General features: G+C 51.7%; 58 protein-coding genes and 2 pseudogenes (2 of these 60 running past the window's edge). 24 read left to right on the top strand and 36 right to left on the bottom strand.

Features of this window, described 5'->3' with window-relative positions; translation table 11 throughout:
- Both OGY68_RS09835 and OGY68_RS09830 read left to right on the top strand, forming a co-directional pair.
- Positions 1-190, top strand: the 3' portion of a protein-coding gene (locus OGY68_RS09835; RefSeq protein ID WP_008784381.1) for a TetR/AcrR family transcriptional regulator. 413 nt of this gene lie to the left of the window's left edge; 190 of the gene's 603 nt are visible here — the last part of the coding sequence; the start codon falls outside the window, past its left edge; it ends in the stop codon at positions 188-190.
- A gap of 78 nt (positions 191-268) precedes the next feature.
- Positions 269-1423, top strand: a complete 1155-nt coding sequence (locus OGY68_RS09830; RefSeq protein ID WP_008784380.1) for an MFS transporter — start codon at positions 269-271, stop codon at positions 1421-1423.
- 58 nt (positions 1424-1481) lie between these two features.
- On the opposite strand, the pseudogene OGY68_RS09825 reads toward OGY68_RS09830, so the two are convergent.
- A pseudogene (locus OGY68_RS09825) lies at positions 1482-1610 on the bottom strand (glycine zipper 2TM domain-containing protein); the annotation flags it as partial.
- Positions 1611-1653: 43 nt separating this feature from the next.
- Here OGY68_RS09825 and OGY68_RS09820 point away from each other — a divergent pair.
- Positions 1654-1983, top strand: a pseudogene (locus tag OGY68_RS09820) (tyrosine-type recombinase/integrase); the annotation flags it as partial.
- Between the two features lie 87 nt (positions 1984-2070).
- Here the strand turns inward: OGY68_RS09820 and OGY68_RS09815 are convergent.
- Complete coding sequence (locus OGY68_RS09815) at positions 2071-2967, bottom strand: LysR family transcriptional regulator (RefSeq protein ID WP_057066420.1); 897 nt, start codon at positions 2965-2967, stop codon at positions 2071-2073.
- A gap of 127 nt (positions 2968-3094) precedes the next feature.
- Here OGY68_RS09815 and OGY68_RS09810 point away from each other — a divergent pair, with 127 nt between their 5' ends.
- Positions 3095-3946 (top strand): nitroreductase family protein, encoded by an 852-nt coding sequence (locus tag OGY68_RS09810; protein ID WP_286616976.1) that lies wholly within the window; start codon positions 3095-3097, stop codon positions 3944-3946.
- Between the two features lie 178 nt (positions 3947-4124).
- Here the strand turns inward: OGY68_RS09810 and OGY68_RS09805 are convergent, their stop codons facing one another.
- A complete protein-coding gene (locus tag OGY68_RS09805) occupies positions 4125-4346 on the bottom strand; it encodes a hypothetical protein (RefSeq protein ID WP_003036289.1) in 222 nt (73 codons plus the stop codon).
- Positions 4347-4751: 405 nt separating this feature from the next.
- Between OGY68_RS09805 and shiA the strand changes: the two genes are divergently transcribed.
- The 3 genes from shiA to OGY68_RS09790 all read left to right on the top strand — a co-directional run bounded on the left by shiA (position 4752) and on the right by OGY68_RS09790 (position 9435).
- Positions 4752-6068: a shikimate transporter gene (gene shiA, locus OGY68_RS09800; protein ID WP_003832199.1), complete on the top strand. Its 1317-nt coding sequence runs from the start codon at positions 4752-4754 to the stop codon at positions 6066-6068.
- A 118-nt stretch (positions 6069-6186) separates the two neighbouring features.
- Positions 6187-7641, top strand: coding sequence for an AMP nucleosidase (locus tag OGY68_RS09795; RefSeq protein ID WP_032942969.1), 1455 nt, complete (start codon positions 6187-6189; stop codon positions 7639-7641).
- 15 nt (positions 7642-7656) lie between these two features.
- Entirely contained in the window at positions 7657-9435 is a 1779-nt protein-coding gene (locus OGY68_RS09790; RefSeq protein ID WP_235124287.1) for an aminopeptidase P family protein, read from the top strand.
- Positions 9436-9490: 55 nt separating this feature from the next.
- Here the strand turns inward: OGY68_RS09790 and ptsG are convergent, their stop codons facing one another.
- The 14 genes from ptsG to yceD all read right to left on the bottom strand — a co-directional run bounded on the left by ptsG (position 9491) and on the right by yceD (position 22106).
- Positions 9491-10924 carry a PTS glucose transporter subunit IIBC gene (gene ptsG / locus OGY68_RS09785; RefSeq protein WP_003836725.1) on the bottom strand — a complete coding sequence of 478 codons (1434 nt, stop codon included), beginning with the start codon at positions 10922-10924 and terminating at the stop codon, positions 9491-9493.
- Positions 10925-11340: 416 nt separating this feature from the next.
- On the bottom strand, positions 11341-12138 hold the full coding sequence (locus OGY68_RS09780; protein ID WP_057066417.1) for a metal-dependent hydrolase: 798 nt from the start codon (positions 12136-12138) through the stop codon (positions 11341-11343).
- Positions 12139-12148: 10 nt separating this feature from the next.
- Complete coding sequence (holB, locus tag OGY68_RS09775) at positions 12149-13153, bottom strand: DNA polymerase III subunit delta' (protein WP_057066416.1); 1005 nt, start codon at positions 13151-13153, stop codon at positions 12149-12151.
- Entirely contained in the window at positions 13150-13791 is a 642-nt protein-coding gene (tmk, locus tag OGY68_RS09770) for a dTMP kinase (RefSeq protein WP_048214457.1), read from the bottom strand. Before tmk ends, holB begins: the two co-directional genes overlap by 4 nt.
- The gene (gene yceG, locus OGY68_RS09765) at positions 13781-14803 is read right to left on the bottom strand and encodes a cell division protein YceG (protein ID WP_008784373.1); all 1023 of its coding nucleotides are present in this window, start codon (positions 14801-14803) and stop codon (positions 13781-13783) included. Before yceG ends, tmk begins: the two co-directional genes overlap by 11 nt.
- A 2-nt stretch (positions 14804-14805) precedes the next feature.
- Positions 14806-15615: an aminodeoxychorismate lyase gene (gene pabC, locus OGY68_RS09760; RefSeq protein ID WP_057066415.1), complete on the bottom strand. Its 810-nt coding sequence runs from the start codon at positions 15613-15615 to the stop codon at positions 14806-14808.
- A gap of 135 nt (positions 15616-15750) precedes the next feature.
- A complete protein-coding gene (gene fabF, locus OGY68_RS09755; protein ID WP_003036260.1) occupies positions 15751-16992 on the bottom strand; it encodes a beta-ketoacyl-ACP synthase II in 1242 nt (413 codons plus the stop codon).
- A gap of 85 nt (positions 16993-17077) precedes the next feature.
- The gene (gene acpP / locus OGY68_RS09750) at positions 17078-17314 is read right to left on the bottom strand and encodes an acyl carrier protein (protein ID WP_000103754.1); all 237 of its coding nucleotides are present in this window, start codon (positions 17312-17314) and stop codon (positions 17078-17080) included.
- Positions 17315-17468: 154 nt separating this feature from the next.
- A complete protein-coding gene (gene fabG / locus OGY68_RS09745) occupies positions 17469-18203 on the bottom strand; it encodes a 3-oxoacyl-ACP reductase FabG (RefSeq protein ID WP_003036255.1) in 735 nt (244 codons plus the stop codon).
- A 12-nt stretch (positions 18204-18215) separates the two neighbouring features.
- Positions 18216-19145, bottom strand: a complete 930-nt coding sequence (gene fabD, locus OGY68_RS09740) for an ACP S-malonyltransferase (protein ID WP_003832182.1) — start codon at positions 19143-19145, stop codon at positions 18216-18218.
- 15 nt (positions 19146-19160) lie between these two features.
- Positions 19161-20114: a beta-ketoacyl-ACP synthase III gene (gene fabH / locus OGY68_RS09735; protein WP_003832181.1), complete on the bottom strand. Its 954-nt coding sequence runs from the start codon at positions 20112-20114 to the stop codon at positions 19161-19163.
- Positions 20115-20191: 77 nt separating this feature from the next.
- On the bottom strand, positions 20192-21271 hold the full coding sequence (plsX, locus tag OGY68_RS09730) for a phosphate acyltransferase PlsX (protein WP_071846967.1): 1080 nt from the start codon (positions 21269-21271) through the stop codon (positions 20192-20194).
- A gap of 123 nt (positions 21272-21394) precedes the next feature.
- Complete coding sequence (gene rpmF, locus OGY68_RS09725) at positions 21395-21568, bottom strand: 50S ribosomal protein L32 (protein ID WP_003036242.1); 174 nt, start codon at positions 21566-21568, stop codon at positions 21395-21397.
- A gap of 16 nt (positions 21569-21584) precedes the next feature.
- The gene (gene yceD, locus OGY68_RS09720; RefSeq protein ID WP_003036239.1) at positions 21585-22106 is read right to left on the bottom strand and encodes a 23S rRNA accumulation protein YceD; all 522 of its coding nucleotides are present in this window, start codon (positions 22104-22106) and stop codon (positions 21585-21587) included.
- A 197-nt stretch (positions 22107-22303) separates the two neighbouring features.
- On the opposite strand from yceD, the gene OGY68_RS09715 reads away from it, so the two are divergent.
- Positions 22304-22888 carry a Maf family protein gene (locus OGY68_RS09715; RefSeq protein ID WP_003832177.1) on the top strand — a complete coding sequence of 195 codons (585 nt, stop codon included), beginning with the start codon at positions 22304-22306 and terminating at the stop codon, positions 22886-22888.
- Positions 22889-22970: 82 nt separating this feature from the next.
- Here OGY68_RS09715 and rluC read toward each other — a convergent pair whose 3' ends face one another.
- Positions 22971-23924 (bottom strand): 23S rRNA pseudouridine(955/2504/2580) synthase RluC, encoded by a 954-nt coding sequence (gene rluC, locus OGY68_RS09710; RefSeq protein ID WP_172725517.1) that lies wholly within the window; start codon positions 23922-23924, stop codon positions 22971-22973.
- Between the two features lie 574 nt (positions 23925-24498).
- On the opposite strand from rluC, the gene rne reads away from it, so the two are divergent.
- Complete coding sequence (rne, locus tag OGY68_RS09705) at positions 24499-27762, top strand: ribonuclease E (RefSeq protein ID WP_057066413.1); 3264 nt, start codon at positions 24499-24501, stop codon at positions 27760-27762.
- A gap of 40 nt (positions 27763-27802) precedes the next feature.
- On the opposite strand, the gene OGY68_RS09700 is transcribed toward rne, so the two are convergent.
- A complete protein-coding gene (locus OGY68_RS09700; protein WP_502873530.1) occupies positions 27803-28750 on the bottom strand; it encodes a LysR family transcriptional regulator in 948 nt (315 codons plus the stop codon).
- A gap of 99 nt (positions 28751-28849) precedes the next feature.
- Here OGY68_RS09700 and OGY68_RS09695 point away from each other — a divergent pair, with 99 nt between their 5' ends.
- Entirely contained in the window at positions 28850-30049 is a 1200-nt protein-coding gene (locus OGY68_RS09695; protein ID WP_057066412.1) for an MFS transporter, read from the top strand.
- A 78-nt stretch (positions 30050-30127) separates the two neighbouring features.
- Here OGY68_RS09695 and flgL read toward each other — a convergent pair whose 3' ends face one another.
- The 11 genes from flgL to flgB all read right to left on the bottom strand — a co-directional run bounded on the left by flgL (position 30128) and on the right by flgB (position 40024).
- On the bottom strand, positions 30128-31081 hold the full coding sequence (gene flgL, locus OGY68_RS09690) for a flagellar hook-associated protein FlgL (protein WP_008784365.1): 954 nt from the start codon (positions 31079-31081) through the stop codon (positions 30128-30130).
- Positions 31082-31095: 14 nt separating this feature from the next.
- Positions 31096-32754 (bottom strand): flagellar hook-associated protein FlgK, encoded by a 1659-nt coding sequence (gene flgK / locus OGY68_RS09685; RefSeq protein ID WP_204192406.1) that lies wholly within the window; start codon positions 32752-32754, stop codon positions 31096-31098.
- Positions 32755-32818: 64 nt separating this feature from the next.
- Complete coding sequence (gene flgJ, locus OGY68_RS09680) at positions 32819-33769, bottom strand: flagellar assembly peptidoglycan hydrolase FlgJ (protein WP_057066410.1); 951 nt, start codon at positions 33767-33769, stop codon at positions 32819-32821.
- The gene (locus OGY68_RS09675) at positions 33769-34845 is read right to left on the bottom strand and encodes a flagellar basal body P-ring protein FlgI (RefSeq protein WP_032934416.1); all 1077 of its coding nucleotides are present in this window, start codon (positions 34843-34845) and stop codon (positions 33769-33771) included. The genes flgJ and OGY68_RS09675 overlap by 1 nt, the downstream gene beginning before the upstream one ends.
- A gap of 33 nt (positions 34846-34878) precedes the next feature.
- Positions 34879-35577, bottom strand: a complete 699-nt coding sequence (locus tag OGY68_RS09670) for a flagellar basal body L-ring protein FlgH (RefSeq protein WP_032934415.1) — start codon at positions 35575-35577, stop codon at positions 34879-34881.
- 57 nt (positions 35578-35634) lie between these two features.
- Positions 35635-36417 carry a flagellar basal-body rod protein FlgG gene (gene flgG, locus OGY68_RS09665; RefSeq protein WP_003036202.1) on the bottom strand — a complete coding sequence of 261 codons (783 nt, stop codon included), beginning with the start codon at positions 36415-36417 and terminating at the stop codon, positions 35635-35637.
- Between the two features lie 13 nt (positions 36418-36430).
- Positions 36431-37186 carry a flagellar basal body rod protein FlgF gene (locus tag OGY68_RS09660; protein WP_003832161.1) on the bottom strand — a complete coding sequence of 252 codons (756 nt, stop codon included), beginning with the start codon at positions 37184-37186 and terminating at the stop codon, positions 36431-36433.
- 20 nt (positions 37187-37206) lie between these two features.
- The gene (gene flgE / locus OGY68_RS09655; protein WP_057066409.1) at positions 37207-38463 is read right to left on the bottom strand and encodes a flagellar hook protein FlgE; all 1257 of its coding nucleotides are present in this window, start codon (positions 38461-38463) and stop codon (positions 37207-37209) included.
- 26 nt (positions 38464-38489) lie between these two features.
- On the bottom strand, positions 38490-39188 hold the full coding sequence (gene flgD / locus OGY68_RS09650) for a flagellar hook assembly protein FlgD (protein ID WP_003832158.1): 699 nt from the start codon (positions 39186-39188) through the stop codon (positions 38490-38492).
- Between the two features lie 11 nt (positions 39189-39199).
- A complete protein-coding gene (gene flgC / locus OGY68_RS09645) occupies positions 39200-39604 on the bottom strand; it encodes a flagellar basal body rod protein FlgC (protein ID WP_003036191.1) in 405 nt (134 codons plus the stop codon).
- Positions 39605-39607: 3 nt separating this feature from the next.
- The gene (gene flgB, locus OGY68_RS09640; protein WP_003036189.1) at positions 39608-40024 is read right to left on the bottom strand and encodes a flagellar basal body rod protein FlgB; all 417 of its coding nucleotides are present in this window, start codon (positions 40022-40024) and stop codon (positions 39608-39610) included.
- Between the two features lie 157 nt (positions 40025-40181).
- Between flgB and flgA the strand changes: the two genes are divergently transcribed.
- The 3 genes from flgA to flgN all read left to right on the top strand — a co-directional run bounded on the left by flgA (position 40182) and on the right by flgN (position 41654).
- A complete protein-coding gene (gene flgA / locus OGY68_RS09635) occupies positions 40182-40841 on the top strand; it encodes a flagellar basal body P-ring formation chaperone FlgA (protein ID WP_008784358.1) in 660 nt (219 codons plus the stop codon).
- A 93-nt stretch (positions 40842-40934) separates the two neighbouring features.
- The gene (gene flgM / locus OGY68_RS09630) at positions 40935-41228 is read left to right on the top strand and encodes a flagellar biosynthesis anti-sigma factor FlgM (RefSeq protein WP_032942956.1); all 294 of its coding nucleotides are present in this window, start codon (positions 40935-40937) and stop codon (positions 41226-41228) included.
- A gap of 3 nt (positions 41229-41231) precedes the next feature.
- A complete protein-coding gene (gene flgN / locus OGY68_RS09625) occupies positions 41232-41654 on the top strand; it encodes a flagella biosynthesis chaperone FlgN (RefSeq protein ID WP_003036178.1) in 423 nt (140 codons plus the stop codon).
- Positions 41655-41739: 85 nt separating this feature from the next.
- Here the strand turns inward: flgN and murJ are convergent, their stop codons facing one another.
- The 4 genes from murJ to rimJ all read right to left on the bottom strand — a co-directional run bounded on the left by murJ (position 41740) and on the right by rimJ (position 45688).
- On the bottom strand, positions 41740-43275 hold the full coding sequence (gene murJ, locus OGY68_RS09620; RefSeq protein WP_003832150.1) for a murein biosynthesis integral membrane protein MurJ: 1536 nt from the start codon (positions 43273-43275) through the stop codon (positions 41740-41742).
- Between the two features lie 221 nt (positions 43276-43496).
- The gene (locus OGY68_RS09615; RefSeq protein WP_032942955.1) at positions 43497-44420 is read right to left on the bottom strand and encodes a Gfo/Idh/MocA family protein; all 924 of its coding nucleotides are present in this window, start codon (positions 44418-44420) and stop codon (positions 43497-43499) included.
- Between the two features lies 1 nt (position 44421).
- Positions 44422-45069, bottom strand: a complete 648-nt coding sequence (locus tag OGY68_RS09610; RefSeq protein WP_057066408.1) for a YceH family protein — start codon at positions 45067-45069, stop codon at positions 44422-44424.
- 34 nt (positions 45070-45103) lie between these two features.
- A complete protein-coding gene (gene rimJ / locus OGY68_RS09605; protein ID WP_003832145.1) occupies positions 45104-45688 on the bottom strand; it encodes a ribosomal protein S5-alanine N-acetyltransferase in 585 nt (194 codons plus the stop codon).
- Positions 45689-45947: 259 nt separating this feature from the next.
- On the opposite strand from rimJ, the gene mdtH reads away from it, so the two are divergent.
- The 9 genes from mdtH (at position 45948) to OGY68_RS09560 (ending at position 52693) form a co-directional block, all read left to right on the top strand.
- A complete protein-coding gene (gene mdtH / locus OGY68_RS09600) occupies positions 45948-47156 on the top strand; it encodes a multidrug efflux MFS transporter MdtH (RefSeq protein ID WP_057066407.1) in 1209 nt (402 codons plus the stop codon).
- A 114-nt stretch (positions 47157-47270) separates the two neighbouring features.
- Positions 47271-47831 carry a lipoprotein gene (locus OGY68_RS09595; protein WP_020996498.1) on the top strand — a complete coding sequence of 187 codons (561 nt, stop codon included), beginning with the start codon at positions 47271-47273 and terminating at the stop codon, positions 47829-47831.
- A 105-nt stretch (positions 47832-47936) separates the two neighbouring features.
- Positions 47937-48983: a dihydroorotase gene (gene pyrC / locus OGY68_RS09590; protein WP_032942952.1), complete on the top strand. Its 1047-nt coding sequence runs from the start codon at positions 47937-47939 to the stop codon at positions 48981-48983.
- A 65-nt stretch (positions 48984-49048) separates the two neighbouring features.
- A complete protein-coding gene (gene dinI / locus OGY68_RS09585) occupies positions 49049-49294 on the top strand; it encodes a DNA damage-inducible protein I (protein WP_003036157.1) in 246 nt (81 codons plus the stop codon).
- A 340-nt stretch (positions 49295-49634) separates the two neighbouring features.
- Positions 49635-49889 (top strand): biofilm formation regulator BssS, encoded by a 255-nt coding sequence (gene bssS, locus OGY68_RS09580; protein ID WP_003036154.1) that lies wholly within the window; start codon positions 49635-49637, stop codon positions 49887-49889.
- 113 nt (positions 49890-50002) lie between these two features.
- Positions 50003-51118 (top strand): N-methyl-L-tryptophan oxidase, encoded by a 1116-nt coding sequence (gene solA / locus OGY68_RS09575; RefSeq protein ID WP_057066406.1) that lies wholly within the window; start codon positions 50003-50005, stop codon positions 51116-51118.
- Positions 51119-51173: 55 nt separating this feature from the next.
- Entirely contained in the window at positions 51174-51287 is a 114-nt protein-coding gene (locus OGY68_RS09570; protein ID WP_003036148.1) for a YceO family protein, read from the top strand.
- 262 nt (positions 51288-51549) lie between these two features.
- On the top strand, positions 51550-52116 hold the full coding sequence (locus tag OGY68_RS09565; protein ID WP_048214474.1) for a cytochrome b: 567 nt from the start codon (positions 51550-51552) through the stop codon (positions 52114-52116).
- A 1-nt stretch (position 52117) separates the two neighbouring features.
- Positions 52118-52693, top strand: a complete 576-nt coding sequence (locus OGY68_RS09560) for a YceI family protein (RefSeq protein ID WP_003832130.1) — start codon at positions 52118-52120, stop codon at positions 52691-52693.
- A gap of 45 nt (positions 52694-52738) precedes the next feature.
- Here the strand turns inward: OGY68_RS09560 and trhO are convergent, their stop codons facing one another.
- Entirely contained in the window at positions 52739-53791 is a 1053-nt protein-coding gene (gene trhO, locus OGY68_RS09555) for an oxygen-dependent tRNA uridine(34) hydroxylase TrhO (RefSeq protein WP_003832128.1), read from the bottom strand.
- 220 nt (positions 53792-54011) lie between these two features.
- Between trhO and OGY68_RS09550 the strand changes: the two genes are divergently transcribed.
- Both OGY68_RS09550 and mdtG read left to right on the top strand, forming a co-directional pair.
- The gene (locus tag OGY68_RS09550) at positions 54012-54932 is read left to right on the top strand and encodes a Kdo(2)-lipid IV(A) acyltransferase (protein ID WP_003036136.1); all 921 of its coding nucleotides are present in this window, start codon (positions 54012-54014) and stop codon (positions 54930-54932) included.
- 155 nt (positions 54933-55087) lie between these two features.
- Positions 55088-56308 (top strand): multidrug efflux MFS transporter MdtG, encoded by a 1221-nt coding sequence (gene mdtG, locus OGY68_RS09545; RefSeq protein ID WP_057066405.1) that lies wholly within the window; start codon positions 55088-55090, stop codon positions 56306-56308.
- Between the two features lie 64 nt (positions 56309-56372).
- Here the strand turns inward: mdtG and OGY68_RS09540 are convergent, their stop codons facing one another.
- Positions 56373-57166, bottom strand: the 3' portion of a protein-coding gene (locus tag OGY68_RS09540) for a sensor domain-containing diguanylate cyclase (protein WP_032944370.1). It continues 538 nt past the right edge of the window; the window shows 794 of its 1332 coding nt (coding positions 539-1332); its start codon lies off the right edge, out of view — the gene reads right to left on this strand; it ends in the stop codon at positions 56373-56375.

Below are 57166 nucleotides of genomic sequence, written 5' to 3'. Positions count from 1 at the left end.
TTTAGAAAAAACGCTGGTGTCGGTATTCATCGAAGGCCAACGAACCGGCGAACTGAACAATAAAGCATCAGCCGTCGAAATGGCGAGAGGCTTTATGGCAGGCTATTACGGTTTACGTGTACTGAATAAAAACATTACAGATAGAAAAATCCTCGAAGATGTCGTCGCTGGTCTGTTAATCAATTTATAAATTTAAGCGAAAAAATTCATTATTTACTTGCACTCATTTTTGTAACGATCATTCCAATACAAGGAAAAATAAAAAAACATGCCATTAGTCGTTTATATTTTAGGGTTAGCCATTTTTTCATTAGGTACAGCAGAGTTAATGGTGGCGGGTATGATGACCACGCTATCGGAAGCATTTGGTGTTACAGTCGGCGAAGTCGGGCATTTGATTTCATATTATGCATTCGGTGTAATGCTAGGTGGCCCGGTATTAACCTACACCTTTCTTAAGTTTAAAGCGCCCTATCGCTCAACATTATTATGGCTGTTAGGGTTATATGTTATCGTACAAGGATTAAGCGTCTTTGCCTCTGATTACAATGTGTTAGTTGCCATTCGAATCGTGACAGGTATTTTATGTGCAGGGTGTTTAAGTCTTTCACTCGCGACAAGTATGGCTCTTGTATCTGTTGAAAATCGCCCTCGTGCCGCATCAATAGTGATAGCAGGTTTTATGGTATCCAATGTCTTTGGTGTACCTATCGCGACAATCATTGACCAGCACTGGGGCTGGAAAATGAGTTTTGGGCTGGTCGCGGTCCTGGTTTTCATATGCCTGCTAGCATTAGTACGTTTATTGCCACATATGAGCGGCGGCGGTGCTATCAAGATGGCTGAAGAGATTAAGGCATTTAAAAATAAAGCCTATTGGAAAGCCTGTGCAACCAGCTGTTTGATTTTGGGAGCAAGTTTTGCGGCATTCAGTTATTTTGTTCCCGTGCTGACTGATGTCAGTGAATTTACAATGCAGACGGTTCCCTTCATACTGATGCTTTATGGACTAGCCAATATCATCGGGAATATGGTAACGGGACGTCTTGCATATCGCCATAGTTTAACTGTTATGGTTGTCGGCTTAACAATATTGAGTATTTCTTTGCTCGGCATGGCGCTATTTGTTCAATATCAGGTCATTGCTCTTCTGGCTGTTATACTTATCGGTTTATCTGGCGTGCCAATGAATCCGGCAATGATGGCAAGAATTGTCAGCGTGGCACATCCAGGGCCAATGGTCAATGCCGTTCATACTTCCGTGATCAATATTGGATTAGGTGGCGGTTCTTATTTAGGTGGAATGGCAATTTCATCTGGATTCGGTTTACGTTCAGCTCTATGGATTGGAATGGTATTAGCGGTTCTGGCTTTATTATCCGTATTACCTTATATCCGTCGTAGTAAACAAGGCTGGAGTTAATAGGTTCTGAAGATAAAAATGCCCCACTTATAAAAATCACGGGGCGTCGATATAACCGTTAAATTTTATTCAAAACTAACTGTCCTTTATCATCGAACGGGATCTGCGCGCCGGGGTCTTTATCCATCCGGATTTTTCCCTGCTGATCGCCGATGCGGCAGGCCACGTCGCAACCGATCACATTCTCTTATTTATCATAATGATAAAGGTCTGCTCCTCGCTAATAAGTGACAAGAGAAGCTGTTGCTGCATTGATAAAACCTGGCAATTTGCATGGTAAAGACTTCTTGTTTCGGTCTCCGCCCGGAACTAACCGGCACATATCAATCCGGCAATACAACCGAATTTTTCATGGATGGGTAGAAAAGCTTGGTCTCGAAGCTTCGCTTCACAGCACACATTCTATGAGAAGAACAAAACCTTACCTGATATACAAGAAAACCAAGAATTTCCGGGTAATCCAACTTCTGTTGGGCCATAAGAAACTGGAAAGCACAGTCCGTTATCTGGGCATTGAAGTCGATGATGCATTAGAGATCTCTGCATCAATTGAAGTCTAAGGTTGTCAGGGCTGCAACATCAGCCCTGTGCCAGGAGCGGACAGTCCAATATCTGCGAAAAGCTCAGATTAAAGGCCGGAATCTGTTTTAGTGATAACCAGAGAGTCTCTCCAACATCCAGTCAATGAATATTCGCAGACGTGCATTCAACTGCTTTGTAGGGGGATAAATGATTGAAACCGGGAATTGTGTATTCGTTAAATCTTCAAGTATGGGAACAAGCTGACCAGATTGAATAAAGTGCTTTGCTACTGAAACATGCGTTTGGCCGATCCCCATTCCGTGCACAAGCAGGTTAATCAGAGACGCGCTGTCGTTTGCCGCTATATCGAAGTTAAGCACCTGCTTTTCACCTGACCGATTACGAAAACGCAGTGGCCAGGCTTCTCCTGTCGCGGCGCTGAAGTAACCAACCACTTTATGCCCATTTTCAAGATCAGAAACATTCTTAGGAATGCCAAAACGTTCAAGATAGTCTGGGCTGGCGCAAGTCACTAACCGATCTTTGTATAATGTTCTACCTACTAAAGACGAATCGGCCAACTCGCCAGCGCGGATGACGCAATCGACGCCTTCTTCAATAAGATTTACGGGACGGTCACCCACCCCAAGTGCTAGCTGAATATGAGGGTAGCGTTCACGAAACTCTTCAAGTATGGGTATCAACACAAAGTTGGCGAGCGAAGAGTGCAGATCAATTCGCAGCCTCCCTTTGGCGGCAGAGCCCATGTCGCGCATGGCAATCTCTGTCTCATCCAGTTTGGCGACAAGCCTGCTGATTCTCTGGTAATACTCAGCCCCCTCAATAGTTAAGGTCACTGAACGCGTGGTGCGGTGAATGAGTTTGATGCCAAGGTGTTCTTCAAGTTCCTTTAGCAATTTACTGACCGTGGAACGTGGCAACCCGAGGTGTGCAGCGGCCTTTGTGAATGAGCGCGTTTCAACGATGCGCTGGAATGTACGTATTGCGAGAAGATGATCCATCACCTGATTCTATACCAGAGCTTTGATTGTGCACACAGATGAAAACTGAAGTCGTAAATTTGGTAATTATCTGCGTCAACACTCCCGCTATTCTGAGGCCATAAATTCATATGAGGAAGATGAAATCATGACTGCCAACAATGCCGAACAAGACTCATTACTTAAAGCTCGATATAGTGCAGCACAACAAAAACCAGACAACATTATCTGGACGCCGCAAGTTGAAGCGCTTTTGCGCCATAAGTCCGTCAGAGCATTTTTGCCTGATGCTTTGCCAGATGGGTCGATTGAGACCATGGTCGCTGCGGCACAATCGGCCTCAAACTCCTCCGCTCTTAATCAGTGGAGCCTGGTTGCAGTAACAGATATGGTGTTAAAGCAGCAAATTTCTGACACAGTCGCTCGCTCAGTACCGGTGGATCGGATCTCCTGGATTGAGGAAGCTCCCGCACTGTTACTCTGGGTAGCCGATTTATCACGCGGTGCCGAAATCACTAAAGATGCAGGGAAAGAACCCTTTATATTCGATTACCTTGATTCATTCTTGATGGCATCAATTGATGCCGCACTGGCTGCTCAAAACGCCGTTGTGGCAGCCGAGTCAATGGGGCTAGGTATCGTTTATCTGGGCGTCATGCGCAACATCGCTAAAGAACTCGCAGAGATAATCAATTTACCTCCACACAGTTTTGTCACCTTTGGAATGGCTGTGGGGTTGCCCGATGCTAGCAGGGCCAGTAGCGTTCGCCCCCGTCCTGCCCAGCCGATGGTTTTACATCACAATCAGTACAACCAGGATAAATATCGCGCTTACCTGAAAGATTATGAAGAGGCATATCAGGCCTTTCGTATCAGCCAAAATATGAGGGCTAAGACCTGGCTGGATTCGGTTGTCGAATCAGCTACCAGCATGGATTACCTGGGGGGGCGAGTGAATCTACGGGAAACCGTTTCGGAGCGCGGCTTCAAATTGAAGTAAAAAATTGGCATTACTGGTTTTAAAGAACGGGCCAGTCAGTAACGCCAATACAGATGGCCCCCTACTTCCGCATGTCGCTCAAAGTTGCTCCTCAGCTCCACGTCAGGTGCGGAGTAAACCCATCCGTGTAAGTGCACAATTTTCATGCGCTACTTAAGCAGCGTGCTCCCATCAACATTCAGTCAGCTTTATACGCCTGCCACTCGCGCCAGACATTCTCAGGATCAATATCGCGGTAGCCACGCTCTCTGATTATATCCTCGGCTGCTTCGGCTGGCAGGCGGATGGCTGTAGCGCCATCGCGAATGGACTCAACCTCATCGCGGGTCAATTCCCGTCCTATGTCCTGTTCTTTATCAATCAGAACTACGATCAACGCAGGGATAAAAACAATCTTCATACTGATAAGCCTCTGAAATGTTCGCATGCCACTGTATCACTGACAGTTTTGATATAGTTCAGTAATCGTCGATTTATTTCCAGGACGGGAATCATTCATGACATTACAAATCCGTGAAGCTACACCGGCGACGCGATGTTGCTTAATACGCTGGGCTACCGCATCTACCGCGCACACTTTGAACAAAAGGCAACAATTTTTGAACACCCTGCTTTCGAGCGGTTTTTTTGCTTTTCTGTTTTCTCATTCATCTTATTTTTCATGTTGCCATCAGATGAGGGAGATAATCGTTTTCACTTCCCGTCTGTCGCGGTAATCTCATAACGGTCGTTAATATTGCGACTGCAATGTGTGTAACCCAACTCAAATACTAATAACTAAAAAAACAGTACAGACAGGATAACTATGGATTCCTCCCTCACCTCCACGGGTCCCCAACAGGACGCCTCTTCACTTAACCGCGCCCGACGCGCTGCGCTTGGTAGCTTCGCGGGTGCCGTGGTCGACTGGTATGATTTTCTGCTTTACGGCATCACTGCCGCACTGGTCTTTAACCGCGAGTTCTTCCCGCAGGTCAGCCCGGCAATGGGGACTCTTGCCGCATTTGCTACCTTTGGCGTCGGATTCTTGTTCCGCCCGCTAGGCGGGGTGATCTTCGGCCACTTCGGCGATCGCCTGGGGCGTAAACGTATGCTGATGCTCACCGTCTGGATGATGGGGATCGCCACTGCACTGATAGGGATTATTCCTTCCTTTGACACCATTGGCTGGTGGGCTCCCGTTCTGCTGGTGACGCTGCGTGCTATTCAGGGATTCGCCGTTGGCGGTGAATGGGGCGGCGCGGCGTTGCTCTCGGTCGAAAGCGCGCCGAAAAATAAAAAAGCCTTCTACAGCAGTGGTGTTCAGGTCGGTTATGGCGTCGGGTTACTGCTTTCTACCGGTCTGGTCTCGCTGATTAGCTCGCAAACCACCGATGAGCAGTTCCTGAGTTGGGGCTGGCGTATTCCATTCCTGTTCAGCATCGTGCTGGTATTGGGCGCGTTGTGGATGCGTAACCGAATGGATGAATCGGCCGAATTCGAACAGCAGCAACAGGCGCCGCAACCAGAGAAAAAGAGACTACCGGTAGTCGAGGCGTTAATCCGTCATCCAGGTGCCTTTTTGAAAATTATCGCTCTGCGCCTGTGTGAACTGCTGACGATGTATATCGTCACTGCGTTTGCCCTAAATTACTCCACGCAGAATCTGGGCTTACCCCGTGAACTGTTTCTGAATATCGGCTTGTTGGTGGGCGGGCTGAGCTGTCTGACCATCCCCTGCTTCGCCTGGCTCGCCGACCGTTTTGGTCGCCGGCGCGTTTACATTACCGGCGCACTGGTCGGGACGCTCAGCGCATTCCCGTTCTTTATGGCGTTAGAAGCGCAATCCATTTTCTGGATCGTGTTCTTCGCGATTATGTTGGCCAACATTGCACACGATATGGTGGTCTGCGTGCAGCAACCTATGTTTACCGGTTTGTTTGGCGCAAGCTATCGCTACAGCGGTGCGGGCGTTGGTTATCAGGTAGCAAGCGTGGTTGGCGGCGGTTTTACCCCCTTCATTGCTGCTGCGCTGGTAACATTCTCCGGCGGAGACTGGCACAGTGTGGCCATTTATCTGATGGCGGGTTGTCTTATTTCCGCCACTACAGCATTGCTGATGCGGGATAAGCAGCACGGTTAAGCCCGGGTGCGGAGGCCGTCCGGTCTTCGCACAATCTTCCTCAACGTCTGACTTTTGTTTCACATTCCTGTGACATACTATCGGGAGAGCAGTACATCTGTGGAACAAGGAGACAGACATGAACAATAAGGGCTCCAGCCTGACCCCGGCTCAGGCACTGGATAAACTGGACGCGCTGTACGAGCAGTCGGTAAAAGCACTGCGTAGCGCCATTGGTAAGTATATTGAAACAGGGACGCTCCCTGACGTAATCGCCCGCCATAACGGTCTTTTTGTTTACCCATCACTGTGTGTCACCTGGGATGGCAGCGCCACCAATCCCCCTAAAACCCGCGCCTATGGTCGTTTTACCCATGCGGGCTGCTACACCACTACGATTACCCGTCCGTCGCTTTTTCGTCCGTATCTTGAAGAACAACTCACGCTGCTGTATCAGGATTATGATGCGCATATCTCCGTTGAGCCGTCGCAGCATGAAATCCCCTATCCGTATGTCATTGACGGTTCTGAACTGACGCTCGACCGCTCGATGAGTGCCGGCCTAACGCGCCACTTCCCCACAACCGAGCTGTCACAGATTGGCGATGAAACAGCCGACGGTACCTATCATCCGGCGGAATTCTCCCCGTTGTCGCACTTCGACGCCCGACGAGTAGATTTTTCGCTGGCGCGACTGCGCCACTACACGGGAACACCGGTTGAACATTTTCAGCCGTTTGTGCTGTTCACCAACTACACCCGCTACGTCGATGAGTTTGTGCGTTGGGGTTGCAGCCAGATCCTCGACCCGGACAGCCCGTATATCGCGCTTTCTTGTGCGGGCGGGATCTGGATCACCGCTGAAACTGAAGCGCCTGAAGAAGCGATCTCCGATCTCGCCTGGAAGAAACACCAGATGCCCGCCTGGCATTTAATCACCGCCGACGGTCAGGGGATCACACTGGTCAATATCGGCGTTGGCCCGTCTAACGCCAAAACCATTTGCGATCATCTGGCCGTACTGCGTCCTGACGTCTGGCTGATGATTGGTCACTGTGGCGGACTGCGTGAAAGCCAGGCGATTGGCGACTATGTTCTGGCCCACGCTTATCTGCGTGACGACCACGTGCTGGATGCAGTTCTACCGCCAGATATTCCAATTCCGAGCATCGCGGAAGTGCAGCGCGCACTGTATGACGCTACCAAAGAAGTCAGCGGTATGCCCGGCGAAGAGGTTAAACAACGCCTGCGTACCGGTACCGTCGTCACCACTGACGATCGCAACTGGGAGCTACGCTATTCCGCTTCTGCGCTACGCTTTAACCTCAGCCGCGCGGTGGCTATCGATATGGAAAGCGCCACCATCGCCGCCCAGGGATATCGTTTCCGCGTTCCGTACGGCACGCTGCTGTGCGTTTCCGACAAGCCGCTGCACGGTGAGATCAAACTGCCTGGTCAGGCCAACCGTTTTTATGAAGGTGCCATTTCTGAGCATCTGCAAATAGGTATCCGGGCTATCGATCGTTTGCGTGCTGAAGGCGACCGACTGCACTCCCGTAAATTACGTACATTCAACGAACCGCCGTTCCGTTAAGACCTGAAGGTAACTATGCACAACTCAACTCCTCTTTCCGCCCTGCGCAACCTGCTGATAGCGCAGGGGCTGGATGGCATGATTGTTCCGCGCGCCGATGCTCATCAAAGTGAAGATTGTACGCCGCATGACAATAAACTAGCCTGGCTGACCGGTTTTAGCGGCTCTGCTGGCCTCGCGTTGGTCCTTCGGGATCGCGCGTTAATGTTTGTCGATGGACGCTATCAGGTCCAGGTACGCAATGAAGTCTCGCTGGATGATTTTGAAATTCATCATTTACACGATGAGCCGCTGGCCGACTATTTGCAGTCTCATGTTGCAGCAGGTAAACGTATCGGCTTTGAACCAATGCTGATGGTCAATAGTCAGTTTGAAGCACTGTCGGCAACCCACTGCGAGCTGGTGCCTCTTGAGCAAGATCCTTTTGACCAGGTATGGCTAGACCGCCCGGCAGCACCCTGCGGCATCATTCGTGAAATGCCCATTGAAATCAGCGGGGAAAGCAGCACGCAAAAGCGTGCCCGCGTCGTGGAACAACTCGCTCAACACCAGGCTGACGTGCTGGCAATTACCCTGCCGGATAACATTGCCTGGTTATTGAATGTGCGTGGTTCGGATCTGGCCATGGTACCAGTGCCGTTTTCGTTTGCCCTGCTCCATCGCAGCGGTGAGCTGGAATGGTTTGTGGATAGCAATAAAACGCAACAGCTCCCCGCATCACTGCTAGATACGCTTACTCTGGCCCCGCAAGATAATTTTCTGACTCGCTGCCAGCAATTAGCTAATGGGAAGCGTTTCCTGGTCGATAAAGACTACGCCCCGGTCGCATTGCGTTTTGCCATTGAAGAACACGGTGGCAACGTCTTATGGGCACCCGATCCCATCACTCTGATGAAATCCCACAAAAATGACGTTGAACTGGCAGGCTATCGGGAATGCCATGAACAAGATGGCGCAGCCTGGGTAAACTTCCTTGCCTGGCTGGCCCATGAAGTTCCTTTGCGCGAAGCGGCAGGCAATCCGGTCACCGAGCTGGAAGCGCAGGCCAAGCAACTGGAATTTCGCCAGCAGCAGCCGGGATTTATCGAGCAAAGTTTCAGCACGATTTCGGCCTCTGCCAGCAATGCCGCAATGTGCCATTACCACTCCAGTGAAAAAACCAATACGCCAATTACCTCACAGGCCATGTATCTGAATGATTCCGGTGGCCAGTACCACAATGGTACGACGGATACGACGCGTACCCTCGCGTTTGGCCCACAGGATCCGCAACGTCGCCTGCATTACACTGCCGTGTTGAAAGGCTTTTTGTCGCTTATTTCGCTGCAGTTTCCCAGCGGGACTCAGGGCCATCAACTGGATGCTTTTAGCCGCCGGGCGTTGTGGGAGCTGGGTCTGGATTTTGATCATGGTACGGGACACGGCGTGGGTCACCAGTTGCTTATTCATGAGCAACCCCATCGCATCGCCAAAAAAGTAAACCCGTGGCCACTAGTCGCAGGCAACATCATCACCATCGAGCCGGGTTATTATCTGGCCGGACAATATGGGATCCGTATTGAGAATCAGGTGGAGATTATCAACAGTCGTCCTGGTTTCTGTCGTTTCTCAACGCTGACGCTGGTACCGATTGATTTGAATCTGGTCGAACTGCATCTGCTGAGTGATGCTGAGAAACAGTGGATTGATGATTACCACCAGCAGGTCAGAGAGACGCTATCCCCGCGCGTGAACGCAGAGGCACGTCCCTGGCTGTTCGCCGCCACCGCACCGATTCGCATTCAGGCTAATTAATGCAATAAAAAAGGCAGCCCGCAGGCTGCCTTAGTTCTCCCCAACTTCTTACTGCTTAGCTGTTACGGATGTACTCATCCATTTCAGTTTTCAGGTTATCGGACTTAGTCCCGAAGATAGCCTGAACACCGGAACCAGCTACCACAACGCCTGCCGCACCCAGTTTCTTCAGGCCAGCCTGATCCACTTTAGCAACGTCAGCCACGCTGACACGCAGACGAGTGATGCACGCATCGAGGTTAGTGATGTTTTCTTTACCGCCGAATGCAGCAACCAGAGCCGGAGCCATTTCACCGGTCGCACCTGCTTTGCTGTCTTCGGTAGCATCTTCACGACCTGGCGTTTTCAGGTCCAGCGCTTTGATCAGCACACGGAAGATGGTGTAGTAAACAATCGCATAACCGATACCGACAATCGGGAACAGCCACAGTTTGCTGCTGTTACCGGACAGAACGATAAAGTCGATCAGACCGTGGGAGAACGACGTACCGTCGCGCATACCCAGCAGGATACAGATCGGGAATGCCAGACCAGCCAGAATCGCGTGGATGATGTACAGGATCGGCGCCACGAACATGAAGGAGAACTCGATCGGCTCGGTAATACCGGTCAGGAACGAGGTCAGCGCCGCAGAGATCATGATACCGCCCACTTTCGCGCGGTTTTCTGGTTTAGCAGAGTGCCAGATAGCGATAGCAGCAGCCGGCAGACCGTACATTTTGAACAGGAAGCCACCGGACAGTTTGCCCGCAGTCGGGTCACCCGCCATATAGCGAGGAATATCACCGTGGAACACCTGACCCGCAGCGTTGGTGTATTCACCGATCTGCATCTGGAATGGAACGTTCCAGATATGGTGCAGACCAAACGGTACCAGGCAGCGCTCAATGAAGCCATAGATACCGAACGCCACGACCGGGTTCTGGTATGCAGCCCACTGAGAGAACGTCTGAATAGCAGTACCAATCGGCGGCCAAATGAAGGACAGAACCACACCTGTGAAGATGGCAGCCAGACCAGAAATGATAGGAACGAAACGCTTACCCGCAAAGAAGCCAAGATACTCAGGCAATTTGATACGGTAGAAACGGTTGAACATATACGCTGCAATCGCACCGGAGATAATCCCCCCGAGAACACCCGTATCAGCAAGGTGTTTAGCGGCGATCTCTTCAGCAGGTAAATGCAGAACCAGCGGCGCAACAACAGCCATGGTCTTAACCATGATGCCGTAAGCAACAACGGATGCCAGTGCAGATACACCGTCATTATTAGTGAAGCCTAACGCAACACCGATAGCAAAAATCAGCGGCATGTTCGCAAAAACAGAACCGCCTGCTTCTGCCATTACGTGCGATACAACGGCTGGCAGCCAGCTGAAGTTAGCGGAACCGACGCCCAGCAGGATACCTGCAATCGGGAGTACGGATACCGGCAGCATCAGCGATTTACCGACCTTTTGCAGGTTAGCAAATGCATTCTTAAACATAATTAGGAGTGCTCCTGAGTATTTGTGCTTATACACTTCATCCTTCAAACCGCCTCAGCGCGGGCTGCGCTCGTTCATCCCAGACACTTACTCTAGTAAGCTCCTGCAATTCACTCACTTGCCGCCTTGATGCAGCTTGATTGACTTTGTGTATTCTACGTTCTCACGCATTGGCGAGGGGGGAGAACCTCGCCGTGTACAGGGCATCTAAGTACCCTTTATTTATTACACAGAGTAAAATAATTCAGTTTGTTTTTGTTTGACGGCTATCACAGTTCAGTCGTGAATGGCCGCAAAATCCGCACATTCCGATAAAATGAGTTTCTGAATGTGTCAAACTGATTATTCACCGCCCATTTTGGGGCGGTGAACTTTACTCGCATTAGTGATTAATTACGAGCTTTAAAAAAAGTCAGTTAACGAACAGATTGCAGGCGAGAAGCGTCGATGTGAAACAGGCGGGCAAAGTTATCAGTGGTTGCCTGCGCCAGTTCTTCAACGGCAACACCTTTCACTACGCCCAAATACTCTGCAACGTCACGAGTCATGGCGGGCTGGTTCTCTTTTCCACGATGCGGTACAGGCGCAAGGTAGGGAGAATCCGTCTCGACCAACAACCGGTCCAGAGGAACATAGCGGGCGGCATCACGGAGCTGCTCTGCATTTCGGAACGTGACGATGCCGGAAAACGAGATATAGAATCCAAGGTCCAGCAATTTGCCCGCCGTTTCTCTGTCCTCTGTAAAACAGTGTAGTACGCCGCCACAATCCGTCACTTTTTCTTCGCGCAGAATAGACAGCGTATCGGCTCGCGCATCGCGGGTATGCACGATAACCGGCTTCTGTAACTCACGGCCGATCTGAATATGGTGGATAAAAGATTCCTGCTGGCGCACCTTTGTTTCCGGCGTGTAAAAATAGTCCAGCCCGGTTTCTCCCATCGCCACAACCCCCTCTTCGGTGGCAAAACGACGCAGGTCCTCAACATCATAGGTTTCATCCTGATTTAACGGATGCACGCCGCAAGAGAAAACCACATTGTCACGCTCACCGACCAGTTCGCGCATACTGCGATATCCTGGCAGAGTGGTCGCAACGGCAAGACAGAATTTCACATCACGTGCGGCCGCTTTTGCCAGCACGTCATCCACGTCCTTATGCAGAGATTGATAATCCAGGCCATCAAGATGGCAGTGTGAGTCGACTAAAAACATAATGTCTCTCTCAAAGATGGGGAACAGGCAGTACGGTGCCTGGTTGCAGGTAATGCTCAATACGAAGAATAAGATCGGTTAACACCAGCTCACGGTTTACGCCTGTTACGTTCAGCAGTTGTTGACGACAATGACAAACGTCACCGAGTATCGCCTGTATCTGGGCAACGGATAACCGTTCTGCGATAGAAGATATCAGGTCCAGCGCATCAGGATTCGTTAAATGGGAAACGCCATACGGACGTTTCAACGCATCGGTCAACAACGTTGCCAGCCAGTGTAAACGGGTGGCAGCCTGATCGTGGTTTAACGCCGCGAGCAAGATATACCAGTCGCCTGCGTTTAATGTGTTCACCAGTGCCGCACAAAAATCTGTGCGGTGCGCCCAGCTTTCAGCCTGTAACAACGCAAGTGCCGCGCCAGGCGAACCTGCGCTCAGGCGCAACGCGCTAAGCAGCGCTTCTGACGACGCAGTCACCTCACGAGCAAGCCAGGAGATCGCATACGACTCCGGAGGTGGCGCAAGATGATGTAACCGGCAACGACTGCGTAATGTCGCCAGCAAGCGAGCTGGCTCTGTGCTGGCGAGGAAAAACCAGGTTTGTGCCGGGGGCTCTTCCAGCGTTTTCAGCAACGCATTAGCGGCGGCGTCGGTTAACTGGGCGGCATCCGGGATCCACACCACTTTCGCCCCGCCTAGGCGTGAATGCTCGTACAGTTTCTCACTGACTTCGCGTACCGCATCAACCCCCAGCGTGCTTTTGCCTTTTTCCGGCAGCAACGAATAGTAGTCAGGGTGCGTCCCCGCCTGCATTAGCTGACAGCCGCGGCACTGTCCGCAGCTTTTATGCCCTTCCGGCTGCTGGCACATTAAATAGCGGCTGAGGGCGTAAATCAGCGCGTCGTCGCCCATTCCGGGTAACGCCTGAATCAGTAACGCATGGTGACCACGACCCGTCTGGTAGCTGGCTACCAGTTTTTCAAAATCCGGTCGTAACCATGGGTACCATTTCATGCGCCCTGCTCCTTCACCCATTGGGTGATGGTATGACGGATATCAGCCATCACAGCCTCCAACGGCTGCGTAGCGTCTATAGTACGAATGCTGGCGTCTTTGGCAGCCAGCTCAAGATAGCGCGCGCGAGTACGATTAAAGAAGTCGAAAGATTCCTGCTCAATACGATCCAGCTCGCCGCGGGCACGGGCACGCTTCAACCCGACTTCTGGCGTCACATCCAGATAGATCGTCAGGTCCGGGCGAAAATCACCAAGCACCGCATCACGCAGGGTTGCCAGCATGTTTTGATCGATACCGCGTCCGCCGCCCTGATACGCCTGGGTCGACAGATCGTGACGATCGCCAATTACCCACGCGCCTTTCGCCAGTGCAGGTTTAATAACGGTTTCGACCAACTGTACACGCGCCGCGTAAAACATCAGAACTTCGGCTTTGTCGGTAATGACCTCGTCACCGACCGATTTAATATCCAGCACCAGACTTCTTAGTTTCTCAGCCAGCTGCGTTCCACCAGGTTCACGGGTGAAAACCATGTCACGAATACCGAGTTGCTCAAGTGTCTCCACCACCACGTTACGCGCGGTGGTTTTTCCGGCGCCTTCCAGGCCTTCAATGACGATATAGTTACTGCCCATTTTTTTCCTTAAGCACTTTCAGGTAATCCTGCACGGACCGGTTATGGCTGGCAAGATTGGTGTTAAACGTGTGGCCGCCTTTACCGTCAGCCACAAAATAGAGATACGGCGTTTTTGCCGGATGCGCCGCGGCCTGCAATGAAGCCTCTCCCGGCATGGCAATCGGGCCTGGCGGCAGTCCCGTGATGGTATAGGTGTTATAGGCGGTCGGGGTGTCTAAATCCACACGCGACAATTTGCCATTATACCGTGTACCCATCCCGTAAATCACGGTCGGATCGGTTTGTAAACGCATACCGATACGTAAGCGGTTAATAAAGACCGAAGCCACCTGGTCGCGCTCGCTGGCAACCGCAGTTTCTTTTTCAATAATAGAAGCCATGGTTACCAGCTGATTTTTGTCCTGATAAGGCAGGCCATCAGCGCGCCCCTCCCAAACAGTATCCACCGCTTTAACCATTTTCTGATGCGCGCGTTTTAGTAACGCTACGTCAGTAGTATTGGCGGTATACATCCAGGTATCTGGCCAGAACCAGCCTTCTACCCATTGCGGGTTTTCAAGCTTCAGCGCCTCGGCCACGGTCTCATAGCTATCGTCGCTTAACGTATGTTTGATATACGGGGCATCACGCAGCTGTTTGAGGTAATCGCTCAGGCGCATCCCTTCAACCAGACGTAACGGGAACTGCGCCTCTTTGCCGCTTTCCAGCAGTTGCAGCATGTCCCGCACCGTCATGTCAGGCGTGAAGCGATATGTTCCGGCCTTAAAATGCGACAACTCGGGCTCCACACGCAGCAGCCACTGGAACACGCGCGGACGATTGATAACTTTGTCTGCATACAGCTGTTCGCCGAGAGCCAGACGGCCCGTTCCCGCTTTCAGCGTAAAAATCGTTTCTTCTTTAATCAATAATTTGCTGTCCGCCAGATGGCGAACTTTCCACATTCCCACTCCAGCGGCAATGCCCAGCACAACCAGCAATAACAGGACAACAAGTAACAGTTTTTTCATGACTAATTCGGGTGCTCACAAAGTGGGGCTAAATAATCGAATAACAAACGTGAAGACAACAACGTGTCGCCACAGGCACGCACGGGAATAATGGGCATTAACGCGTTACAGACGACGATTTCATCAGCCTGCATTACCTCCTCCAACCCGGCATACACTTCGACAATACTGAATGGCGATTGTGCCAGCATCCGGATACAGAATTGTCGCATAATACCGTTCACTCCGGCCTGGTCCAGCCGGGGCGTGTAAACCACATCGCCTTTACGCCAGAACAAATTAGCCGCACAGCATTCCGTAACCCATCCCTCGCTGTCAAGAACCAGCGCTTCATCGGCGTCCGTCTGTTCAAGATGAGAGCGAATCAACACCTGCTCCAGTCGATTCAGGTGTTTAAGCCCGGCAAGCAGTGGATTACGTCCCAGCCGCACTGGGCTTAGCGCCAGCGTAATACCTTCTTGCCGCCAACGATCGTAATGATCGGGCCAGGATGAAACGGAGAGGATGCGTGTGGCACTATGACAATTTTTGCCACTGTAACCCCGGCCTCCACTGCCACGGCTGATAATCACTTTCAACACACCGCGTACGTGCCCTTTCGCCAGCATTTTCATTTCATTTTGCAGCTCGGACCAATCTTCAAAAGAGATCAGCAGTTTTTGGCAAGCGTCTTGTAAACGCTCAAGATGCGCTGCAAAGAGAGGGATTTCACCGTCGATAATACAGGCAGTGGTAAAACAGCCATCACCAAATTGGGTCGCTCGATCGCTTGCGGCCAGCATATCTTGCTCGCAGCCATTAATTAAGAACATGGTGGCTCCTTATTTCTGGTCCGCTAGTTTGGCAGGATGAGTAACACAGGACAAGGGCGGAAAACCGAATAAAAAAAGGCCCGACAAGCGGACCTTTTCAATTTTCTATCGATGCTAGCGCATCACCTGACGGACTTAAATCTTTTTAAAGATCAAAGAGCCGTTGGTACCACCGAAGCCAAAGGAGTTACACAGCGCATACTCCAGACCACTAACCTGACGCGCTTCATGAGGTACGAAGTCCAGGTCACAACCTTCATCCGGGTTATCCAGGTTGATGGTTGGCGGAATAGCCTGATCGCGCAGCGCCAGGATAGAGAAAATAGACTCTACCGCGCCCGCCGCACCCAACAGGTGTCCGGTCATGGATTTGGTGGAGCTTACCATCACACGGCTTGCCGCATCGCCAAAGACAGATTTCACTGCCTGGGTTTCAGCTTTATCGCCTGCAGGCGTAGACGTACCATGCGCGTTGACATAGCCAATCTGACCCGCTTCAATAGCCGCATCGCGCAGTGCGTTGACCATTGCCAGCGCAGCGCCTGCACCGTTTTCCGGTGGCGACGTCATGTGGTAAGCATCGCTGCTCATACCGAAGCCAACGACTTCAGCATAGATTTTTGCACCGCGCGCTTTCGCATGCTCGTACTCTTCCAGTACCACCATGCCAGCGCCGTCGCCCAGCACAAAGCCGTCACGCTCTTTGTCCCACGGGCGGCTTGCCGCTTGCGGGTTATCATTACGCGTAGACAGTGCACGTGCCGCGCCAAAGCCACCCACACCCAACGGCGTACTGGCTTTTTCAGCACCACCCGCAACCATCGCGTCTGCATCGCCGTATGCAATGATACGTGCGGCATGACCGATGTTATGCACGCCTGAAGTACAGGCTGTCGCGATGGAGATGCTTGGCCCTTGCAGGCCGTACATGATGGTCAGGTGACCAGCCACCATGTTAACAATCGTCGACGGAACGAAGAACGGGCTGATCTTACGCGGTCCACCGTTTACCAGTGAGGTATGGTTTTCTTCGATAAGACCGAGACCGCCAATACCAGAGCCGATAGCGGCGCCAATACGATGAGCGTTCTCTTCCGTAATTTCGAGGCCAGAATCCTGCATGGCCTGAACGCCAGCGACAATTCCATATTGAATGAAGGCATCCATCTTGCGCTGTTCTTTGCGCGAGATAATGTCTTCACAGTTAAAATCCTTTACTAAGCCAGCAAATTTCGTTGCATAGGCGCTAGTATCGAAATGGTCGATCAGGCTGATGCCACTCTGACCGGCAAGGAGAGCTTTCCAGGTAGACTCTACGGTATTGCCGACAGGAGACAACATGCCCAGTCCGGTCACAACTACACGACGCTTAGACACGGTTGTCCTCCAGGGAGGGAAAATAATTCAAGTGGGATAAAAAGATAAAACTCAGGCGGTCGAATGACCGCCTGGAGATGTTCACTTACGCCTGGTGGCCGTTGATGTAATCAATGGCAGCCTGAACGGTAGTGATTTTCTCAGCTTCTTCGTCCGGAATCTCAGTATCAAACTCTTCTTCCAGAGCCATTACCAGCTCAACGGTGTCAAGAGAATCTGCGCCCAGGTCTTCAACGAAGGAAGCATTGTTGGTTACTTCTTCCTGCTTAACGCCCAGCTGTTCGCCGATAATTTTCTTAACGCGTTCTTCGATAGTGCTCATACTCTTAAATTTCCTATCAAAACTCGCTTTCGCGATGGTTTTCGTAGTGTATAAAATGTTGAAAAATTTGCAACTAAATCCCGGCAGGTCTTACCACGATTTTACGTTATTTTGAGGCCAAGACCTACAATAACGCAAATATTTTTCATCGTGGTTAAACCATGTACATCCCGCCGTTGACGTGCAAAGTCTCACCTGTGATGTAACTTGCTTCGTCAGAAGCTAAAAATGCAACCGCACTGGCGATTTCCTGAGCGCCACCGAGGCGACCCGCAGGAACCTGCGCCAGAATACCCGCACGCTGATCATCAGACAGCGCACGCGTCATGTCCGTTTCAATAAAGCCCGGAGCAACAACGTTTACAGTAATGCCACGAGACGCAACTTCGCGCGCCAGTGATTTACTGAAGCCGATCAGACCCGCTTTCGCCGCAGCGTAGTTAGCCTGACCCGCATTTCCCATGGTACCAACCACAGAACCGATAGTGATAATACGCCCATGACGCTTTTTCATCATAGCTCGCATTACCGCTTTTGACAGACGGAAAACAGATGACAGGTTGGTTTCAATGATATCGTTCCACTCGTCATCTTTCATGCGCATTAACAGGTTATCACGAGTAATCCCGGCATTATTGACCAGGATATCGACTTCACCAAATTCTGCGCGAATATTTTCCAGAACAGATTCGATAGATGCCGGATCGGTCACATTCAACATCAGACCTTTACCATTTGCACCTAAGTAATCGCTAATGGCCTGCGCGCCGCTTTCGCTGGTAGCAGTACCGATAACTTTCGCGCCACGGGCAACAAGTGTCTCAGCAATTGCGCGGCCAATGCCACGGCTTGCACCGGTAACCAGCGCGATTTTTCCTTCAAAACTCATGGTCTTCCTCTTTTATTGCTCTAGCGCCGCAGACAATGCCGCCGGCTCATTCAGTGCCGAAGCAGTCAGGGTGTCAACAATACGTTTCGTCAGACCGGTCAGAACTTTACCCGGACCGACTTCATACAGGTGCTCTACGCCCTGGGATGCCATAAATTCAACGGTTTTAGTCCACTGAACCGGGCTATACAGCTGACGAACCAGCGCATCGCGAATTGCGTCTGCCGTGGTCTCGCACTTCACGTCGACGTTGTTCACAACCGGAACAGTCGGCGCGTTAAAGGTGATTTTCTGCAGCTCAACGGCCAGTTTCTCAGCGGCAGGCTTCATCAGCGCGCAGTGAGAAGGAACGCTGACCGGCAGCGGCAGCGCACGCTTAGCGCCCGCGGCTTTACAGGCAGCACCAGCACGTTCTACGGCTTCTTTATGCCCGGCAATAACCACCTGACCCGGTGAGTTAAAGTTTACTGGTGAAACCACCTGGCCTTCGGCAGACTCTTCGCACGCTTTAGCAATAGCGGCATCGTCCAGACCGATAATAGCAGACATGCCGCCAGTGCCTTCCGGAACCGCTTCCTGCATGAATTTGCCACGCAGTTCAACCAGACGTACGGCATCGGCAAAACCGATAACACCCGCACATACCAGAGCAGAATATTCGCCCAGGCTATGACCCGCCATCAGCGCAGGTGTTTTACCCCCCTGCTGCTGCCATACGCGATAAAGCGCAACGGATGCGGTCAACAGCGCGGGCTGCGTCTGCCAGGTTTTATTCAGTTCTTCAGCCGGACCTTGCTGAGTCAACGCCCACAGATCATAGCCCAGTGCAGCTGATGCTTCAGCAAATGTTTCTTCAACAATTGGGTAGTTTGCTGCCATTTCAGACAACATCCCAACGGTCTGGGAACCCTGCCCCGGAAACACAAATGCAAATTGCGTCATGTTTAAATCCTTATACTAGAAACGAACCAGCGCGGAGCCCCAGGTGAATCCACCCCCGAAGGCTTCAAGCAATATCAACTGCCCAGCTTTAATACGCCCGTCGCGGACGGCTTCGTCCAGCGCGCACGGTACGGAGGCAGCAGAGGTATTACCATGTCTGTCGAGCGTCACGACAACATTATCCATCGACATACCCAGCTTTTTAGCTGTCGCGCTGATAATGCGCAGGTTAGCCTGATGCGGCACCAGCCAGTCCAGCGCAGAACGGTCGAGATTATTGGCTTCCAGCGTTTCATCAACGATGTGCGCAAGCTCGGTCACCGCGACTTTAAATACTTCGTTACCCGCCATCGTCAGGTGGATCGGGTTTTCCGGGTTCACGCGATCGGCGTTAGGCAGCGTCAACAGTTCGCCGTAGCGACCGTCAGCGTGCAGATGCGTGGAGAGAATACCTGGCTCTTCTGATGCGCTCAGTACAACCGCACCAGCCCCATCACCGAAAATGATGATCGTTCCGCGATCGGTTGGATCGCAGGTACGGGCCAGGACATCGGAGCCAACGACCAGGGCATGCTTAACTGCGCCAGATTTAACGTACTGGTCGGCAACGCTCAGGGCGTAAGTGAAGCCAGCACAAGCGGCTGCAACGTCAAACGCCGGACAGCCTTTGATCCCCAGCATACTTTGGATCTGGCACGCCGCGCTTGGAAATGCGTGAGTGGATGATGTGGTAGCAACCACAATCAGACCAATTTGTTCTTTGTCGATGCCCGCCATTTCAATCGCACGGTTTGCGGCGGCAAAGCCCATCGTCGCAACTGTTTCATTTGGCGCTGCAATATGGCGTTCACGGATACCTGTACGAGTGACGATCCACTCATCAGACGTCTCAACCATTTTTTCCAAATCGGCGTTAGTACGCACTTGTTCAGGCAGATAGCTGCCAGTACCAATAATCTTCGTATACATGTACGCTCAGTCACTTTTTGGTTATATACCGCTACGAGCAAATCGCTGATACGGTGGCCACATTCACAAACGCACCGTTATCTGTGTGCTCGTGATTTTGCGCTTTCGCCACCGTCCAGCAGTTCGAATCCAGCTGGGTATACAGATTCCAGGCGAGCGGCAATTCGCTGAGGAACTTGTCGCTGCACCGCCTGCACTGCCTGTTCAATCGCGACTTCAAATGCTCGCTGATTGGCCGCACCATGACTCTTAATCACCGTGCCGCGCAATCCTAACAGACAGGCGCCATTATACTGGTCGGGGTTGAGGTGACTAAATCGCCTTGTCAGGCTTTTTTGTAACCAACGTTTTAATAACAGAAGCCACCACGACCGTTTTTTGCCCTCACCCTGAGATTTCAGCAGTGAAAGGAACATTCTGACAACACCTTCCATCGTCTTTAATGTGACATTACCTGTAAAACCGTCACAGACCAACACATCGGTTTTGCCAGTCAGTAACTCATTGGCTTCAAGATAGCCGATATAATTAATGGAAGGGATTGTTTTTAGCACAGCTGAAGCATCTCGAATACTGTCGAGACCTTTCGTTTCTTCTTCGCCGATGTTGAGTAACGCTACGCGAGGATTGGCAATGCCAACAACCTCTTCTGCCAGCACGGAACCCATGACAGCAAATTGCACCAACATCGTGCTATCACAATCTACGTTGGCGCCCAAATCCAGCACCACCGTTTTGCCCTTTTGCTGATGGGGTAACACCGTCACCAACGCAGGACGCTCAATCCCCTCAAGAGGTTTGAGCAATAACTTCGCAAGTCCCATGAGTGCGCCCGTATTACCGGCGCTGACACAAGCTTGTGCCTGACCTTCTTTCACGAGCTCCAGGGCAACACGCATTGAGCTTCCACGACTGGCGCGAATAGCTTGCGAGGGCCGGGCATCACTGGCAATAACTGACTGAGCAGGGATAATCTGCAGACGCGAACGTTGTTCGAAGTCAGCTTTGGCAAGTAATGGCGTGATTGTATCGGGATCCCCGACTAAAAGAAGTGTGAGTTGCGAATTAGAATTCAGTGCCTGCAATGCTGCAGGCACTGTCACGGTAGGGCCAAAATCTCCCCCCATGACATCTAACGCCAGGGTTAGACGTGTCAAGGTATCGTCGCTGCCCGGTTAGGTGTTTCCCCAGTCACCCGGGGAAAGCCTCACTAAGCTTCATCACGCGTTCACTCTTTGTCTTTCTCACCAGAAGTGGGAAAGCCATTGAGTCATGCGTGATTACTTAGCGATTACCTTACGGCCACGGTAGAAACCGTCGGCAGTGATGTGGTGACGCAGGTGTTGTTCACCAGAAGTTTTGTCTACAGACAGGCTGGTGACTGCGGTCAGAGCGTCATGAGAACGACGCATGCCACGTTTGGAACGGGTTGGTTTATTCTGTTGTACGGCCATGGACCTTACTCCTCAATTACTTACGCTTTAAGCTGGCTAATACGGCAAATGGGTTTGGTTTTTGCGCTTCATCAGGCAATTCGCCAAAGACCATGTCCGCCTCGGACACTTCACAGTGTTCAGAATCATGCACCGGAACTACCGGCAAGGAGAGGATAATCTCATCTTCAACCATTGCAAGCAGATCGATTTCACCGAATTCGTTAACCTCAATCGGCTCATACGCTTCCGGGAGTGCTTCAGCCTGCTCGTCAGAACGGACAGGACTAAAACAATATGTTGTGTGAACATGAAGTGGGAACGGTTTCCCGCAACGCTGACATTCGAGCGTAACCGATACCTTCGCATCACCGGTTATAACGGCGAGACGCTGGTTATCGATAGCGAACGACATGGAGCATTCCACATCACTGTCCACACTGACTACAGAATCGGCGACGCGCTCAACCAGATCAGAAGTATAGATACCTTCATAATCGAGGCGTTTTTGAGCCGTACGAACCGGATCAAGAGTCAGGGGTAATTTTACCTTTTGCATAGGGCGCGCATATTAACTTTGTAACGTCATATAGTCAAAGAAAAAGGCAGCCTGTGGTTGCCTTTTGCCAATAATTCGCACACATTGCGGGTCATCGACTTAAAATCGCTCAAGACAAGCCACTACAGCCAGCTTGTAGGTCGAAGTCCATAGTTTAAAATGGCTCTCATCAATACGCTATATGCGAGGGAAAAAATATGCCTCAACTTATTCTTGCTTCTACCTCCCCCTGGCGTCGCGCTTTACTCGAAAAACTGGCAATCCCGTTTGAATGCGCTGCGCCAGAGGTTGATGAAACGCCGTTGCCCGGCGAAGCACCACGCCATTTAGTCTTGCGACTGGCGCAGAAAAAAGCGCAATCTCTCGCCCACCGTTACCCATCGCATCTGATTATTGGCTCCGATCAAATTTGTGTTCTTGATGGTGAAATAACCGGCAAACCATTAACTGAAGAAAATGCCCGCCAACAATTACTCAAAGCCCGTGGCAATATTGTGACGTTTTACACCGGACTGGCGCTGTATAATTCTGCGACCGGACATTTACAAACTGAAGTAGAACCTTTTGACGTCCATTTCCGTCATTTAAGCGAGGCGGAAATTGATGATTATCTGCGTAAAGAGCGCCCGCTCCATTGTGCAGGTAGTTTCAAAAGTGAAGGGTTAGGTATTGCACTCTTTGAACGCCTGGAGGGTCGTGACCCAAATACCCTGATCGGTTTGCCGCTTATCGCGTTGTGTCAAATGCTGCGGCGGGAAGAGATGAACCCGTTGAATGCCTGATTGATCTGCCTGATGGCGACGCGATGCGTCTTATCAGGCCTACGGTGCATCACACGATTGTAGGCCTGATAAGCAACGCGCATCAGGCTTTACTGCGTAAAACCTCAAGGCAGCGCTTCAATTGCTTATCCATCGGCGCCTCAATACGCATCACTTCACCCGTTCCCGGATGGGTAAATTTCAACGCTGCGGCGTGCAGGAAAAGTCGATTCAACCCCGTATCCGCCAGTTGCTTATCGAACTCACGGTCACCGTAGCGATCGTCAAAAGCAATTGGATGACCGGCATACTGGGTATGCACACGAATCTGGTGCGTACGTCCGGTCACCGGGCTACAGCGCACAAGCGTGGCAAACGCATAGCGCTCTTCCACTTTAAAACGTGTTTCTGACGGTTTGCCTTCCTGGTTCACCCGCACGATACGCTCGCCGCTTTGCAGAATGTTCTTTAACAGCGGCGCCTGCACGATTTTGACATGCGACTGCCATTGGCCTCGAACCAGCGCGAGATAGTCTTTCTGCATGCCTTTTTCACGCAGTTGTTCATGCAATGAACGCAAGGCTGAGCGCTTTTTAGCCACCAGCAAAACGCCGGAGGTATCCCGGTCGAGGCGATGCACCAGTTCAAGGAAACGCGCTTCAGGTCGCAACGCACGTAATCCTTCTATGACGCCAAAGCTTAACCCGCTTCCGCCATGTACGGCCGTACCTGAAGGTTTGTTAAGCACCAGAATGTGGTCATCTTCATATAAAATGACGTCGGTCAGCGCCGCGACCTTTTGCAGGTTCGGTGAAATGGCCTCTTCTTCACGTTCAGCGACACGCACAGGTGGAATACGCACAATATCCCCGTCTTCGAGTTTGTACTCGGGTTTAATGCGTTTTTTATTCACCCGCACTTCGCCTTTACGCAAAATGCGATAAATCATACTTTTCGGCACGCCCTTAAGCTGGGTGCGCAAAAAGTTATCGATGCGTTGCCCTGCTTCGTCGGCAGTAATGGCAACTGTTTTTACGGCTGGAGTCTCTGTTTTCATGGGGGCCGATTTTAAATAGCCATCAAGATTCGCGCCACACATTTTTCTATGCTTATATTAACTGCTATACCTTATTACTTAAGTTTGACATAGCCGATTTGGTGGTTATTAAAGCAATCACTACGCGGAAGTGAAAAAACTGTGAGTAACCGGGTGATAAATGGCAAAAGTCATCTTGCTATAACAAGGTTAGCAGTGGAATAATGAGGTTGTTTCCGTGTTGAATCTTGTTAAAACAAGAACTTTTCCGGAATGACCCAATTTTGCCCGACCGATCATCAACGCAGCAATGGCGTAAGACGTATTGATCTTTCAGGCAGTTAGCGGGCTGCGGGTTGCAGTCCTTACCGGTAATATGGAAGCTTTTCTGGAGAGTAACACCCAGACTGTTCCCCTGATAATTGCGCTGTGTTTCCGTATGAAATACAGGCAACCGACACTCTGCGCCTCTTTGAGCTGACGATAACCGTGAGGTTGGCGACGCGAATAGACACGAGGCCATCGGTTCACACCCGGAAAGGCATTACTCTGCCCGCAGCTTAGTCGTCAATGTAAGAATAATGAGTAAGTTACGATGAAAAGAATGTTAATTAACGCAACTCAGCAGGAAGAGTTGCGTGTCGCCCTTGTAGATGGGCAACGTCTGTACGATCTGGATATCGAAAGTCCTGGACACGAACAGAAAAAAGCCAACATCTATAAAGGCAAAATTACCCGTATTGAACCGAGTCTGGAAGCTGCTTTTGTTGATTACGGCGCTGAACGTCACGGTTTCCTCCCGTTAAAAGAAATTGCCCGCGAATACTTCCCCGCTAACTACAACTCCCATGGTCGTCCCAACATTAAAGACGTGTTGCGCGAAGGTCAGGAAGTCATCGTTCAGATCGATAAAGAAGAACGCGGCAATAAAGGCGCTGCGCTGACTACCTTTATCAGCCTGGCGGGTAGTTATCTAGTTCTGATGCCGAACAACCCGCGCGCGGGCGGTATCTCCCGTCGCATTGAAGGCGACGACCGTACCGAATTAAAAGAAGCGCTGGCAAGCCTGGAACTGCCTGATGGCATGGGGCTTATCGTGCGTACCGCAGGGGTCGGCAAATCCGCCGAAGCACTGCAGTGGGACCTGAGCTTCCGCCTGAAGCACTGGGAAGCGATTCAAAAAGCCGCTGACAGCCGCCCTGCTCCGTTCCTGATCCACCAGGAAAGCAACGTTATCGTTCGCGCTTTCCGTGACTACTTACGTCAGGACATCGGCGAAATCCTTATCGATAATCCGAAAGTGATGGAGATGGCGCGTCAGCACATCGCCGCACTGGGTCGTCCGGATTTCAGCAGCAAAATCAAACTGTACACCGGTGAAATCCCGCTGTTCAGCCACTATCAGATCGAGTCTCAGATTGAATCCGCGTTCCAGCGCGAAGTGCGCCTGCCGTCCGGCGGCTCAATCGTTATTGACAGCACTGAGGCCCTGACCGCTATCGATATCAACTCCGCGCGTGCAACTCGCGGCGGCGACATCGAAGAAACTGCGTTCAACACTAACCTTGAAGCAGCCGATGAAATTGCCCGTCAGCTACGTCTGCGCGACCTCGGCGGTCTGATTGTAATCGACTTCATTGATATGACGCCGGTTCGCCACCAGCGCGCGGTTGAAAACCGTCTGCGCGAGGCCGTACGCCAGGACAGAGCGCGTATTCAGATCAGCCATATTTCTCGCTTCGGTCTGCTGGAGATGTCTCGTCAGCGTCTGAGCCCGTCTCTGGGTGAATCCAGCCATCACGTGTGCCCGCGCTGTTCCGGCACCGGTACCGTACGTGATAACGAATCACTGTCGCTGTCTATTCTGCGTCTGATCGAAGAAGAAGCACTGAAAGAAAATACGCAAGAAGTTCATGCTATTGTTCCTGTGCCAATCGCCTCTTACCTGCTTAACGAAAAACGTACTGCGGTTAATGCTATCGAAACGCGTCAGAATGGCGTGCGCTGTGTGATCGTGCCAAACGATCAGATGGAAACCCCGCACTATTCTGTGCTGCGCGTACGCAAAGGGGAAGAAACACCGACCCTGAGCTACCTGCTGCCGAAACTGCATGAAGAGGCAATGGCATTGCCGACGGAAGAAGAGTACGTCGAGCGTAAACAGCCTGAGCAACCGGCGCTGGCCACCTTCGCCATGCCAGACGTTCCGCCAGCCCCTGCTCTGCAGGAACCTGCCGCGAAAGCCGCCGCGCCTAAAGCTGCAGCAGCAACCGCAGCCGTTGCCGCACAACCCGGTTTGATTAGCCGTTTCTTTGGCGCACTGAAGTCCATCTTCGGTGGTAGCGAAGAAGTGAAACCGGTTGAACAACCTGCGCCGAAAGCTGAAGAGAAAACCGAACGCCAGCAGGATCGTCGTAAACCGCGTCAGAACAATCGTCGCGACCGTAACGATCGTCGTGATAACCGTGATAATCGCGGTGACCGCGACAACCGTAGCGAACGTTCAGAAAACGGCGAAAACCGTGAAGATAACCGCCGTAATCGTCGTCAGTCCCAGCAGCAAAATGCGGAAGCTCGCGATAACCGCCAGCAAACCACTGATGTTGCAGACAAAGCGAAATCCGGTGATGAACAGCAGGCGCCGCGTCGCGAACGCAACCGCCGTCGTAACGATGACAAGCGTCAGGCTCAGCAGGAAGTTAAAGAGCTGAACCAGGCTGAACAACCTGTGCAGGATACTGAGCAGGAAGAGCGCGTACGTCAGCCTCAAACCCGCCGCAAACAGCGTCAGTTGACTCAGAAAGTTCGTTTCACAGACAGCCCGGCGGTTGAAGCCGAAGTGGCTACTGTTGCTGCAATCGCTGAAACTGCTGTTGCTCAACCAACAGAACAGCCGGTACCGGCACAGCGCACCGAACTGGCGAAAGTTGATCTGCCAGCCGTCGTTGCGACTGAGCAGGAAGACAACAGCGAAGCTCGTGACTCCAACGGTATGCCGCGTCGTTCTCGCCGCTCTCCTCGCCATCTGCGCGTCAGTGGACAGCGTCGTCGTCGTTACCGTGACGAGCGTTATCCGGTTCAGTCGCCGATGCCGTTAACGGTCGCCTGCGCATCTCCTGAATTAGCGTCCGGTAAGGTTTGGATCCGCTACCCTGTTGCACGTCCTCAGGATCAGCAGGTTGAAGAACAGCGTGAACAGGAAATGGTCCAGCAGCAAGCTGCACCTGTCGCCGTAGAACCTCAGGTTGCTGCCGCTGCCGTTGAACACATTGTGGATACCCCTGCGCCGGTTGAAGCCGTGCAACCAGAGGTTGTCGTAGCTGAGCCTCAGGCCGCCGTTGTTGAAACCACACAGGTTGAAACCACGCATCCGGAAGTGATTGCGACCCCGGTCGAGGAACAACCGCAAATTATCGCTGCATCTGATGCGCCCGTAGCAGAAGAAATCGCCGCTGAAGCCGAACCTGTGGTTGACGTTGTGACTGCACCGGTTGCCGAAGAGCCTGCAGAGGTTGTTATTCCCCAGCCAGAAGTGGTTGAAGAGATTACTGAGGTTGTGGAAACAGCGCCAGTTGTTGAAGAAGTTGCAGCGCCGAAAGACGTTGTTGCCGCGCCTGTCGTCGAAACTGAAGTCGTTAAGGCTGAAGTTGTCGCAGCCAGCGCTGATGCTGAACACCTGCACAGCCATGCAACCGCGCCAATGACCCGCGCTCCGGCACCGGAATATGTGCCAGAAGCGCCGCGTCATAGCGACTGGCAGCGTCCGGCATTCGCCTTTGAAGGCAAAGGTGCCGCAGGTGGACATAGCGCAACGCATCAAGCGACTGCGCCAGCAACACGTCCACAGCCTGTTGAGTAAGCCATAATCAATATCAAAGCCGGCCTTCGGGTCGGCTTTTTTATATCTGATCTACGCCTTTCATCCCCGTCAGCTGCGGCATAACATCCTTCATTAGGGCCAGAAACTTGCGTAAGCGGGTCGGATAGTAACGCGCCCACGGATAAACCAAATGTACAGGCAACGGCGCCGCATGCCACTCAGGTAGCAACGCAACCAGACGTCCGTCGGCAATATCCTCCGCCACCATCCAGCTTGAAACAATAGTCACTCCCAACCCCGCCAGCGCGGCATTTCTTGCGACATAAATACTGTCTGTGCTTAATCTGGGTGAAATATTCAGCGTGACTGGCTCATTACGCAATTGGTGCAACAACGAAACGCTATGCTGATAAAACGCGTTCACTGCAATCCAGGGCAGCGCTGATAACTGCTCAGGATGAGAAAGCTCGCCATATTGCTCCAGCAGTCCTGGACTCACCACCATACTACGGGGAACTTCAGCCAGTAAGACGGAAACCGTGGCCGGATCCACCTCAGCACCAACCCTGATCGCGCAATCAATATTATCGCTCAGAAAATCAACGGTTTTATCGTTGAGCATCCACTCTACTGCCAACTGGGGATAGCGCGAAAGAAACTGCAAAAGCGGCTCAAGTAGTTGTTGTTGTCCGAACGCATGCGGTGCGCGGACTCGCAACGTCCCCACCGGTTCATCTTCTGTGACATTAAGTCCATCTTCCAGCGCCAGCCAGGCATCAATAATCTTCTTAGCATGCTGATAGCCTCTTTCACCATCGTCGGTCAATTTCATCGCATGCGTGGTACGCATAAGCAGTTTCACACCCAGCAGCGTTTCCAGCGATTGCAGCCGTCGGCTAACGGTCGCCTGCGTCGTCCCTATCTGTTTTGCCGCTGCCGAAAGCGATCCTGCTTCAACAATACGTACAAACGTACGCATCAGCCCCACCCTGTCTATACGCTCATTTTTTATCATTTTCAGTTTCATCATACGCCTGACGTATAACTGTTTTACCACTGCGCTCGCTACCGCGCCACTCGCTTAAGGATAAAAATAGCCGCACATCTTGTGATTGAGGAATCATTTGTGAACACACATACCGCACTTTCCCGTTGGGTCATTTTTGTTCTGGCAATGGGCGCCGGATTCAGCGTGGCCGCTATCTACTACGCCCAGCCTCTTCTGCCTTTAATGGGTCAGGATCTGGCCTTAAGTCTCACCGGTATGGGGTTGGTCCCGACGCTGACCCAGGCGGGATATGCGTTAGGTATATTGTTTTTATTGCCATTAGGCGATCGTTATGACCGCCGGACATTAATCCTGCTGAAAAGCATCTCTCTTGCCGCGCTGCTGCTGGCCTGTAGCTTTACCGGTCAGTTGCATTCGCTATTACTGGTGAGCCTGCTGATGGGGATGGCGGCAACCATGGCACAAGATATTGTGCCTGCGGCGGCAATACTGGCGCCCGAAGGCAAGCAGGGAAAAACGGTGGGCACCGTGATGACGGGCCTTCTGCTGGGGATTTTACTCTCACGTACCGTCAGTGGGCTGGTGGGCGAAGCGTTTGGCTGGCGCGAGATGTACCAACTCGCTGCCGTCAGCATTGCCGTAATTACCGCGATTATGTGGAAAGTACTGCCTCGCTTTACGGTCCATTCCACGTTGAGCTATCCATCATTAATGCTCTCAATGGCGCAACTTTGGCAACGATATTCCACCTTGCGCCGCGCAGCACTGGCACAAGGCTTTCTGTCCATTGCTTTTAGCGCCTTCTGGTCTACGCTGGCGGTGATGTTATCTGAGCATTACCACATGGGTAGCGCTATAGCGGGTGCTTTTGGTATCGCGGGAGCAGCCGGAGCGCTTGCCGCACCGATGGCGGGCCATCTTGCCGATAAAGTGGGTGCGGCAAAAGTGACGCAATTGGGTGCTTTGCTGGTAACGGTATCTTTCGCACTAATGTTTTTGTTACCCGCCCTGCCCGTTCAGGGGCAGTGGCTGCTCATCGCCCTTTCGGCGGTAGGTTTTGATCTCGGATTGCAATCCAGCCTGGTTGCTCACCAGAATCTGGTCTATAGCCTGGAGCCTCTGGCACGAGGACGATTGAACGCTCTGCTGTTTACGATGGTGTTTATCGGTATGGCGCTGGGTTCGGTTCTCGGAAGTCAGGTCTACACCCTGGCCAATTGGGAAGGTGTCGTTGCGTTGGCTACCTTCAGCAGTGCAATTGCGTTGGTCATAAGACTGACGGGGAACCCGTCGCTTAGTAAGACGTCGGTTGCCTAAAAAAATGCCCGCTCCGGGGTGTTAAAGGAGCGGGCAGACAAACATACCCAGTTTCAAGATATGTTTCAAAACGAGGCGTTAACGATTGAGCTGGAACAACGACATTCCCTGCATATCGGTGAACGCTTTATAGGATGCCTGTAGCGCAGCCTGCTGCATGACATAAGACGAGATCGCGGCGTTCCAGTCGACATCCACCAGATTACTCATCTGCTGAGTTTGGCCTAATGCACGATCGGCACCCAGTGAATCCAGCGAGCTTAATTCACTCAGCTGCGTACCTAATTCTGCACGAACGGACAGGACGTTATTCAACGAGTTTTTCAGGCCACGGTTGGTTTTATCAATGGCAGCAGCGGCGGTAGCTTTTGCCACGTCATTACCCTCAATAGGGGTTTTGAGCGCATCAATAGCGGTATCCAGCATTTTGAACAGGTTCTTTTCCTGAGTGCCGCCACCAGGTTCCGGTACAGCGTTGCTGGTCAGGTTGGCGAATACTTTATCGCCAGTATGACCAATCACCATGGTTCGGGAGGCATCGACCTGTTGGGTAACGTTTGTTGTACCGCCGCTGTAAGCGCCATCTGCCTGGGCAAACGGTGCGGATTCTGTTTTATATCCACCGAAAATATAGCGACCATTACCGTCGGTACTGTTTGCCAGGTTCATCAGCTGATCGCGGATCCCCTGCAGGTCGGTGGCCAGCGATGCACGGTCATCATCACTTAACGTTCCGTTCCCGGCATAAACGATTTTTTCCTGTGCAGCCTGAATTGCCGTCGTCACCTGGCTCAGAACATTCTCTTCCAGCGACACCTTTTGCGTCGCGAATGAGCGTGCCAGCGTATATTGGCTGTTCTGCGCCTGAGCCTGAGAAAGTACCACGGCCTGCGAGGCGGCAATCGGATCATCTGATGGGTTGATCACGCGTTTGCCCGTTGACATCTGCTCGCCGAACTTCATCCATTCAGCCTGAGAGTTAGTGATGCCACGCATATTCTGCTGGTACATCATCTGGGTGCTGATACGCATTGTGTCACTCTCCCTTAGCGGATATTAATCAGTGCATCGAACAACGCATTCGCGGTCTGCAGTACTTGCGCGTTAGCCAGGTAATACTGCTGAAAACGCTGTAAATTACCGTACTCTTCGTCGAGGTTAACGCCGGAAATAGACTGTTGCTGCCGGTAAAGCTGTGTCACCACGTTGTTCTGGGTGGTGGCACTGGTTTTCAGCGTAGCGGTTTTGTTCCCGACATCGCTTACCAGCGTGGCATATGCATCGTTGAAGGTCTTATTGCCGACAGTCGCTTTGGTTTGCAGATCTAACAGTTTCTGACCGTTACGGTTGTCGCTCTTGCCTTTATCGATGGTGGGGTCCGTATCATTTTTAGACACTTGAGCCATGGCGATTTTCGACTCGTCGGTCACCATAACTTTCATATCAACGATAACGTTACTCACGGGTTTTACAGTAAAACTGTCATTAGCTTTCGCGCCAGCATTAACGGTGATTTCCATCCCGTCAAAGGACATTTTTCCACCGGTCACGGTGGCTTTGAAGCTGGTATTATCCGCCAGGCGAGTAACCTGCCAGTCCTTCCCATCAAAAACGATTTTATAATCTGTCGCCTGTACAGCGGAGCTGTCAGTGATCTTAGCGCTTAACGATCCTGTACCCGTATTTTTCGCGTTATTGAAGACTTCCGGGCTACCGATAGCAAAAAAATCCTTACCCTGATCGCCGTTGGCATCAAAACCTTCTTTATGCTGGGCGTTAAATGCATTGGCAAATGCAAGCGCCAGTTGGCCGAGGGTATTACGCGTCTGATCCAGCTCCTGAGAACGGAAGGTGAGCAGTCCACCCAATGAACCGGTATTCAGCAGTTTCTCCGGAATTTCAACAGCTCCGGCAACGCCATCAACGTAGGCCACGGTTGTACGATTAGGATCATCGCTGGAAGGCACTGCCGCCAGTTGACGCGCATTGCTGCCCTGCACCAGCGAATAGCCGTTGGCCATGGTCAGGTTGTAAGTGCCACCATCCTGAACGCTGACTTCAACACCGACAATCTGATTCAATTCACTGACCAGCTGATCGCGCTGGTCAAGCAGGTCGTTAGGAGACGCGCCTGCGCCGACGCCTGTCATACGAGAAATCTGGTCGTTGAGGCTGGCAATTTGTTTCGAATAGTTGTTGATCTGATCAACGCTGGCTTTAATCGCGGTGTTGACCTGCTTATCCTGATCGCGCAGATACTGGTCGGTCGTTTTAAACTGATTCACCAACCCATCAGCTTTACCGATTAGCGCCTGGCGTGCCGCCGGATCTTCGGCGTTGCTGACCAGCGTTTGCAGGCTGGTAAAAAAGTCCTGCATGGAGGTCGAAATAGAACTGGTTTTGCTGGAGAGCAGATTGTCGATTTTTGACATTTGCTCATAACGTGTCGTCAGACCGCTGCTCTGGTTCTGCGCTGCTCGCAACTGGTTAGTGATAAAGGAGTCATATTCACGTTGTACACCAGAAACATAGACACCATTGCCTACCCAGCCCCCCGCACCCAGCGTGCTGTTCGCTTGCGCCATAATTGTCGTCTGTCGGGTATATCCGGCAACGTTATAGCTGGAGATGTTGTTACTGGCAGTATTCAACGCGGCCTGCGCTGCGCTGAGTCCACTCATCGCGTTATTAATCAAGCTGGACATGGAGGTTCCTTGTAATCCTTCAATACTCGTTATTATCGGCAGCAGGTCGGTAGACTTGAGCTATTTAAAAGAGATTATCGATGTTCGTGCTGTAGGTTTTGCTCACTTTTTCACTCATCGATTTCAACTGCTGGATCATGCTGGTTAATTTTCGCGCATAGTTAGGGTCCGTGGCGTAACCCGCATTTTGCAATGCCTGCGCCCCTTGCTCGGCGGTCGCGGCAGCGGTCACTGCCGCATAGCGCGGGTTACGCGATATCAGACCGACATAATCCGACAACGCTTCAAGGTAAGAGCTATAGACGCGGAATCTGGCTTTCACCTTTTTCGCCTCACCGTTCTCATATTCAGTCGTGGTGATTTCAGTGGTTGGACCTTTCCAGCTTCCTGAAGCCTTCACGCCAAAAATGTTAAAGCTTGGTTCACCGTTCTCACGGCGAATTTGTCGCTGCCCCCATCCGGATTCCAGCGCCGCCTGTGCCAGAATCAGATGATGCGGGACGCCGCTTTGCTGGCTGGCCAGCTTAGCCGGCAGCGATAGCTGGGCGAGGAAGTCTTTACTGTCACCTGACAGCGGCTCATCATTGCTTTCTGTCGCCCGGGGGATGGCTTTGCGGACCAGTTGCGTCAATGCCTGATTTTGATAGCTGGTCACCGTTTCCAGTGAAAACTTCATCGGCACCTGCGGCGCGTCATCCGCAAGTTGCGCTTGCCCTTCAGTCATCTGCTTGACCATCATTTCAGCCAGCCCCAGACCTTTGCCTGCGGTCATTTGCTGCGCAATTTGTTGGTCATACATACTGGTATACAAGCGCGTTGAATCGCTGCTAAACACGCCATCTTTCGGCAGCGCTTCACGCATGCTTTTCAGCATCATCTGCACGAACATCCCTTCAACCTGACGGGCGACCGGACGGATATTCGCCGCCGGGTCCTGGCCCGCTTTCGCTTTCAGTTCGTTCAGTGATTGCGCATCCCAGGCAGCGCTGGTCAACAGTTTGCTGTCACCAATCATTAGATGATTTCCAGTTTGGCGCGTAAGCAACCCGCGCTCTGCATCGATTGCAGAATGGACATCAGATCCATCGGCGTTGCCCCCAGCGCATTCAGCGCACGTACCACATTGTTCAGGTTGGCGCTGGAACGCACGCTCTGCAGCGAGCCACCGCTCTGGCGCAGGTCAATCTGGGTTTGAGGCGTCACTACGGTTTGTCCACCGCCAAACGGTGTGTCCGGCTGGCTGACGTTCGCCTGGCGGTTTACCGTAATCGACAAGTTGCCTTGTGCCACAGCACAGCTATCCAGCGTCACTTCACGGTTCATGACGACAGATCCGGTGCGCGAGTTGATAATCACTTTCGCATCCTGCGGCGTGACGTTCACCTCAATATTCTGGATATCAGCGAGGAAACGCACCTGCGAGCTGTTGCCGCTTGGCACGCGCACCTGAATGGTTCGGGCATCCAACGCTGTTGCGCTACCAAAGCCACGCGAACGGTTGATGGTGTCGGTAATCTGCTGCGCCATCGTGAAATCTTCATTATTGAGCTGCAGATTAATGGTGTTACCACCGCCGAACTGGCTGGGTAATTCACGTTCGATAATCGCGCCGTTGGTAATGCGTCCACCATTGAGCTGGTTAACCTGTACGCTACTGCCACCTGCAGCCGCGCCCGCACCGCCCACCAAAATATTCCCCTGAGCCAAGGCATACACCTGACTATCGACCCCTTTTAACGGGGTCATCAGCAGCGTACCGCCGCGCAGGCTTTTGGCATTCCCCATAGAGGAGACCACTACGTCGATGGTTTGTCCCTGACGACCGAATGCAGGAAACGACGCGGTAACCATCACCGCCGCCACGTTTTTCAGCTGCATATTGGTGCCAGTTGGCACGGTTATCCCCAACTGCGAAAGCATGTTATTGAGCGTTTGCGTCGTAAACGGCGTCTGTGTGGTCTGGTCACCCGTTCCATCCAGACCCACCACCAGCCCATAACCTATCAACGAGTTTTCCCGCACCCCCTGAACGCTTGTCAGGTCACGAATACGGTCAGCATGCGCAAAGGTGGTTATCAGCACCAGTACCATTCCAACAAAAGATTTAAACACTGGGTACCTCGCTTACATCGGCGACAAGTTAAGGAAGAAACGCTGCAACCAGCCCATATTCTGCGCTTCATTGATGTAGCCGTTACCGACGTACTCAATACGCGCGTCCGCAACCTGGGTTGACGGTACGGAGTTGCTGCCACTGATGGTGCGCGGGTTAACAACCCCGGAGAAGCGGATGAATTCAGTGCCCTGATTTATAGCGATCTGTTTTTCACCCACGACATGTAAGTTGCCATTCACCAGTACCTGATCGACCGTTACGGTCAGCGTACCACTGAAGGTATTTCTGGCGTTCGCGCCGCCTTTACCGTTAAAGGAGTTGCCGCCGGAGGCTTCTACGTCGGCACGTTCGTTACCGAACAATCCTTCCAGATAGCGCGGTACGGTATCAAAGCCAAAGTTTGTCTTGCCGTCGCGGCTGGCGTTCGCCGAAGAGCTTTTGCTCGCGCTGACGTTTTCCTGCAATACGATGGTCAGCGTATCGCCAATATTGCGTGGACGACGATCTTCAAAGAGTGGCTGATAACCATAGTTAATCGGTTGTGCCGACTGGAAGATTGAGCCATTCGCCACCGGCGTTGGACCTGGAACGGGCTGGGCAGACGTTGCGCCCTGCACGAGCGGCGTGGCCGGGATCCAGGCACATCCTGTTAGTGAAACCACCAGCAGGGCTAAAATTGGGTATGGGTGAAGCGCGTATTTTCGCATTGCGGTCATCTTCAAAATCAGTGTGCCGGTGAGGTTTTCACCCCACCGGGCTCCACTTTAGAGTTGCGTCAGTTTTTGCAGCATCTGATCGGTGGTCGATACCGCTTTACTGTTGATTTCGTAAGCGCGCTGAACCTGGATCATGTTTACCAGCTCTTCCGCCACGTTGACGTTAGAGGTTTCAACATAGCCCTGATACAGCAGACCCGCGCCGTTCAGCCCCGGCGTGCTCTCGTTCGGCGCACCGGATGACTGCGTTTCGGTGTACAGATTCTCACCAATGCTTTCCAGACCGGTATCGTTCATGAAGGTTGTCAGGTTAAGCTGCCCGACCTGAACAGGTGCCGCCTGCCCCTGTTGGGTCACGCTGACAATACCGTCACGTCCAATGGTGATACTGAGCGAGTTAGCCGGAATGGTGATGGCAGGCTGAACCTGAAAACCACCCGCCGTCACCAACTGGCCGTTCTGATCCACCTGGAAAGAACCGTCGCGGGTATAAGCGGACGTACCATCGGGCAACATGACCTGGAAAAAGCCCTGGCCTTTAATCGCCACATCTTTACTGTTGTTGGTCTGCGACAGGTTACCCTGGCTGTGTAAACGCTCGGTCGCAACCGGACGTACGCCGGTACCAATCTGCAAACCAGACGGCAGTGTGGTCTGTTCAGAAGACTGTGCGCCAGGCTGACGAATCGTCTGGTACAACAGATCTTCAAATACGGCACGTTGGCGCTTAAATCCGTTGGTGCTGACGTTTGCCAGGTTGTTGGCAATCACATCCATGTTTGTTTGCTGCGCATCCAGGCCGGTTTTGGCGATCCATAATGAACTGATCATAAAATGTCCTGTATTAACTCATCGACAGCAGTTGGTTGGCGCGGCCCGCGTTATCATCCACGCTACTGATAATTTTCATCTGCATTTCAAAGCGGCGGGCGTTGGCGATCATGTCGCTCATCGCAGCAACCGGTTTAACGTTACTGCCTTCCAGCACGCCAGACATCACACGGATGCTGGGGTCAGCCTGTAACGTCGCACCACGGGTTGCCTGTGCGGCCTGGGTCAGCCGGAACATACCGTCATCGCCACGTTGTACTTCAAGCCCTGTAGCCTTCACCAGCTTCAACCGCCCCACTGGCGCGACCGTATTAGCCGGATCGCCAGGGTTAAGTGCAGAAATGGTCCCGTCCGCCGCAATGGTGACTTCTGAACCTTCCGGTACGGCTATCGGTCCGGCTTCGCCAATTACCGGGTGTCCCTGAATAGTCAGTTCACCCGTTGGGCTTACCTGAATAGCGCCGTTACGGGTATATCCTTCACTACCGTCCGCAGTCTGCACAGCCAACCAGCCATCTTGTTGCAGCGCCACATCCAGCGGGCGGGAGGTATAGTCCATCTGACCGGGCGTCATATCGGCCCCCGGCGTGGAGGCCACGACCAGCGTACGCGTCGGTAAAGACAATCCTTCTACAGGAACCGCGCGCAGTGCATTGAGCTGCGCACGAAACCCTGGCGTGGAGGCGTTTGCCAGGTTGCTGGCCGTCACCGCCTGTTGATTCAGCGTCTGACTGGCCGCGCCCATGGCGGTATAAATTGCGTGATCCATTAAGCCATCCCGTCAGGCGCTTAGCGCAGGTTGACCAGCGTGTTGAGGATCTGATCCTGGGTTTTGATAGTCTGCGCGTTCGACTGATAGTTACGCTGGGCGACAATCATATTCACCAGTTCTTTACTCAAATCCACGTTTGACGCTTCCAGCGCGCCGTTGGTCAGCTTGCCGAAGTTACCTTCGCCTGCGGTACCCAGCAGCGCCACGCCGGAAGACTGAGTCGCCGCCCAGACGTTGTCGCCCTGAGACGCCAGACCTTCGTTGTTGGCAAAGTTTGCCAGCACGATCTGCCCCAGAACCTGTTGCTGTTCGTTGGAGTAGTTACCGACCACGGTACCATCATTGTTAATCTGGTAGCTCACCAGATCGCCCGGCTTGTAGCCGTTCTGATTCGTGGCAACGATGTTGTTGGCACCGGTGTTCTGCTGCATGGAGTTCAGGAAGCTCAGGGAGAAGTTCGCCGGAACTGCGCCATTGATCGTACCCGTACCAACATCAATAAACTTTGGCCATTGAGGATCTGTCGGTTTAGGAACAGCCTCATCAGCTGTAGCACTAATACCTATAAACGCACCATTATCGTCAAAACGCATAAACCCGGCTGATTTTGCAGCATCTCCGGTGGAAGCATCCTGAGTGTGAACTTCCCAGCTGTTGCTCTCCTTATTTTTGACATAAAAAATATTCATGTCATGGGCGTTACCCTGGCTATCGAAAACGGTAACGGTGCCTTTTTTGTTGTAGGAGTCCGCATCGCTTGCATTAAACGGAGTCTTGGTTGGCACTTTGTCAGTGGAGTTCAGGTTGACCTGCATTGACGCAGTGGTGGTTGATTTAGCCGCCATCAGCGTATTCGGGATAGTGATCGGTGCCGGGTTCGCACCCTGCTGTATGGTTGGCGGTGTACCGGTAGCCGGATAGCCCGTCAGCTGCAGCCCCTGCATGTTAACGATATTGCGGTTTTCATCGAGCTTGAACTGACCGTTACGGCTGTAGAAAACGGAACCGTTGCTGTCTACCATACGGAAAAAACCGTTCTGGCTGATAGCAACGTCCAGACCACGTCCGGTGTTGGTGGTCGTACCGTCGGTAAAGTCCTGAGTAATACCCGCAACTTTAACGCCCAAACCGACTTTCGAACCGGCAAACATATCGGCAAAAGATGCCGTGCCAGATTTAAAACCGTAGGTAGCGGAGTTGGCGATGTTGTTACCAATGACATCGAGGTTGGTCGCTGCAGCATTCAGACCGCTGACCGCTTGAGAAAAGGCCATGACTTACTCCTGATAAGTGTGAAGGCTTAAATTATCTGCCGTACTTCGTCGAGGGTGGTGGTTCCATAGGTGCCCAGATCCAGCGTATTACCGCCGTTACTGCGAATAACGCCCTGCACCAGCGCAAACTGAAGCGGCTGGGCCACCAGTTGCGTTCCGCCATTACTGGCAGCAATTGACACGTTGTAAGAACCGCTTGGTGCATCCGTGCCATCGGTCATGGTGCCGTCCCAAGTAAAGGTATGAACGCCTGCTTTCAACCCGCCAATGTCAATGGTGCGTACCACTTTGCCGTCTTTATCGGTAATGGTTGCGGTAACCTTATCTGCCGGTTGCTGCAGCTCAACGCCAAATGGTGTTGTCGTAGTTTTGGCACCTTCTTCTGTCCCTTTACCGGTCAGAATGGTCGTACCCGGGATCATGACACCGTGGCCAATCAGCGTACTGGCCTGCAGCGACTGACTGTTGTCGATCTGCCCAGAGATCGATCCCAGCGTAGTGTTCAGTTTCTCAATCCCGCTCACGGTACTGATTTGCGCCAACTGGGTAGTCAGTTCGTTGTTTTGCAACGGGTTGGTAGGGTCCTGGTTTTTCAGTTGTGCAACCAGCAGCGTAAGAAAGCTGCTTTGCAGGTCAGCGGCGTTGCTGCCCGTCAGGGAGCTGTTCCCCGTGGCGGCATTAACCCCCGTCGTGCTCGGGTCATTCATTTTTACAGCAATAGACATGTGCGCCTCCTTTACTGGCCTAGCGTCAGAGTTTTAAGCATCAAGCTTTTCACGGTGTTGAGCACTTCGACGTTTGCCTGGTAGCTACGTGAGGCAGACATGGTGTTGACCATCTCGCCAACAACGTCCACATTCGGCATTTTTACGTAGCCGTTCGCATCGGCCAGCGGATTACCGGGTTCATAAACCAGCTTATCCGGCGCCTGACTTTCAATGACGTCGGCAACTTTTACGCCACCGGTTGCCGCGCCTGGCGCAGCATCTACCTGAAAAACAACCTGCTTCGCGCGATACGGCTGACCGTCGGGTCCGCTGACGCTATCCGCATTCGCCATGTTACTGGCCGCGACGTTCAGGCGTTTAGACTGAGCCGTCAGCGCAGAACCTGCGATATCAAAAATATTTAACAGCGCCACGAATTAGTTCCCTCCTTGCAGCACGTTCATCATGCCTTTGATTTGTCCACCCAGCGCCGTCAGCCCCATTTGATATTTGAGGCTGTTGTCTGCAAATTGCGTGCGCTCCCGGTCCATATCTACCGTGTTGCCATCAAGAGATGGCTGGTCAGGAATACGGTAGAGCAGCTCCGTAGACGGCGCAGAAACGGTCTGGGCCGGAATGTGTTGTGCAGAGGTCAGCGTCAACGAAACGCCGCCGGTTTCTTCCCGTCCTCGCACCATGACTTTTTTTAATTCACTGGCGAAATCCAGGTCGCGCGCCTGGTACCCCGGCGTGTCGGCATTGGCAATGTTGGCCGCCAATATTTCCTGGCGTTGGGCGCGCAAATTCAGCGCTTCCTGTTGAAAACGTAAGGCGGCGTCGAGCTTATCGAGCATATCTCCTCCGCAAATGACAAAATTCAGCCGACAGCTTAAATCCCATTACGCGCGCGTTATCGCCGGAATAAACGCAAAATGCGTCGCTATTTGTTGCGTTGATGACTGCGTCACACAGGTAAAATCCTGCCACTACCTGAAAAAGCGCGAGGTTTTGATGCAAACGTTTAAACGTGGAATAGTCGTGGCAGCACTGCTGTTCAGCCCTATGACGCTGGCGCAAGACCTGAATTCGCAGCTAACGGCATGGTTTTCCCAGCGCCTGGCCGGATTTAGCGATGAGGTGGTAGTCACTATCCGAACGTCACCAAACTTATTGCCCAACTGCGAACAACCGGCATTAAGCGTGTCCGGTAGCGCAAAACTGTGGGGCAATGTGAATGTGCTGGCCCGCTGTGCCAACGAAAAACGTTATCTGCAAGTGAACGTGCAGGCGACAGGAAACTACGTTGTTGCCGCTGCATCCGTAGCGCGAGGTAGCACCCTGACCCCAGCCAGCGTAACGCTGAAACGTGGTCGACTGGACCAACTACCGCCGCGCGCGGTGCTGGATATGAGTCAGGTGCAAGATGCAGTGAGCCTGCGCGATCTGGTGCCGGGCCAACCGATACAGCTTTCGATGTTGCGCCAGGCATGGCGGATCAAGGCCGGTCAGCGCGTACTGGTTATTGCCAACGGAGATGGCTTTCGGGTCAATGCCGAAGGTAAAGCGCTGAACAACGCCGCTGTCGCACAGAATGCGCGAGTGCGGATGATTTCAGGCCAGGTGGTGAGCGGCGTCGTCGATTCTGATGGGAATATTCTTATTAACCTATAATAGGTTAAAGATTTTTTAGCGTGTGCCGATAGATAAACAACCAATGATTACAGCGGGCCGCTATAGCGTAACCCCTCGATGAGGAAAAATAAAATGAGCATTGATCGTACCTCACCATTGAAGCCAGTAAGCACCGTTCAGCCGCGTGAAACCAGCGATGCGCCGGTACAAAAAGCGCGGAAGGAAAAAACCACCGCGACCACCAGCACCAGCGTCATGCTGAGCGACGCTCAGGCCAAACTGATGCAGCCCGGCAGCAATGACATCAATATGGAACGCGTGGAAGCACTGAAAACCGCAATCCGTAACGGTGAATTGAAAATGGATACCGGAAAAATTGCCGACTCGCTGATTCGCGAGGCGCAGAGCTACCTACAGAGTAAATAAAGTATGACTCGTTTGTCAGAAATACTTGACCAGATGACGACCGTCCTCAATGACCTGAAAACGGTAATGGATGCTGAACAGCAGCAGCTTTCCGCAGGGCATATCAACGGCAGCCAGCTACAGCGTATTACAGAAGAAAAAAGCTCCTTGCTGGCAACCCTTGATTATCTTGAGCAGCAGCGCCGCCTGGAACATGACGCCACGCGCAGCGCCAATGATGAGATTGCTGAACGCTGGCAGACTATCACCAAGAAAACACAGCATTTACGCGACCTCAACCAGCACAACGGTTGGCTGCTGGAAGGGCAGATCGAGCGTAATCAACAAGCAATACAAGTGCTGAAACCGCACCAGGAACCGGCGTTGTATGGCGCAAACGGTCAAACCTCTGCTGCGCACCGCGGCGGGAAAAAATTCTCTATTTGATGTCAGCCTGATAACGTTTTGCTTATCAGGCCTACGCCTTTTGTAGGCCGGATACGGCGTTATGCCGCCATCCGGCATTGATCCTTTACGCCGTCCGGCGCACAAACTCTTTTACTTTAAAGCCCAGTACGGCGAGTGCTGCGAAGTAAGCGGCAATACCTGCCACCACGACCGCCATCAGACGCAGCAGACGCCACAACATCGTTCCCTGCGACCAATCCGGCATGATGTAGAGCATCCCAACCAGCACCGCAGACATCACCAGCACGGAAATCACCAGACGCGCCAGGAACCAGCTCCAGCCCGGTTGTGGGGTAAAGATTTTCTGTTTCCGCAGTTGCCAGTACAGCAGTGAAGCGTTCAGACATGCCGCCAGACCAATCGACAGCGACAATCCGGCATGCTTTAACGGCCCGATAAACGCCAGGTTCATCACCTGGGTCATAATCAGCGTCACAATGGCAATCTTCACTGGCGTTTTAATATCCTGGCGCGAGTAAAAGCCCGGAGCCAACACTTTCACCACGATCAAGCCAATCAAACCTACCGAGTACGCCACCAGCGCACGCTGGGTCATCGCGGCATCAAAGGCGGTAAATTTACCGTACTGGAACAGAGACACCGTCAGCGGTTTGGCCAGAATACCCAACGCTACGGCACTCGGTAATGCCAACAGGAAACACAAACGCAGGCCCCAGTCCATCAGGCGACAATATTCATCATGATTACCGCTGGAAAAGCTTTTGGACAGCGATGGCAGCAGGATAGTCCCCAGCGCCACGCCCAGAACACCGGACGGAAACTCCATCAGACGGTCGGCATAATACATCCATGAAACTGAGCCAGAGGCCAGAAACGAGGCGAAAATCGTATTGATGATCAGTGAAATCTGGCTGACAGATACCCCAAGGATCGCCGGGCCCATTTGCTTGACGACACGCATCGCCCCCGCATCACGGAAGTTCACGCGCGGCAGCACCAGCATGCCAATTTTCTTCAAGTGCGGAAGCTGATAAATCAGCTGTAGCACGCCGCCAACCGTAACGGCCCACGCCAGCGCCAGCACCGGCGGGTTAAAATAGGGTGCCGCAAATAGCGCGAAGCCGATCATGCTGATATTCAGAAATGTCGGGGCAAACGCAGGAATGGAAAAGCGGTTCCAGGTATTAAGGATCGCACCAACCAGTGAGGCCAGTGAAATCAGTAGAATATAGGGAAAAGTGATCCGCAGCAGTTGAGTGGTCAGCGCAAATTTATCCGCTGTGTCAGCAAATCCCGGCGCGGTGACTAATATCACCCATGGCGCAGCCAACATCCCGGCTACCGTCACCACGGCCAGCGCCAACGTCAACAGTCCGGAAACGTAGGCAACAAATACGCGGGTAGCATCTTCCCCCTGCTTGCTTTTGTACTCAGCAAGAATCGGCACAAACGCCTGCGAAAATGCGCCTTCGGCAAAAATTCGGCGCAACAGGTTAGGAAGTTTGAATGCCACAAAAAAGGCATCTGTCGCCATCCCTGCACCAAAGATTCTGGCGACAATCGCATCACGCGCAAAACCCAGCACACGTGAAAACATCGTCATCGAGCTGACGGCTGCCAGCGACTTTAATAAATTCATCTATGTTGTATTCCAGACTCTGAGGCAAAACCCCGACAAACCTGCCCGTAGGTCGGATAAGGCATTCTCGCCGCCATCCGACACTTTTGCTGTGCCTGATGGCGACACCCTGGCACCTTATCAGGCCGACAAACCAGCTATGGTTGAAAAGAGGTGTTATTTTGAGTGGGCATATAGTACCTGGATTACAATGAATTACTACCGCCAGATGTTACAGGGGGTTATTCAGCCATCGCCTCCCGCCACAGCTTTTCAACAACACGCTGGGCCAGTAGCGCCTGCTCGCCTGCCGTCTGGGGAACCGTCTGATTTTGCACGCACTCAATGAAATGACGTGCGCATCCGGCAAAACCACGCTGTTCTAAGGTCGTTTGCCAGCCCGCTATCGGCTTATGAACAACACCTTGCCCACGCTCCTCCCGCCATTCCCGCATATCAGTGACGTCAATCAGGCCGCCGTCCGTCACCGCCTGCACGCTCTCGCGCTGGCTACCGGCACGGCGATGCATACTGGTCGTTATCTGCATTTGACCGACAGAAAAATGATGCTCGGCGTAGAGCATCGCACCAGATTCATTGGTCAGCAGCGTGCCGTTATTTAACTGCGCCTGCCCTCCCGCCAGCCACAAAGCGGTATCGACCACGTGCAGATAGTCGTCCAGCAGAGTGAAGCGCAGATCGTGCGGCCCAACGCTATCCGTACGGTGCTTATCCATACGTACAGACGCTGCGGTGCCCAACTGGGTTTTGAGATCCTGGTACAGCGGTGCAAATCGACGGTTAAACCCGACCATCAGCGTAAGTTTTTTCCGCGCGGCCAGCTCGACCAGTTGCTCAGCCTCGTGCAGGTTTTCCGCCAGCGGTTTATCCACACACACGTGAACTCCGGCATTCAGCAATTCACTGACTACCGCATAGTGCGTCGCGGTACTGGAATGGACGAAAACCGCGTCGCAGGTTTGCGCCAGATTCTTCAATGAATCCACGTAGGGTATTCGCCAGGTGTCACAGATACGCTGCGCTTTATCGCGTGAAGGTGAAAATGCGCCTTGCAGCGTCCAGTCCGCGGAGGTGCCTAGCACGGGTAGCCAGGCCTTTTGTGCAATACCGCCCAGGCCGACTACGCCGATACGTAATTTTTTCACGTTAGTCTCCCAGGTGCGCCAGCAAGGAATCAAGTCGCTGCTTAAGCTCTGCGACTTCCGTTTCCAGCGCTTCCACGCGCGCCTGCAGATCACCGGAGGCTACAGGGGGTTCATCTGCCGCGGCAATGGCTTCATCAACCTCACCACAAAACAGGTGCATATAGCGACTTTCACGTTTGCCCGGCTCACGCGACAGGCGGATCACATAAGGCCCATCTTCCCGGTTCGCCAGATTTTCCAGCGTCGACTCCACTTCGGCCATATCGCTGAATTCGTACATACGGGATGCGCGGCTACGCAGTTCACCAGGCGTCTGAGCGCCCCGCAGCAGCAGTGTGGTGATTATGGCCACCTCTGCGGCACTAAGCTTCAGATTGCCAAATTCAGAGTTGCAGAAACGCTGCTCATATTTCGTGACGCGATTGCCAAAACCGCTCACCGTGCGCAGAAAATGTCGCTTAACCAGGTTATCCAACTGCTCCTGCACGTCCGATTCCGACAGGTTCATCACCGGTTCACGATTCGTTTTTTGATTGCAGGCTGTTACGACTCCATTAACGGAGAGTGGGTACTGTTCCGGCGTGGTCACTTGTTTTTCTAATAAACAGCCAATCACTCGTGCTTCGGTGGCGGTTAATTCGTATTTCATCGTCTTCTCCATTAATCATGGCTGCATCTGAAACTTAGCGGCCGGGGGTCCATTCTGATGTGGTCAACGCCGTCAGCACGTGATCGCGCCACTGCCCGTCAATCAGCAGGTAGTCTTTGGCATACCCTTCTTTTTCAAAACCCAGTCGCGCCAGCAGGTCACCGCTGCGCTTATTATGTGGCATGTAGTTAGCCATAATGCGGTGAATATGCTGCGTGCGCTGCATATAACGGATGGCCGAGGTTAAGGCTTCATACATTAGCCCCTGCCCCTGCCATTTCTGCGCAATGGAGTAGCCGAGATAACAGGCATGGAAGGATCCCCGCACCACGTTTGAAAAGTTCGCAACGCCGATAATTTCTTTTTCGTCCGGATCGAGCAGCGCAAAATAATAGGCGGTGCCCTGTTTATGAAACTCAGAAATCATGCTCAGACGCGCCTGCCAGCCGGACGGATAGCAGTGGCTTTCATCGCGAATAGGTTCCCAGGGTTTTAAGAAATGACGATTTTCTGCGTAATAATCTGCCAGACGCCAGGCATCACGCTCATGCACTAAACGCACGACCAGGCGGTCGGTGGTTAAGCGCACTTTTGGCACGTTACTGCGATAGCCAAACATTCTATACCTACTCCTTCCCGTAACGTCTTCAATACGCTATTCGCATTACTATACCTGTGCGAATACGCCCTGTGAAAAGAGCAAAATGCCATTTTTTGAATTATTCACACATTTTGATGAAAACTCTCTATCAAGACGGACTTTTGATAAAAAAATATTGTCCCGCGAAGGGTGGGAAAAGCGATGACGACACCGCAGAATAGGAGGTGCTTATCTTTTAAACTCTATCCAGAGTGACGAGTTTTTCCCTGGAGGGGAAATGTCGCAAGTCTCGCAGGCAAGGAACCTGGGTAAATACTTCCTTCTCATCGATAATATGCTGGTCGTGCTGGGTTTCTTCGTCGTTTTCCCGCTGATCTCAATTCGTTTCGTCGACCAAATGGGCTGGGCCGCCGTGATGGTCGGTATTGCACTAGGATTACGTCAATTTATCCAGCAGGGGTTGGGTATTTTCGGCGGTGCTATTGCGGACCGTTTCGGTGCAAAACCGATGATCGTCACCGGCATGCTGATGCGCGCTGCCGGGTTCGCCACCATGGGCATTGCCCATGAGCCGTGGCTGCTGTGGTTTTCCTGCTTTCTCTCCGGACTGGGCGGTACACTATTCGACCCACCCCGCTCGGCGCTGGTGGTTAAACTGATCCGCCCGGAAAAGCGCGGGCGCTTTTTCTCTATTCTGATGATGCAGGATAGCGCCGGGGCCGTGGTTGGCGCGTTGCTTGGCAGTTGGTTATTGCAATACGATTTCCGTCTTGTCTGTGCCACCGGCGCAATTTTGTTCGTTCTGTGCGCGGCGTTTAACGCCTGGCTGCTCCCGGCATGGAAGCTGTCGACGGTGAAAATTCCAGTGCGTGAAGGGATGAGCCACGTGATGCATGACAAGCGCTTTGTCACCTATGTGCTGACGCTGGCGGGCTATTACATGCTGGCGGTACAGGTGATGCTGATGCTGCCAATCATGGTGAACGACATCGCAGGTTCACCGGCCGCTGTGAAATGGATGTATGCCATCGAGGCGTGCCTCTCATTGACGCTGCTCTACCCAATTGCCCGCTGGAGTGAAAAACGTTTTCGCCTTGAACATCGTCTGATGGCCGGTCTGCTGGTGATGTCTCTGAGCATGATGCCGATCGGTCTGGTGGGGAATTTGCAGCAGTTGTTCACCCTGATCTGTACGTTCTATATTGGCTCGATCATCGCCGAACCAGCGCGTGAAACCCTTAGCGCCTCACTGGCGAATGCACGTGCCCGAGGAAGCTATATGGGCTTCAGTCGACTGGGGCTCGCTATCGGCGGCGCAATTGGATATATCTGCGGCGGCTGGCTGTTTGACATGGGCAAGGCCCTGGCACAGCCTGAGTTGCCCTGGATGATGCTCGGTATTATCGGCCTCATCACCTTCCTGGCGCTGGGCTGGCAATTCAGTATCAAACGCCCAACGAGAGGCATGCTGGAGCCAGACGCCTGATAGCCGAACCTGCGTCCGGGCGCTTTTCAGTTTTTTCTGCTGGCGTCCGGGGCGCTGGTACTCGATGATGCTTTGTGTCACGATTACGCCACATGCATCATGTTGAGGAACCCCATGAAAAAGTTTTTTTTTGCCGCTGCACTGATTGTCAGCGGCCTGTTGGTTGGTTGTAATCAACTCACGCAATACACGGTTAGCGAGCAAGAAATTAATCAGGCCCTGGCAAAGCATAATAATTTTTCTAAAGATATCGGCTTGCCCGGCGTTGCTGAAGCACACATCGTACTAAATAATCTCGCCAGTCAGATTGGCCGTGAAGAACCCAATAAAGTGACGCTGACCGGTGATGCCAACCTGGACATGAATTCCCTGTTTGGCAGCCAAAAAGCGACCATGAAGCTGAAGTTAAAAGCCTTACCGGTATTCAACAAAGAGAAAGGCGCAATTTATCTGCAAGAGATGGAAGTCGTGGATGCGACCGTTACACCAGAAAAAATGCAGTCGGTACTGCAAACACTGATGCCTTATTTAAACCAGTCGCTGCGTAACTATTTCAACCAGCAGCCAGCCTACATTCTGCAGGATGACAGTAGCCAGGGTGAAGCACTGGCGAAAAAACTGGCGAAGGGAATTGAGGTGAAACCGGGGGAAATCATCATCCCGTTCACCGACTAATAAAACTGAGGGCGCCGATGCGCCCTTTTTTTTCGTGCAAACGAAAACGTTTCCGCTTATCCTTTGTTTCCGGCAAAAAAGACTATCCTCAGCCGGAGCATATTAATGACTGCACCATCCCAAGTTTTAAAGATCCGCCGCCCAGACGACTGGCATCTTCACTTTCGCGATGGCGACATGTTAAAAACTGTCGTGCCCTACACCAGTGAAATTTATGGTCGCGCCATTGTCATGCCGAACCTGGCACCGCCCGTCACCACGGTTGACGCGGCTATCGCTTATCGCCAGCGCATTCTTGACGCGGTACCTGCTGGACACGACTTCACACCATTAATGACCTGCTACTTAACGGATACGCTGGATCCCAACGAGCTGGAACGTGGATTTAACGAAGGCGTATTCACCGCAGCAAAACTCTATCCGGCCAATGCCACCACCAACTCGACGCATGGCGTAACCTCTATTGACGCCATCATGCCGGTGCTGGAGAGGATGGAAAAATTGGGTATGCCGCTGCTGGTGCACGGCGAAGTGACGCATGCAGATATCGATATTTTCGATCGCGAAGCGCGCTTTATTGAAACAGTGATGGAACCGCTGCGCCAGCGTTTGACCTCGCTGAAAGTAGTGTTCGAGCATATCACTACCAAAGATGCTGCCGAATACGTGCGCGACGGTAACGAGCTTCTGGCAGCGACTATTACGCCACAGCACCTGATGTTTAACCGCAATCACATGCTGGTTGGCGGGATTCGTCCTCACCTGTACTGCCTGCCGATCCTCAAACGTAACGTCCACCAACAGGCGCTGCGTGAACTGGTTGCCAGCGGGTTTACGCGCGCCTTCCTCGGTACCGACTCAGCGCCGCACGCACGTCATCGCAAAGAGTCAAGCTGTGGCTGTGCTGGATGCTTCAATGCACCGACCGCACTAGGCAGCTATGCCACCGTGTTTGAAGAGATGAATGCGCTGGACCATTTCGAAGCCTTCTGCTCACTCAACGGCCCACAGTTCTATGGTTTGCCGGTAAATGAGACCTTTATTGAGCTGGAACGCGTGGAGCACCTGGTTCCTGAGAGCATAGCGTTGGAAGACGATACGCTGGTGCCTTTCCTGGGTGGCGAAACGGTACGCTGGTCAGTAAAAAGCTAAAAAAAGTGTAGCCAACCGATTCGAATAACTGTATAAATAAACAGTATATTCCACAGGGGGCTACTATGCGTATTGAAGTCACTATTGCCAAAACTTCACCTTTACCTGCCGGTGCAATTGACGCACTGGCAGGTGAACTCTCCCGCCGTATTCAGCACCATTTTCCGGATAACGAAGGTAACGTTACCGTCCGTTATGCCGGCGCAAACAATCTGTCGGTTATTGGCGCGACCAAAGAGGACAAAGAGCGCATCAGCGAGATCCTACAGGAAACCTGGGAAAGCGCGGATGACTGGTTCATCAACGAATAAATAATGATATGCAGTGATGTTTGTTTGCCGGGTCGCCCCGGCTTTTTTATACACGCTATCTTGTAATCAATCGCGCATTTCTTCTGACGAGCATTTAATTTAATATTAACCCGCCGATTATCTTTTAACCAAAACAACAAAATAATTGTGCAACATACTAAAAAAAAATGAATAACATGTCGGTTTCTTAGTCAGATAACGCTGAAAACAAAAATTTTATGCCCTTCCCTCTTTAAATTTTCAATGAATACCCTTATTTATTGATATACTGAAGTTGCTTCAGAAAAAAACGCATTGAACCTCGAAAACCGTTGTCTAGTAACACGAATTAGGGGGCATGATGGAAAAGAATAATGAAGTCATTCAGACTCATCCGCTTGTAGGGTGGGACATCAGCACTGTTGATAGCTACGATGCGCTGATGCTGCGTTTGCACTACCAAACCCCGAACCGCCCTGACCCGGATGGGACTGAAGTTGGTCAAACGCTCTGGTTAACCACTGATGTTGCCAGGCAATTTATTTCGATATTAGAAGCAGGAATCGCCAAAATTGAATCTGGCGATTACCAGGTAAATGAGTATCAGCGACATTAAACCTGATACATCCAACCATCAAAGGCACCTTAGCGGTGCCTTTCTTATTTCCAGGTTGAATATTCCAGGTCAGTTATTTACCCTTCTACTATCGCGATTGCAGAGAGAAGCGGATGAAATACGACTTAATCATTATTGGCAGCGGTTCGGTAGGCGCCGCAGCTGGATACTATGCCACTCGTGCCGGTCTGAAGGTTCTGATGATCGATGCGCATATGCCACCACATCAACAGGGCAGCCACCACGGCGATACTCGATTAATTCGTCATGCTTATGGCGAAGGCGAAAAATACGTTCCGCTGGTGCTACGTGCGCAAACATTGTGGGATGAACTGTCCACCCATAATGAAGAACCGATTTTTGTTCGCTCCGGAGTTATCAACCTCGGTCCGGCAGAGTCAACCTTCATAGCAACTGCAGCGCAAAGCGCAAAACAGTGGCAACTTAACGTTGAACAATTAGATGCAGCGGCCATCATGGCTCGCTGGCCGGAAATTCGCGTACCTGACAACTATATCGGTCTGTTTGAAGCGGAGTCCGGTTTTTTACGCAGTGAGTTAGCAATTAAAACCTGGATCCGTCTGGCGGAAGAAGCAGGCTGTGCGCAACTGTTTAAATGCCCGGTCAGCGCAATTCATCACGGTGATGATGGCATCACGGTAGAAACGGCTGACGGTGACTACCATGCGAAAAAAGCAGTGATCAGCGCCGGTACCTGGGTGCAGGCTTTAGTCCCTGAACTACCGATACAACCGGTGCGCAAAGTGTTCGCCTGGTATCAGGCCGATGGGCGCTACAGCGTTAAGAATAACTTCCCGGCTTTCACCGGCGAGCTGCCAAATGGCGATCAATACTACGGTTTCCCGGCTGAAAACGACGAGCTGAAAATTGGTAAGCACAATGGCGGACAGGTAATCCATTCTGCAGAAGAGCGTAAGCCATTTGCCGCTGTAGCCAGCGACGGTTCTGAAGCCTTCCCATTCCTGCGCACAATTCTGCCTGGCGTTGGCTGTTGCCTGCACGGCGCATCCTGCACTTACGATAATTCACCAGATGAAGACTTTATAATTGATACTCTGCCGGAACATGACAACACGCTGATCATTACCGGACTGAGCGGACATGGCTTTAAGTTTGCCTCTGTACTGGGAGAGATTGCAGCAGACTTCGCTCAGGACAAACCGTCTGAATTTGACCTGACCCCCTTCAGGCTAAGCCGTTTTAAGTGATAATAAATGAATGGCCTCGTTGGTGAGGCCATTTTTAATGACAGGAATAACGTCAATGCGCCGTATCTTTCACTATCTGGTTAATAATATTCGCGAGCATCTTATGCTCTACATTATTTTATGGTCACTGCTGGCCATTATGGATGTAATATATATTATGTTTTTCTGATTCCTGCGCGCTGACAATAATTGACAAAAATTGAGATTAGCTTAATTTTCATTGCAATAAACTGAACAATAACAAAAACCATAACATCCCATAGACTAAGCCCCGCCACATATTTTCGCACTAATCCCTTGATGATCACCTCAACAATCAGTCAACTTTATTGAACAAAAAATAAATATCATCACTATTGTTATTTATTAGTTGCATTAATGTCTTTTACACGCCATTTTCATTCACTTCTGAAATATCAATCGGTGTGCTTATGCAATTCAATAATACTCCACAGCGCTATGGCGTAGTGTCAGCCACATTACATTGGCTGATTGCGATTGCTGTATATGGCATGTTTGCGTTGGGGTTATGGATGGTCACGCTCAGCTATTACGACGGCTGGTATCACCAGGCTCCCGAACTGCATAAAAGCATCGGCATCCTACTCATGATGGGACTGGTTATCCGCGTTGTATGGCGGTTGTTCTCCCCTCCGCCTGCTGCGTTGGCAAGCTACTCCCGTTTGACCCGTATCGCAGCGGCACTGGGTCACCTCGCACTTTATTTGCTGCTCTTTTCGATTGTCATCAGTGGATATCTGATTTCCACCGCAGATGGCAAAGCGATAAGCGTCTTTGGCTGGTTTGACATTCCTGCCACCCTGGCCAATGCGGGTACCCAGGCCGACCTCGCCGGTAGCTTGCACCTGTGGCTTGCGTGGACCGTGGTGATTTTATCCCTACTACACGGACTGATGGCCCTGAAACATCACTTTATTGATAACGACGATACCCTCAATCGCATGTTGGGAAAATCGTCATCTGACTATGGAGCTTAAAATGAAAAAAAACCTGCTGGGACTTACACTCGCTTCTCTGTTATTCACCACCGGGTCGGCCGTGGCGGCAGATTACAAAATTGACAAGGAAGGACAGCATGCCTTTGTTAATTTCCGTATTCAGCATCTGGGTTACAGCTGGCTGTACGGCACTTTCAAAGATTTCGACGGTACGTTTACCTTTGATGAGAAAAATCCCGCAGCCGATAAGGTTAACGTAACCATCAACACTAACAGCGTTGACACTAATCACGCCGAACGCGACAAGCATCTGCGCAGTGCAGATTTCCTTAACGTAGCAAAATTCCCGCAGGCGACCTTCAGCTCCACCAGCGTGAAAAAAGAGGGGAATGACCTGGATATCACCGGTAATTTGACCCTGAACGGCGTTACCAAACCGGTTACGCTGGACGCGAAGCTCATCGGTCAGGGTGGTGATCCCTGGGGCGGTACGCGCGCTGGTTTTGAAGCGCAAGGTAAGATTAAGCTGAAGGATTTCAACATCACCACCGATCTCGGCCCTGCATCGCAGGAAGTCGATTTGATCATCTCAGTGGAAGGTGTTCAGCAGAAGTAACGCATGAATTACCGGATGAGGTACTACCCCTCATCCGGCATCATGTTATTGCGCAGGGTCTGGAATACCCAGTTTGGTATTCAGGTGACCGCGTGATTTATTGAAGATTTTATTGCCATTTTCACGCCCCGCACGACGACGCCGTTGTTCCTCTTCCGGCAACTCACTCTCTTCGCTACACAGCTCGCTACAGCAGCCTTTATATTTCTGCGCACAAGCCGGGCACTGAATAAACAACAGATGGCAGCCATCATTTTTGCAATTAGTATGGCTATCGCACGCCGTGCCGCACTGATGGCAATGCGCGATAACATCTTCAGAGATCCTTTCGCCCATACGCTCATCAAAGACAAAGTTTTTACCGACAAAACGTACCGGAAGCCCCTGTTCACGCGCCTTGCGGGCATACTCAATAATACCGCCCTCAATGTGCCAGACTTTGCTAAATCCATTGTGTTTCATCCAGGCGCTGGCTTTCTCACAGCGGATCCCACCCGTGCAATACATCACGATTTTTTTATCTTTATGCGCCTGCATCATTTCAACAGCTTTCGGCAACTGGTCGCGGAACGTGTCTGCCGGTATCTCCAGCGCATTCTCGAAATGACCCACCTCATATTCATAGTGGTTGCGCATATCAATGAATACCGCTTCAGGATCGTCCAGCATGGCGTTCACTTCTGCAGCCTTGAGATAATCCCCCACGTTGCTGGCGTCAAAGTCTGGATCGTCAATACCATCCGCCACGATACGTTCGCGGACTTTCATACGCAGTACCCAGAACGATTTACCGTCATCATCCAGCGCTATATTCAGACGTAAATCCTTCAATGCAGCATCAAACGCATAGAGCTGCTGGCGAAATGCCTCGACGTTGCTTTGCGGTACGCTGATTTGCGCGTTAATTCCTTCATGGGCAAGATATACTCGCCCGAAGACGTTCAATGCGGTGAACATCTGGTACAGCGCATCACGCGTGTGCTGAGGATTGGCAATGGTGAAATATTTATAGAATGAGATCGTCGTGCGCGGCTCGGTCTCGGCCAGCATTTTGGCTTTGAGGGCGTCGTTCGAAATGCGGTTGTGTAACACTGGCATGGTGTACGTATCCTGCAAATAAGGAATAAATGAAAATCGGCGGCATAATAAAGCAAACATCGCCAATTTACATCCACACATTTTACGCTACATTTCATACTTCACGATAAAACTGCAACAACAATTGCAGAATTAATCACCGTTCTCCCGTCACAAATTTTTGATACGCGCGAAAAAATGCGACAATACAGGGAATTGGTCGTTTGAAGACAGGATAGACATGACGAATTTACCCAAGTTTTCGGCTGCGTTACTGCATCCACGCTATTGGTTAACCTGGCTGGGTATTGGCATCCTTTGGTTAATCGTGCAGTTACCCTACCCCATCCTCTTTAAGTTGGGCTGTGCATTAGGTCGACTGGCGCTACGTTTGATGAAACGTCGGGCAAAAATTGTTTCCCGAAATCTGGAACTGTGCTTCCCGCAGATGAGTGAGCAGGAACGCCAGCAGATGGTCGTCAAGAACTTTGAATCAGTAGGCATGGGCGTAATGGAAACCGGGATGGCCTGGTTTTGGTCCGATAAGCGTATTTCGCGCTGGACGGAAGTGATCGGAATGGAACATATCCGTGATGTTCAGGCGCAAAAACGCGGGATTCTGTTAGTGGGTCTGCACTTTCTGACTCTGGAACTGGGTGCGCGCCAGTTTGGCTTGCAGGAGCCGGGTATTGGTGTGTATCGCCCTAATGACAATCCGCTGCTGGACTGGCTACAAACCTGGGGCCGCATGCGCTCGAATAAATCAATGCTCGATCGTAAAGACCTGAAAGGGATGATTAAAGCCTTGAAAAAGGGCGAAGTGGTCTGGTACGCGCCGGATCATGATTACGGCCCTCGCGCCAGCGTGTTTGTACCACTTTTTGCCGTTGAACAAGCCGCAACAACCTCAGGGACCTGGATGCTTTCGCGCATGTCCAATGCCTGCCTGGTACCGTTTGTTCCCCGCCGCAAACCTGACGGTAAAGGGTATCAATTGATTATGTTGCCTCCAGAATGTTCACCACCGTTGGACGACGCAGAGACTACAGCTGCGTGGATGAACAAAATTGTTGAGCAATGCATCATGATGGCGCCAGAGCAGTATATGTGGTTGCATCGTCGCTTCAAGACGCGTCCTGAAGGCTCCCCTTCTCTGTACTGACGCAGAGTTGCAGCCCAGTGGGCTGCAACCCGCTCCCTACCCGTTTTAGGTTTAACTGCTATCCGCATTGCAGCAACTATCAACCAGGCGCATAATTAGCCTGCTTACTTATATTCAATCGATAGCGCAAACAGCGCATCACACTGCGGATCGCTATGTCACCCTCAGATGCCCCCATAAACTGGAAACGCAACCTCACCGTTGCCTGGTTAGGTTGTTTTTTAACCGGAGCAGCATTTAGCCTGGTCATGCCCTTTTTGCCTCTTTACGTCGAGAGTCTCGGCGTCACGGGTCATAGCGCCCTGAATATGTGGTCAGGCCTGGTCTTCAGCATCACCTTTCTCTTTTCAGCCATTGCCTCTCCTTTCTGGGGGGGTCTTGCCGATCGCAAAGGACGAAAAATCATGCTGCTGCGTTCCGCGTTGGGCATGGCAATTGTGATGCTGCTGATGGGACTGGCGCAAAATATCTGGCAGTTCTTAATCCTGCGCGCCTTGTTAGGGCTGCTTGGTGGATTCATCCCCAATGCGAATGCACTGATCGCCACCCAGGTTCCACGCAATAAAAGCGGCTGGGCACTGGGAACGCTTTCAACCGGTGGCGTTAGTGGCGCACTGCTCGGGCCGCTAGCTGGCGGCCTCCTCGCGGATCAGTACGGATTACGCCCTGTATTTTTCATCACCGCCAGCGTGCTGCTGGTCTGCTTCATCCTGACGCTATTTTTTATCCGCGAGCGTTTCCAGCCGGTGAGCAAGAAGGAGATGTTGCACATTCGTGAAGTCGTGGCCTCTTTAAAGAACCCCAAACTGGTGCTGAGCCTGTTTATCACCACTTTGATCATTCAGGTAGCCACCGGTTCTATCGCGCCAATACTGACTCTGTACGTTCGAGAGTTGGCTGGCAACGTCAGCAATATTGCGTTTATCAGTGGGATGATAGCCTCTGTCCCCGGCGTTGCGGCATTAATCAGCGCCCCGAAACTTGGCAAATTAGGCGATCGAATTGGCCCGGAGAAGATCCTGATCGTCGCGCTGATCGTTTCTGTGTTACTGCTTATTCCGATGTCATTTGTCTATACGCCCTGGCAGCTTGGTGTTCTGCGCTTTTTATTGGGTGCGGCCGACGGCGCTCTGCTCCCGGCGGTACAAACGCTGCTGGTTTACAACTCGACCAATCAAATAGCTGGACGTATTTTCAGTTATAACCAGTCATTTCGCGATATCGGTAACGTAACAGGACCTCTAATGGGGGCAGCGATATCCGCCAACTACGGTTTTCGTGCCGTTTTCTGTGTGACCGCGGGCGTCGTACTGTTTAACGCCCTGTACTCGTGGAATAGCCTGCGCCGTCGTCGGAGTACAGAGGTCGTGGGATGATTTGTGTATTTGTATTCGCCGGTTCGGAATAATAAACTTATCTTACACGGCGTATATTTCAACCTTAATGATAATAGTAACACACCTTATTTCTGCCAGAATTTTTGGCTTCATACAATGCGGCATCGGCGTATGAAACAACTTTATCCGCTGATTCATCATCAATCTTACTGCAATATACACCGATACTTATCGTCATTTTTTCTTTTAACTCATACGAATTTGGTATTGTCGTACCATTCTCTACATTTCGCCTAATTCGCTCTGCAACAACAATTGCCTCATCTTTATCGTTACACTTAAGAAGGATCGCAAATTCTTCACCGCCTACTCTGGCAAAAATATCCGTATCTCTGATTGATTTATTGACAATGTCGACAATGCTGATTATCACTCTGTCACCTTCCTGATGGCCGTAGGTATCGTTAATCCGTTTGAATTTATCAATATCCAGAACCATCACACATACTGCGCCTTTTGCTAATGATGATTTTAATGACTTATAGAATAGTTTACGATTATATATTTTAGTCATTGCGTCTTTAATAGCTGAATCCGTTTCTTTTTTTAAGATGATGAAGGTGTTGTACATCAGTATTGAGATTATACACAGGGCACTTATCACCTCAATCCCACGGCTAACATACCAAATATACATGCTATATTCATCCAGGCTCAGAAGTAGTACATTGGTCAATATTGCCGAGCAACACAGTAGCCCTATACTTTTCCACAAGATGTTATGCGTTCTGGTTTTAATGATTAAATACAACAGGACCAGTCCCCAGGATACAATAAGCGAATAAATGTACCCAATATGCCAGTGCACGGTGACATTATCAGGCTTCAGGCTTGTGA

The sequence above is a fragment of the Citrobacter sp. Cpo065 genome, from assembly GCF_030332805.1.
Classification (GTDB): domain Bacteria; phylum Pseudomonadota; class Gammaproteobacteria; order Enterobacterales; family Enterobacteriaceae; genus Citrobacter; species Citrobacter portucalensis.
Note: the sequence above shows the minus strand (reverse complement) of the source record. Positions and strands in the feature narration are given on the sequence as shown.

What these genes read in the sequence shown, in the direction of transcription:
- OGY68_RS09830 (WP_008784380.1), top strand. Translation starts at nt 269, where the DNA reads ATGCCATTAGTCGTTTATATTTTAGGGTTAGCCATTTTTTCATTAGGT.
- OGY68_RS09815 (WP_057066420.1), bottom strand. Translation starts at nt 2,967, where the DNA reads ATGGATCATCTTCTCGCAATACGTACATTCCAGCGCATCGTTGAAACG.
- OGY68_RS09810 (WP_286616976.1), top strand. Translation starts at nt 3,095, where the DNA reads ATGACTGCCAACAATGCCGAACAAGACTCATTACTTAAAGCTCGATAT.
- OGY68_RS09805 (WP_003036289.1), bottom strand. Translation starts at nt 4,346, where the DNA reads ATGAAGATTGTTTTTATCCCTGCGTTGATCGTAGTTCTGATTGATAAA.
- shiA (WP_003832199.1), top strand. Translation starts at nt 4,752, where the DNA reads ATGGATTCCTCCCTCACCTCCACGGGTCCCCAACAGGACGCCTCTTCA.
- OGY68_RS09795 (WP_032942969.1), top strand. Translation starts at nt 6,187, where the DNA reads ATGAACAATAAGGGCTCCAGCCTGACCCCGGCTCAGGCACTGGATAAA.
- OGY68_RS09790 (WP_235124287.1), top strand. Translation starts at nt 7,657, where the DNA reads ATGCACAACTCAACTCCTCTTTCCGCCCTGCGCAACCTGCTGATAGCG.
- ptsG (WP_003836725.1), bottom strand. Translation starts at nt 10,924, where the DNA reads ATGTTTAAGAATGCATTTGCTAACCTGCAAAAGGTCGGTAAATCGCTG.
- OGY68_RS09780 (WP_057066417.1), bottom strand. Translation starts at nt 12,138, where the DNA reads ATGTTTTTAGTCGACTCACACTGCCATCTTGATGGCCTGGATTATCAA.
- holB (WP_057066416.1), bottom strand. Translation starts at nt 13,153, where the DNA reads ATGAAATGGTACCCATGGTTACGACCGGATTTTGAAAAACTGGTAGCC.
- tmk (WP_048214457.1), bottom strand. Translation starts at nt 13,791, where the DNA reads ATGGGCAGTAACTATATCGTCATTGAAGGCCTGGAAGGCGCCGGAAAA.
- yceG (WP_008784373.1), bottom strand. Translation starts at nt 14,803, where the DNA reads ATGAAAAAACTGTTACTTGTTGTCCTGTTATTGCTGGTTGTGCTGGGC.
- pabC (WP_057066415.1), bottom strand. Translation starts at nt 15,615, where the DNA reads ATGTTCTTAATTAATGGCTGCGAGCAAGATATGCTGGCCGCAAGCGAT.
- acpP (WP_000103754.1), bottom strand. Translation starts at nt 17,314, where the DNA reads ATGAGCACTATCGAAGAACGCGTTAAGAAAATTATCGGCGAACAGCTG.
- fabG (WP_003036255.1), bottom strand. Translation starts at nt 18,203, where the DNA reads ATGAGTTTTGAAGGAAAAATCGCGCTGGTTACCGGTGCAAGCCGTGGC.
- fabD (WP_003832182.1), bottom strand. Translation starts at nt 19,145, where the DNA reads ATGACGCAATTTGCATTTGTGTTTCCGGGGCAGGGTTCCCAGACCGTT.
- fabH (WP_003832181.1), bottom strand. Translation starts at nt 20,114, where the DNA reads ATGTATACGAAGATTATTGGTACTGGCAGCTATCTGCCTGAACAAGTG.
- rpmF (WP_003036242.1), bottom strand. Translation starts at nt 21,568, where the DNA reads ATGGCCGTACAACAGAATAAACCAACCCGTTCCAAACGTGGCATGCGT.
- yceD (WP_003036239.1), bottom strand. Translation starts at nt 22,106, where the DNA reads ATGCAAAAGGTAAAATTACCCCTGACTCTTGATCCGGTTCGTACGGCT.
- OGY68_RS09715 (WP_003832177.1), top strand. Translation starts at nt 22,304, where the DNA reads ATGCCTCAACTTATTCTTGCTTCTACCTCCCCCTGGCGTCGCGCTTTA.
- rluC (WP_172725517.1), bottom strand. Translation starts at nt 23,924, where the DNA reads ATGAAAACAGAGACTCCAGCCGTAAAAACAGTTGCCATTACTGCCGAC.
- rne (WP_057066413.1), top strand. Translation starts at nt 24,499, where the DNA reads ATGAAAAGAATGTTAATTAACGCAACTCAGCAGGAAGAGTTGCGTGTC.
- OGY68_RS09700 (WP_502873530.1), bottom strand. Translation starts at nt 28,750, where the DNA reads ATGAAACTGAAAATGATAAAAAATGAGCGTATAGACAGGGTGGGGCTG.
- flgL (WP_008784365.1), bottom strand. Translation starts at nt 31,081, where the DNA reads ATGCGTATCAGCACCCAGATGATGTACCAGCAGAATATGCGTGGCATC.
- flgK (WP_204192406.1), bottom strand. Translation starts at nt 32,754, where the DNA reads ATGTCCAGCTTGATTAATAACGCGATGAGTGGACTCAGCGCAGCGCAG.
- flgJ (WP_057066410.1), bottom strand. Translation starts at nt 33,769, where the DNA reads ATGATTGGTGACAGCAAACTGTTGACCAGCGCTGCCTGGGATGCGCAA.
- OGY68_RS09675 (WP_032934416.1), bottom strand. Translation starts at nt 34,845, where the DNA reads ATGGTACTGGTGCTGATAACCACCTTTGCGCATGCTGACCGTATTCGT.
- OGY68_RS09670 (WP_032934415.1), bottom strand. Translation starts at nt 35,577, where the DNA reads ATGCGAAAATACGCGCTTCACCCATACCCAATTTTAGCCCTGCTGGTG.
- flgG (WP_003036202.1), bottom strand. Translation starts at nt 36,417, where the DNA reads ATGATCAGTTCATTATGGATCGCCAAAACCGGCCTGGATGCGCAGCAA.
- OGY68_RS09660 (WP_003832161.1), bottom strand. Translation starts at nt 37,186, where the DNA reads ATGGATCACGCAATTTATACCGCCATGGGCGCGGCCAGTCAGACGCTG.
- flgE (WP_057066409.1), bottom strand. Translation starts at nt 38,463, where the DNA reads ATGGCCTTTTCTCAAGCGGTCAGCGGTCTGAATGCTGCAGCGACCAAC.
- flgD (WP_003832158.1), bottom strand. Translation starts at nt 39,188, where the DNA reads ATGTCTATTGCTGTAAAAATGAATGACCCGAGCACGACGGGGGTTAAT.
- flgB (WP_003036189.1), bottom strand. Translation starts at nt 40,024, where the DNA reads ATGCTCGATAAGCTCGACGCCGCCTTACGTTTTCAACAGGAAGCGCTG.
- flgA (WP_008784358.1), top strand. Translation starts at nt 40,182, where the DNA reads ATGCAAACGTTTAAACGTGGAATAGTCGTGGCAGCACTGCTGTTCAGC.
- flgM (WP_032942956.1), top strand. Translation starts at nt 40,935, where the DNA reads ATGAGCATTGATCGTACCTCACCATTGAAGCCAGTAAGCACCGTTCAG.
- flgN (WP_003036178.1), top strand. Translation starts at nt 41,232, where the DNA reads ATGACTCGTTTGTCAGAAATACTTGACCAGATGACGACCGTCCTCAAT.
- murJ (WP_003832150.1), bottom strand. Translation starts at nt 43,275, where the DNA reads ATGAATTTATTAAAGTCGCTGGCAGCCGTCAGCTCGATGACGATGTTT.
- OGY68_RS09610 (WP_057066408.1), bottom strand. Translation starts at nt 45,069, where the DNA reads ATGAAATACGAATTAACCGCCACCGAAGCACGAGTGATTGGCTGTTTA.
- rimJ (WP_003832145.1), bottom strand. Translation starts at nt 45,688, where the DNA reads ATGTTTGGCTATCGCAGTAACGTGCCAAAAGTGCGCTTAACCACCGAC.
- mdtH (WP_057066407.1), top strand. Translation starts at nt 45,948, where the DNA reads ATGTCGCAAGTCTCGCAGGCAAGGAACCTGGGTAAATACTTCCTTCTC.
- OGY68_RS09595 (WP_020996498.1), top strand. Translation starts at nt 47,271, where the DNA reads ATGAAAAAGTTTTTTTTTGCCGCTGCACTGATTGTCAGCGGCCTGTTG.
- pyrC (WP_032942952.1), top strand. Translation starts at nt 47,937, where the DNA reads ATGACTGCACCATCCCAAGTTTTAAAGATCCGCCGCCCAGACGACTGG.
- dinI (WP_003036157.1), top strand. Translation starts at nt 49,049, where the DNA reads ATGCGTATTGAAGTCACTATTGCCAAAACTTCACCTTTACCTGCCGGT.
- bssS (WP_003036154.1), top strand. Translation starts at nt 49,635, where the DNA reads ATGGAAAAGAATAATGAAGTCATTCAGACTCATCCGCTTGTAGGGTGG.
- solA (WP_057066406.1), top strand. Translation starts at nt 50,003, where the DNA reads ATGAAATACGACTTAATCATTATTGGCAGCGGTTCGGTAGGCGCCGCA.
- OGY68_RS09570 (WP_003036148.1), top strand. Translation starts at nt 51,174, where the DNA reads ATGCGCCGTATCTTTCACTATCTGGTTAATAATATTCGCGAGCATCTT.
- OGY68_RS09565 (WP_048214474.1), top strand. Translation starts at nt 51,550, where the DNA reads ATGCAATTCAATAATACTCCACAGCGCTATGGCGTAGTGTCAGCCACA.
- OGY68_RS09560 (WP_003832130.1), top strand. Translation starts at nt 52,118, where the DNA reads ATGAAAAAAAACCTGCTGGGACTTACACTCGCTTCTCTGTTATTCACC.
- trhO (WP_003832128.1), bottom strand. Translation starts at nt 53,791, where the DNA reads ATGCCAGTGTTACACAACCGCATTTCGAACGACGCCCTCAAAGCCAAA.
- OGY68_RS09550 (WP_003036136.1), top strand. Translation starts at nt 54,012, where the DNA reads ATGACGAATTTACCCAAGTTTTCGGCTGCGTTACTGCATCCACGCTAT.
- mdtG (WP_057066405.1), top strand. Translation starts at nt 55,088, where the DNA reads ATGTCACCCTCAGATGCCCCCATAAACTGGAAACGCAACCTCACCGTT.